Annotated in this window: 48 protein-coding genes (2 of these 48 cut by a window edge); 21 read left to right on the forward strand and 27 right to left on the reverse strand. The window is 39.4% G+C overall.

The window, feature by feature from the left end; all coding sequences use genetic code 11:
* The 8 genes from HDE70_RS13535 to HDE70_RS13570 all read right to left on the reverse strand — a co-directional run.
* Positions 1–1,979, reverse strand: partial view of a DUF5686 family protein gene (locus HDE70_RS13535; protein WP_183866474.1) — the 5' portion only. Its footprint begins 583 nt before the window's first position; the window shows 1,979 of its 2,562 coding nt (coding positions 1–1,979); the start codon lies at positions 1,977–1,979; its stop codon lies off the left edge, out of view.
* A 194-nt stretch (positions 1,980–2,173) separates the two neighbouring features.
* Positions 2,174–2,719, reverse strand: coding sequence for a GNAT family N-acetyltransferase (locus HDE70_RS13540; RefSeq protein ID WP_183866473.1), 546 nt, complete (start codon positions 2,717–2,719; stop codon positions 2,174–2,176).
* 77 nt (positions 2,720–2,796) lie between these two features.
* Positions 2,797–3,681, reverse strand: a complete 885-nt coding sequence (locus HDE70_RS13545; RefSeq protein ID WP_260160442.1) for a cyanophycinase — start codon at positions 3,679–3,681, stop codon at positions 2,797–2,799.
* Between the two features lie 4 nt (positions 3,682–3,685).
* On the reverse strand, positions 3,686–4,714 hold the full coding sequence (locus HDE70_RS13550; protein WP_221302054.1) for an isoaspartyl peptidase/L-asparaginase family protein: 1,029 nt from the start codon (positions 4,712–4,714) through the stop codon (positions 3,686–3,688).
* A 90-nt stretch (positions 4,715–4,804) separates the two neighbouring features.
* Complete coding sequence (locus tag HDE70_RS13555) at positions 4,805–6,178, reverse strand: RagB/SusD family nutrient uptake outer membrane protein (RefSeq protein WP_183866471.1); 1,374 nt, start codon at positions 6,176–6,178, stop codon at positions 4,805–4,807.
* A gap of 10 nt (positions 6,179–6,188) precedes the next feature.
* Positions 6,189–9,554, reverse strand: a complete 3,366-nt coding sequence (locus tag HDE70_RS13560; protein WP_260160449.1) for a TonB-dependent receptor — start codon at positions 9,552–9,554, stop codon at positions 6,189–6,191.
* Positions 9,555–9,620: 66 nt separating this feature from the next.
* Positions 9,621–10,721, reverse strand: coding sequence for a FecR family protein (locus HDE70_RS13565; RefSeq protein ID WP_183866470.1), 1,101 nt, complete (start codon positions 10,719–10,721; stop codon positions 9,621–9,623).
* An 85-nt stretch (positions 10,722–10,806) separates the two neighbouring features.
* Entirely contained in the window at positions 10,807–11,358 is a 552-nt protein-coding gene (locus HDE70_RS13570; RefSeq protein ID WP_183866469.1) for an RNA polymerase sigma factor, read from the reverse strand.
* A gap of 132 nt (positions 11,359–11,490) precedes the next feature.
* Between HDE70_RS13570 and HDE70_RS13575 the strand changes: the two genes are divergently transcribed.
* Positions 11,491–12,333, forward strand: coding sequence for an SDR family NAD(P)-dependent oxidoreductase (locus HDE70_RS13575; RefSeq protein ID WP_183890713.1), 843 nt, complete (start codon positions 11,491–11,493; stop codon positions 12,331–12,333).
* A 60-nt stretch (positions 12,334–12,393) separates the two neighbouring features.
* Here the strand turns inward: HDE70_RS13575 and HDE70_RS13580 are convergent, their stop codons facing one another.
* Together HDE70_RS13580 and HDE70_RS13585 are read right to left on the reverse strand one after the other, a co-directional pair.
* A complete protein-coding gene (locus HDE70_RS13580) occupies positions 12,394–13,500 on the reverse strand; it encodes an acyltransferase (RefSeq protein WP_183866467.1) in 1,107 nt (368 codons plus the stop codon).
* Positions 13,501–13,572: 72 nt separating this feature from the next.
* Positions 13,573–14,442 (reverse strand): alpha/beta fold hydrolase, encoded by an 870-nt coding sequence (locus HDE70_RS13585; RefSeq protein WP_183890715.1) that lies wholly within the window; start codon positions 14,440–14,442, stop codon positions 13,573–13,575.
* 91 nt (positions 14,443–14,533) lie between these two features.
* Between HDE70_RS13585 and HDE70_RS13590 the strand changes: the two genes are divergently transcribed.
* The 3 genes from HDE70_RS13590 to HDE70_RS13600 all read left to right on the forward strand — a co-directional run bounded on the left by HDE70_RS13590 (position 14,534) and on the right by HDE70_RS13600 (position 17,295).
* Positions 14,534–15,397 (forward strand): LysR family transcriptional regulator, encoded by an 864-nt coding sequence (locus HDE70_RS13590; RefSeq protein ID WP_183866465.1) that lies wholly within the window; start codon positions 14,534–14,536, stop codon positions 15,395–15,397.
* Positions 15,398–15,438: 41 nt separating this feature from the next.
* Entirely contained in the window at positions 15,439–15,954 is a 516-nt protein-coding gene (locus HDE70_RS13595) for a hypothetical protein (protein WP_183890717.1), read from the forward strand.
* 297 nt (positions 15,955–16,251) lie between these two features.
* Positions 16,252–17,295 (forward strand): hypothetical protein, encoded by a 1,044-nt coding sequence (locus tag HDE70_RS13600; protein WP_183890719.1) that lies wholly within the window; start codon positions 16,252–16,254, stop codon positions 17,293–17,295.
* Positions 17,296–17,373: 78 nt separating this feature from the next.
* On the opposite strand, the gene HDE70_RS13605 is transcribed toward HDE70_RS13600, so the two are convergent.
* Positions 17,374–18,993 carry an AMP-binding protein gene (locus HDE70_RS13605; RefSeq protein WP_183890721.1) on the reverse strand — a complete coding sequence of 540 codons (1,620 nt, stop codon included), beginning with the start codon at positions 18,991–18,993 and terminating at the stop codon, positions 17,374–17,376.
* 63 nt (positions 18,994–19,056) lie between these two features.
* Positions 19,057–19,968 (reverse strand): class A beta-lactamase, subclass A2, encoded by a 912-nt coding sequence (gene bla / locus HDE70_RS13610; protein ID WP_183890723.1) that lies wholly within the window; start codon positions 19,966–19,968, stop codon positions 19,057–19,059.
* A gap of 327 nt (positions 19,969–20,295) precedes the next feature.
* Between bla and HDE70_RS13615 the strand changes: the two genes are divergently transcribed.
* The 5 genes from HDE70_RS13615 to HDE70_RS13635 all read left to right on the forward strand — a co-directional run bounded on the left by HDE70_RS13615 (position 20,296) and on the right by HDE70_RS13635 (position 24,582).
* Entirely contained in the window at positions 20,296–20,949 is a 654-nt protein-coding gene (locus HDE70_RS13615) for a TetR/AcrR family transcriptional regulator (RefSeq protein WP_183890725.1), read from the forward strand.
* Positions 20,950–20,981: 32 nt separating this feature from the next.
* Positions 20,982–21,821: a hypothetical protein gene (locus HDE70_RS13620; RefSeq protein ID WP_183890727.1), complete on the forward strand. Its 840-nt coding sequence runs from the start codon at positions 20,982–20,984 to the stop codon at positions 21,819–21,821.
* A gap of 79 nt (positions 21,822–21,900) precedes the next feature.
* Complete coding sequence (locus HDE70_RS13625; RefSeq protein ID WP_183890729.1) at positions 21,901–23,052, forward strand: MFS transporter; 1,152 nt, start codon at positions 21,901–21,903, stop codon at positions 23,050–23,052.
* Between the two features lie 49 nt (positions 23,053–23,101).
* The gene (locus HDE70_RS13630; RefSeq protein WP_183890732.1) at positions 23,102–23,692 is read left to right on the forward strand and encodes a hypothetical protein; all 591 of its coding nucleotides are present in this window, start codon (positions 23,102–23,104) and stop codon (positions 23,690–23,692) included.
* A gap of 98 nt (positions 23,693–23,790) precedes the next feature.
* Complete coding sequence (locus HDE70_RS13635; RefSeq protein WP_183866456.1) at positions 23,791–24,582, forward strand: M48 family metallopeptidase; 792 nt, start codon at positions 23,791–23,793, stop codon at positions 24,580–24,582.
* 59 nt (positions 24,583–24,641) lie between these two features.
* Here HDE70_RS13635 and HDE70_RS13640 read toward each other — a convergent pair whose 3' ends face one another.
* The 11 genes from HDE70_RS13640 to gatB form a co-directional block, all read right to left on the reverse strand.
* Positions 24,642–25,511, reverse strand: a complete 870-nt coding sequence (locus HDE70_RS13640; RefSeq protein ID WP_183866455.1) for an EamA family transporter — start codon at positions 25,509–25,511, stop codon at positions 24,642–24,644.
* Between the two features lie 163 nt (positions 25,512–25,674).
* Entirely contained in the window at positions 25,675–28,818 is a 3,144-nt protein-coding gene (locus tag HDE70_RS13645) for an efflux RND transporter permease subunit (RefSeq protein WP_183890734.1), read from the reverse strand.
* A gap of 32 nt (positions 28,819–28,850) precedes the next feature.
* The gene (locus HDE70_RS13650; RefSeq protein WP_183866453.1) at positions 28,851–29,945 is read right to left on the reverse strand and encodes an efflux RND transporter periplasmic adaptor subunit; all 1,095 of its coding nucleotides are present in this window, start codon (positions 29,943–29,945) and stop codon (positions 28,851–28,853) included.
* A 9-nt stretch (positions 29,946–29,954) separates the two neighbouring features.
* Positions 29,955–31,265 carry a TolC family protein gene (locus HDE70_RS13655; protein ID WP_183890736.1) on the reverse strand — a complete coding sequence of 437 codons (1,311 nt, stop codon included), beginning with the start codon at positions 31,263–31,265 and terminating at the stop codon, positions 29,955–29,957.
* A gap of 102 nt (positions 31,266–31,367) precedes the next feature.
* Positions 31,368–32,723, reverse strand: coding sequence for a sensor histidine kinase (locus HDE70_RS13660; protein WP_183890738.1), 1,356 nt, complete (start codon positions 32,721–32,723; stop codon positions 31,368–31,370).
* 19 nt (positions 32,724–32,742) lie between these two features.
* On the reverse strand, positions 32,743–33,417 hold the full coding sequence (locus tag HDE70_RS13665) for a response regulator (protein ID WP_183866450.1): 675 nt from the start codon (positions 33,415–33,417) through the stop codon (positions 32,743–32,745).
* Positions 33,418–33,643: 226 nt separating this feature from the next.
* A complete protein-coding gene (locus HDE70_RS13670; RefSeq protein ID WP_183866449.1) occupies positions 33,644–35,434 on the reverse strand; it encodes a chloride channel protein in 1,791 nt (596 codons plus the stop codon).
* An 11-nt stretch (positions 35,435–35,445) separates the two neighbouring features.
* Positions 35,446–36,168, reverse strand: a complete 723-nt coding sequence (locus HDE70_RS13675; protein WP_068396435.1) for an RluA family pseudouridine synthase — start codon at positions 36,166–36,168, stop codon at positions 35,446–35,448.
* A gap of 71 nt (positions 36,169–36,239) precedes the next feature.
* Entirely contained in the window at positions 36,240–36,929 is a 690-nt protein-coding gene (locus HDE70_RS13680; protein ID WP_183866448.1) for a response regulator transcription factor, read from the reverse strand.
* Positions 36,930–37,034: 105 nt separating this feature from the next.
* Positions 37,035–38,141, reverse strand: coding sequence for a TlpA disulfide reductase family protein (locus HDE70_RS13685; RefSeq protein ID WP_183866447.1), 1,107 nt, complete (start codon positions 38,139–38,141; stop codon positions 37,035–37,037).
* Positions 38,142–38,166: 25 nt separating this feature from the next.
* Positions 38,167–39,630, reverse strand: a complete 1,464-nt coding sequence (gene gatB, locus HDE70_RS13690; protein ID WP_183890740.1) for an Asp-tRNA(Asn)/Glu-tRNA(Gln) amidotransferase subunit GatB — start codon at positions 39,628–39,630, stop codon at positions 38,167–38,169.
* Between the two features lie 143 nt (positions 39,631–39,773).
* Between gatB and HDE70_RS13695 the strand changes: the two genes are divergently transcribed.
* From HDE70_RS13695 to HDE70_RS13715, 5 genes are all read left to right on the forward strand, one after another.
* A complete protein-coding gene (locus HDE70_RS13695; protein WP_183890742.1) occupies positions 39,774–40,376 on the forward strand; it encodes a hypothetical protein in 603 nt (200 codons plus the stop codon).
* A 115-nt stretch (positions 40,377–40,491) separates the two neighbouring features.
* Positions 40,492–40,911 carry a Fur family transcriptional regulator gene (locus HDE70_RS13700; protein WP_260160462.1) on the forward strand — a complete coding sequence of 140 codons (420 nt, stop codon included), beginning with the start codon at positions 40,492–40,494 and terminating at the stop codon, positions 40,909–40,911.
* A gap of 97 nt (positions 40,912–41,008) precedes the next feature.
* A complete protein-coding gene (locus HDE70_RS13705; protein ID WP_183890744.1) occupies positions 41,009–43,042 on the forward strand; it encodes a heavy metal translocating P-type ATPase in 2,034 nt (677 codons plus the stop codon).
* A 22-nt stretch (positions 43,043–43,064) separates the two neighbouring features.
* Positions 43,065–43,946, forward strand: coding sequence for a hypothetical protein (locus tag HDE70_RS13710; protein ID WP_183890746.1), 882 nt, complete (start codon positions 43,065–43,067; stop codon positions 43,944–43,946).
* A 41-nt stretch (positions 43,947–43,987) separates the two neighbouring features.
* Positions 43,988–44,581, forward strand: a complete 594-nt coding sequence (locus HDE70_RS13715; protein WP_183866442.1) for a putative glycolipid-binding domain-containing protein — start codon at positions 43,988–43,990, stop codon at positions 44,579–44,581.
* A 67-nt stretch (positions 44,582–44,648) separates the two neighbouring features.
* Here HDE70_RS13715 and alaS read toward each other — a convergent pair whose 3' ends face one another.
* On the reverse strand, positions 44,649–47,348 hold the full coding sequence (gene alaS / locus HDE70_RS13720; RefSeq protein WP_183866441.1) for an alanine--tRNA ligase: 2,700 nt from the start codon (positions 47,346–47,348) through the stop codon (positions 44,649–44,651).
* A gap of 116 nt (positions 47,349–47,464) precedes the next feature.
* Here alaS and HDE70_RS13725 point away from each other — a divergent pair, with 116 nt between their 5' ends.
* Genes HDE70_RS13725 through HDE70_RS13735 form a run of 3 tightly spaced genes read left to right on the forward strand, consistent with a single transcriptional unit; the run spans position 47,465 to position 52,006 of the window.
* Positions 47,465–47,800, forward strand: a complete 336-nt coding sequence (locus HDE70_RS13725; RefSeq protein ID WP_068396413.1) for a MerR family transcriptional regulator — start codon at positions 47,465–47,467, stop codon at positions 47,798–47,800.
* Between the two features lie 48 nt (positions 47,801–47,848).
* Complete coding sequence (locus HDE70_RS13730; protein WP_260160467.1) at positions 47,849–49,933, forward strand: helix-hairpin-helix domain-containing protein; 2,085 nt, start codon at positions 47,849–47,851, stop codon at positions 49,931–49,933.
* Positions 49,934–52,006: a ComEC/Rec2 family competence protein gene (locus tag HDE70_RS13735; protein WP_183890748.1), complete on the forward strand. Its 2,073-nt coding sequence runs from the start codon at positions 49,934–49,936 to the stop codon at positions 52,004–52,006.
* Here HDE70_RS13735 and HDE70_RS13740 read toward each other — a convergent pair.
* Complete coding sequence (locus HDE70_RS13740; RefSeq protein WP_183890750.1) at positions 52,003–52,215, reverse strand: hypothetical protein; 213 nt, start codon at positions 52,213–52,215, stop codon at positions 52,003–52,005. The two genes, HDE70_RS13735 and HDE70_RS13740, sit on opposite strands and share 4 nt — an antisense overlap.
* A gap of 6 nt (positions 52,216–52,221) precedes the next feature.
* Entirely contained in the window at positions 52,222–52,560 is a 339-nt protein-coding gene (locus tag HDE70_RS13745) for a hypothetical protein (protein ID WP_183866438.1), read from the reverse strand.
* Between the two features lie 170 nt (positions 52,561–52,730).
* Between HDE70_RS13745 and HDE70_RS13750 the strand changes: the two genes are divergently transcribed.
* The 3 genes from HDE70_RS13750 (at position 52,731) to HDE70_RS13760 (ending at position 56,533) form a co-directional block, all read left to right on the forward strand.
* Positions 52,731–53,510 carry an enoyl-CoA hydratase/isomerase family protein gene (locus HDE70_RS13750; protein WP_183890752.1) on the forward strand — a complete coding sequence of 260 codons (780 nt, stop codon included), beginning with the start codon at positions 52,731–52,733 and terminating at the stop codon, positions 53,508–53,510.
* A 20-nt stretch (positions 53,511–53,530) separates the two neighbouring features.
* Positions 53,531–54,202, forward strand: coding sequence for a DUF4412 domain-containing protein (locus HDE70_RS13755; RefSeq protein WP_183866436.1), 672 nt, complete (start codon positions 53,531–53,533; stop codon positions 54,200–54,202).
* 147 nt (positions 54,203–54,349) lie between these two features.
* On the forward strand, positions 54,350–56,533 hold the full coding sequence (locus tag HDE70_RS13760) for a S9 family peptidase (RefSeq protein WP_183890754.1): 2,184 nt from the start codon (positions 54,350–54,352) through the stop codon (positions 56,531–56,533).
* A 65-nt stretch (positions 56,534–56,598) separates the two neighbouring features.
* On the opposite strand, the gene HDE70_RS13765 is transcribed toward HDE70_RS13760, so the two are convergent.
* Positions 56,599–57,375, reverse strand: coding sequence for an SDR family NAD(P)-dependent oxidoreductase (locus HDE70_RS13765; protein WP_183890756.1), 777 nt, complete (start codon positions 57,373–57,375; stop codon positions 56,599–56,601).
* Between the two features lie 117 nt (positions 57,376–57,492).
* On the opposite strand from HDE70_RS13765, the gene HDE70_RS13770 reads away from it, so the two are divergent.
* A protein-coding gene (locus HDE70_RS13770; RefSeq protein ID WP_183866433.1) for a ligase-associated DNA damage response exonuclease crosses the window boundary here: on the forward strand, positions 57,493–57,671 show its start. Its footprint extends 829 nt past the window's final position; only the first 179 of its 1,008 coding nucleotides appear in the window; the start codon lies at positions 57,493–57,495; the stop codon falls past the right edge of the window.

Raw genomic sequence — 57,671 nt, forward strand, 5'->3', positions numbered from 1 at the left:
ATGATTAATCTTTTATTGATTTTAGAGGATTCCAGCAAACGTCTTCCTGGTGTCCACTGTACTTCTGTTGCGATTTCAGAAACTTCATACCGGTTATAAGTCCGCTGATCTGCCTGATCGTGGTAATGAAAATTAAATAAAGGATCGAAAGTACGGTGAGCCAAAGTCAGTTTACCTCTTATGGTTGGTGTAATATCAGTTTGAATATAAGCCTGGCTTATATTTTGGGTAAATGGCCCCCTTCTGATTACTTTGCCATTCCGGATAGAGGCCATGAATACATTGTTCGCTTTATTGATAAAATTCTCGAATTGATAACCTGTCTGACCAATATCATGCTGGAAGGAAACACCCGCTTGTATCCATGGTTTGCGAGAGAAAATATAATCCACAGCAGCATTATATTTAATACGTTCATCTCTGAACCCGTAACTTAAAAATCCGCTTAGAATTAATTTATCACTAAAATTAGTATTGGTAGTCGCCCCTATTCTAAGTACATTTCCTTCCAAATCGTTGTAGCTATAAGTGTAAGGATAAGGGCCAAAACTTATTTTACCGACTTTATAATAGCCGTTAATCAGCATTCCTGCAATATCTGCATAAGTTTTTACCAAAGGCAGGTTTTTAACGGTATCTATCATTTTATAGACTGCTTTATCCGCAGCTGTTAAAGAATCTGCCCGATTTTTCACCCAGTACTGGTCATCTTTCTTATTGACATCTTTACTCATCACCAGGCTTTCTTTAAAATCAGAAACCGGGTAATCTTTATTGACTTCAATATTTTTATTGGATAAATAGAATTTGGCAATAAAGCCGGATAATTTCTTTTGTGTAGTACCTACGTTAACGACAATACGGGTTTGTCCTGGCAACCATGCTGTGGTTCCTTCTGCTTTTACCATCGCCTGCTGTATCCTGATCTTATTCAGAAAGTTCAGGTTTGCATCTTTTGAAACCTTACAATCAATCTGGAATAAAGCATAGCTGTCACGTGTAATCCACATCACCCCATCAAAAGCGAGATCATGTGATCTTTTAGGCTTGAATTCAATTTTATAACACTCTCTGCCATTTATTTTATCATAAGCATCAATCAGCTCATAATTATAATGCGTTTTCCAGTTATCACTGGTAGGAGAGATAAAGTCTTTGTTTGCGAGTTTTAAAAAGTTATTGTAAAAGTTGTACTGCAAAAATGTAGAGCCCACTAATTGAGAAATCAGTGTTTCATCTTCTATCCCTACCCCACTCACTTTGGTACGCAGCACATTTTCGGTTTTTCGCTCCGGGTTAGTGGTATACTTATAATCGGAAACAGTTTCTGACATAAATATGGGTAAAATAGGTGTTCCTTCTTCCCCTGCAATCTTTTGCAGATTTTCCATTAAAGGTAAAACCTGTTTGATCACCTTATTCTTCTTCATTTTCTCACTAATATTAGTGACCGATATTTCAATACGGTTATAACTTTGATATTGATAACTTTTCAGATATTTCTGATCATTGACAGGTTTATTTTTAACCAGGTTATCCATGATTTCCCAGGCTGGGTTCACATAGCTTTTAGGACTGATGGTAACCCCATTTAAAATACGTCCATTAACAGCCAGCTGAAAATCAACTATAGTATGCGGAGCTTTAGGTAACAGCTTTTTACCCGGTAAATAGCTGACATAGGCAGTATAAATAGAATCATTGGCGATATCATGAGGAACAGCCAGATGATATAAACCATCAAAATCTGAAGCAGTTCCCTTGATTGTTCCATTTTTAAGCTTTACAAAGATAGTTGCATAAGGAATAGCTTCACCTGTTTGTCCATCAGTTATTTTCCCGGTTATAACCACCGGTTGTTGCGCATATACGGTATTTATGCCTAACACACACACCATGAATACAAAAAGTATACTGTATAAATGTTGTTTTTTGCCGGAAGATTGAAATAAAAAGAAGGTGAGTCCTTTAACCTGCATAGTGTGGTAAATTGTTAAAGCTGAGATTTGCGTTCAATTAAAGCGTATTGTAATCACAATGTAAAAACTATTTATGTAATGTCAATGCATAAAAAAAGAGAATCACAAATGATTAGTTATTTTGAAACAAACCTGTTACAAATATAATGTTTAGGACATCGGTTTAGCATGAAAAGCTATTTGTTAATATAGATTTAACAAATTTTAACTCTTTCCCAATCAGTTCTGGTAATTACAAACCAGTCATGGTCAATCCCTTTCAAATCAAACGTCTCCAGATAATGCAATCCTATTTTTTCCAGCACTCCTCTTGAAGAAGTATTACCCGAATCGGCCATTGCGTAGATTTCATTGAGCTTCAATTCATTAAAACCATAGTCCAGAGATGCCCGGGCGGCTTCTGTCGCATAACCTTTCCCCCAATGTTTTTGAATAAACCGGTACCCCACTTCATAATAGCTGGTCTTATTATTATAGCTTCCGGTCACATATTTTAATCCTGCCCAACCTATAAATTCATTTGAACCCTTTTTGAGTACTGCAAGGCGGCCCGTTCCATGATCAACGTATTGTTTTCTGATAAACTCAATAATCTGCTCCGCTTGTTTAATATCAACAAATGGCTCTTCACCTAAATATTGAAAAACTAAAGGGTCAGCGTACAGCTCATACATAGCATTGGTATCAGACCGTAAAATCTCCCGTAAAATCAACCGCTCTGTTTCAGCTAGTACCTTCATGCTCCTTTTTTACCCGTAATTTAATAGATATTTTCATAAATACAGCCATTAAGAAATAATGGCTGTATTTATATAACTTACTTCAGTTTAAACTGATCTCCGGCTCCGTAAACACTAAATCGCAGATTTTCAAAAGTAATCAGATGATTTTCCCGGATCTTTACCTTTTCAGGATCAGCTACGCAGATTACCTGGCTCACCCCGGCTACAGTAATCTTTTTACCTTGCACAATGATGGCTGTTCCTTCGTCAATTCCAATACAATCATAGCCCGGATAAGCCGTTAATGCAGATAAAAGACGGTTATAGCGGCTGCGTTTTATAAAATGCTGATCTATAATAACAGAGTCCAGTAACCCCATTCCACTTTCAAACTCAATGTTATCAGCTCTGAGTTTATTAAAAGTTTCCCTGTAATTGGTATCCAGTAACTGGTTTCCGGTAATCATATGTTTACTCATTACCGCAGCCCCGGCACTTGTGCCGGCAATAGTCGCCCCGTTTTGATAAGCTTTATGAATCGCGCCATATACCGGAGTATTTAAAACCACTTTCATGAAGCGGCTTTGATCCCCTCCTGTGATAAAAACAAGTCTTGCTCCTGCCAGAGAATCAAGCCATGACTGATCACGTACTTTCTCTCCGGCAAAGTTGAAACTGTAAATATTGTTTTTAGCTGCTGCTGACAACTGGTTTTTAATCGCTTCAAATGAAGCTTCCGGCTCAGCTGTAGCCATAGGTAAAACTACGATATAATCGTTAGGTCTGAGATTAGCGGTTTTAATCAGTGTATTGATCAGCTCAGGAGAACGATCACCACCACCGATAATAAACAGACTTCCTTTGGATAGAACCGGAATTGCTGGCTTAGTTTTATACTGCGCAAATGATGAATTTACTACAAATAATAAAAACAGAAAAGTTAATGCCTGAATGCGCAGCTGAATTTTAGAAGTCATCATCACGTTATTTATAAATTAATACCTCAATCTTACCATTTTCAGTAACTGTTCCTCTGTACATCCCTTCAGTATTGAAAGGCATGCTTACATTACCTTTTGCATCCAGGGCAATCAGGCCACCATCACCTCCCATTTTACCTACTTTATCCAATGCCGCACGGGAAGCATCAGCTACAGACATATTTTTATATTCCATCATGGCCGAAATATCATGAGCAACTACGTTACGGATATAAAATTCGCCCCATCCGGTACATGAAATACCAGCAGTCGCATTATTTGCATAAGTTCCTGCGCCAATGATCGGAGAATCACCTATGCGGCCATATCTTTTATTAGTCATTCCGCCTGTGGAAGTACCCGCTGCCAGATTTCCATTCTTATCTAAAGCAACTGCGCCTACAGTACCAAATTTATAATCATGGTTAATGGTTCCTAATTTCATTGATTTTTTATTACCATGGTCTAAAACAGACTTGGTAGAATCTTCTTTTATCGCTTGTTGTAAGCCATCCCAACGCTCTTTAGTATAAAAATACTTAGGATCGACGATTTCAATTCCAGCTTGTTTAGCAAATAATTCTGCACCGTGGCCTACCATCATCACATGCTCAGATTTTTCCATTACTGCCCTGGCTGCTGATATAGGGTTTTTAATTGTAGTTACTCCTGCTACCGCTCCTGCCATCATCGTTTTTCCATCCATAATTGCAGCATCCATTTCATTTTTACCGTCATGGGTAAATACAGCACCTTTTCCTGCGTTAAATAATGGAGAATCTTCCATGATATGAATGGTCGCTTCTACTGCATCTAAACTGGTCTTTCCTGATTTCAAAACGTCATACCCGGTCTGTAAAGCTTTTGTCAATGCTGCAACGTAAGCCGCTTCCTTTTCAGGGCTCATATTTTTCCTGGTAATTGTTCCCGCTCCTCCATGGATAACCATTACATATTTTTCTTGTCCGTAAGCCAGGTTAGCTACCAAACAGCATAACAGGACAGCTATTATTTTTAAGTTCTTATTCATCATTTTGGTTCTTTTATTTTGGTTGAAGGTGATTTGAAATATAATAACAATTTTTGAGTGGAGAGAATTTACAAGTCTCCACTCAAACGCGTATTAATAGTTGGGATTTTGAACAGTGTTTTTATTAACAGAGATTTCCAATGCAGGCAATGGAAGCGAATATTGTGCTTTTGAAGGCAGCAATTTAACAGCTCCAGAGGTATTTATGGCATCTTCTGGTAATCTTTCTACAGGCAAATTTCTGCGTTTCAAGTCAAAAAACCGATGACCTTCAAAAGCTAATTCTTTAAAGCGTTCAGTATAAATTGCGAGGATCAGCTCATCTTTACCAGCAAAATTTACTGCGGTGTAGTCTTTTATTCTGGCAGCACGCAAAGTATTCAGATCTCCGGTTGCATTACCTGTACTCTCTGCTTCGGCTTCTGCCCTGATTAAATACATTTCGCCTGTGCGGAACATTTTCAAATCTGCCAGCCCCGGTGAAAGTGCCGTACCCGCATATTTGTTAACCAGGTATTGGGATTTCTTAGCTCCCCTGGTATTATCAAATTTGATATAGGCCTGATAACGTATATCATTTTCCTGATCAAAAGAATTGATCAATTTAAAAGAAGGTGCATATAAAACTATATTTCCTGTTTGACGATAAAACAGGTCACCTGTCCTGGTTTCATCAGGCATCCTTTTAAGCTTCCAGATCACCTCGTTGTCGGCAGCATCAGTCCATATGCCAGGAAATTGCTCTGCTGTCGCCAGCGGCATTAAATTGATAGCTTCAGTGGAGTAGGCTATTGCTTCTGCCCAGTTTTTCTCATACAATGCCAATCTTGCCTGTATTGCGGAAACACCTATTTTAGTTACCCTTGTTTTATCATCAAAAGATAAAGGGATTAATGATTTGGCAGTTACAAGGTCAGCCTTAGCGGCAGCAACCACCACTTCAAAAGGATCTCTTGCGGGGTAACTGATCACTGAGGTTTTCATATAAGGAACTCCAAGCGCACCATTTTGGTAAGCCGAACCATACATTCTGAGTAATTCGAAATGACAAAATGCTCTTAAGGCCAGCAATTCTCCACGGTAACGGTCTGCGGTTACTTTATCAGTAATCGTGAGCTTGTCCAGCCCTGCCAATACTCTGTTTATCCTGTCTATAGCTACATAATAGTCGTTATAAGAACTAGTAACAGATCCATTATCAGCAGTATAAAGCCATCTGTGGGCATCTGTATTACTTACTGTATTTTCTGCAGGCAGCATTACTTCGTCAGAGATAATAGCATTTACGCCTATCAAAGTATAATTCAGCTGTCCATAAACTCCGATCAGCCCTAAATCGACATCATTCAGGTTTCGGTAAGCTTTCTCTGCATCTATAGTATCTGTAGGTTTTAAATCCAGTTTGGTACAGGAAGAAAAGGCCATAAACAGAGCAAGTATCAAAGTATATTTTAGAGGATTAATCATGGCTGTAATTTTAGAAGTTAACACTAATTCCTGCGGTATATGTTCTGGCATTCGGATATTGGAAAAGCCCCGAAACACCGTTATTTTCAGGATCCAATCCTCTCCATTTAGTCCAGGTGACCAGATTCTGCCCTTGTATAAAAACCTTTAAGTTGCTGAATACCTTTGTTTTTTCCAGCAGCGCTTTAGGCAAAGTATAACTGATATTTACGTTTCTTAACCTCAAAAATGAAGCATCCTGAATGTCTTTTGAAGTAAAATTTCTAGGGATATCAAAACGCTGTAAGGCTTTCACATCACCAGGTTTCATCCAGCGGTCGTCCAGCATCCTGATCGATTGGTTACTGGTTGCATAACGTTGATTTTCATTATAAAAATCTTCATTGTTCCAGCGGGAAACACCCGATACAAAAGAGAACAGTGCACTTGCAGTAATCCCTTTCCAGCTTAAACTGGTATTAAACCCACCTGTGAATGAAGGATATAAACTCCCTGATTTCGCTACGCTCTGCGTATTGGAATTATAAGTGGTGGTAATGCTTCCATCCAGGTTATAGTATTGTGCTTCACCAGTCTGTGGATTCACACCTGCCCATTGCGGCGCATAATAAGATCCATAAGGCAACCCAACTTGTAAGATCCTTGTATCTCCATCAGGGTAAGAATCTGCAACATCAGTTACATGAAGCACCACGTTTTTATTGTAACCAGCATTCACCCCAACGGTCCAGGTGAAATCCCTGGTTTTTATAATATCCCCACTCAAATCAAACTCTACCCCTCTGTTTCTCATCTTTCCGGTACTCAAACTCAACAGCGGAAAACCAGCGGTTGCTGATGGCGGCTGATCGATGAACATATTATTGGTGATCTTATTATAGTAATCTGCTGACAGGCGTAATCTGTGACTTTTGAATAAAGCAAGCTCAAAACCTGTATTGAATTCGTTCACATATTCCCAGTCAAAATTGGGGTTACCGGCAGAAACCGGGCTGACTCCCGGCTTACCTCCATAAGTTACATTTGCGCCATAAGTTGGCAGGTATAAGAAATCTCCGGCTCCAAAAGGACTTGCTGAGGTACCGTAACTGACCCTGAAGCTCAACTCTGAAATGAGTGTACTATTTTTCAGGAAATCTTCATTTTTAGCATTCCAGTTTGCGCCCACCGAGTAAAAGCCATGCCATTTATTTTGAGGGGCAACTTTCGTAGATCCATCATAACGGTAACTTCCGGTCAGGGTGTACTTACTATCATAGGTATATCTGGCCACACTCATGAAAGAGGCTAATGCGCTGCTGGTTTTTGAACCACCTACATTAGGCAGATAATCAACACTGTTTGTAATTCCAGCTGGCGTTTCTGGTAAACGGCCGTCTAATCCAAAGCCAGTGAAGCCAAAAGAGTTATAATTATTATAAACATATTCGTAAAAAGCAGAGGCTTCAAAGTCATGTTTTTCATTGAACGTTTTAGCGTAAGTCAAACCGGTAGTCGAAATAATATTGAAATTTCTTCTCGTTCCTTCATCAAAACGGCCCTTTCCACCCAGCGTATTGGTATTATTGGTAGATCCATAATACGAATCCGGATTGATATAAGCCTGGTCAGTTGAATTTCTATAATCTATACCAGCCCTGGTTGTAATTTTTAGTTCTGGCAGAATTTGATAAGCTAAAGCCACACCAATGATAGATTTTAACTGGTCAGTTTTGCTGGACGAGTTAAATAAACGTTCTAATGCCTGGCTCCCTTCCCGCTGATCCGCAATAAAATATTGATCCTGGTTACCCGGATGAATCAGGGTACCATCAGGTGCATAAGGATTTTCATAAGGAAGTGCATAATAAACGGCAGACATGGCTGTTCCACCTCTGCTACTTCCCTCTCCTTCGGTAAAACTCTGATTAGAATAACCAATATTCAGGTTCACATTTCCCGAAAACTTGTCCGATTTAAAATCAAGATTACTTTTCAGCGCATATCTTTCCAACCCTGTACGTTTAGCAACCCCATCCTGTTTGTAATAATTCAACGAGTTATAAAAACGTACATTCTCATTACCGCCACTCACGCTAACTTGTTGTTCCTGGAATTTGCTTTGCTGATAGAATTCATCTCTCCAGTCAATATTGATTTTTCTGATACTATCTAAAATATGGTCTGCACTTTGTCTGAAAGCCTGCGTTCCGGAGATATAGTCAGGGTTTTTAGGAGAGTAAGTCCACCCTGGGCCAAGATCTCTTCCGAAATCAAGTCCTACACCTTCTTCAAATGACAAGCGCTGCGCAGTATTCATCATGGTAAATTTAGGATCAGTCAATTTAGAAAAACCGTATTGAGAGGTATACTGTACCTGTATTTTACCTGCTTTTCCTTTTTTAGTTGTAATCACAATAACCCCATTAGATCCTCTTGATCCATAGAGTGCTTTGGCGGAGGCATCTTTTAATACAGTTACATTCTCAATATCGGCCGAATTGATAGTTTGAAAGAAACTGGCTTCAATCGGTGTTCCATCCATAATATATAATGGTGCAGAAGATCCGTTCACACTACCGACTCCGCGGATCACCACCGCAGCACTTTGCCCTGGTTGTCCTGAGCTGGAAATAACGCTCATTCCTGCTACCCTGCCCTGTAAAATCTGGTCAAAGGTCAGTCCTGCCACATCGTTAATTTTCTCCGCGGTGACCAGAGTTGCCGCACTCGCTGATTGTGTACGTTTGTAGTTTGTATAACCTGTAACTACTACTTCCTGTAAGTTCCGGTTATCGCTTTTTAAGATTACATTGATAGTATTTCCACTGGCCGAAAGCGTTTGTTTGATATAACCTACATATGAAAATTCAAGAGTTGCAGTTGCATCAGGCACACGGATTGCATAATTCCCCTTGGCATCTGTTGTTGTCGCTACTGTAGACCCGGTCAATTTAACCGATACGCCAGGTAGTGGTAACCCCGCTTCATCTGCTACACGACCAGAAATCAGCAAATCGTTTTGTGTTTTCACCGCCGGATAAATAACGACAAGATTGTTTTCTTTGAGTACGTAGGTGAGCCTGGTTTCCTTTAAAATAGATTTCATCGCTTCATCAAGTGAGACCATATGAAGGTTTAATGAAGCCTTTTCTTCTTTTGATAAAGTTTGATCGCTATATACGAACCGGTAGTCTGTTTGCTGCTCGATAGCTTTCAATAGATTTCTAATACTGATATGATCAGCACTAATGGTTATTTTCTGCTGTGCAAAACTTGTGGCCGAAACCTGCATGCACATCAGCAGTAAAATGAAGCCCGTAAGTTTTGTAAGCAGCAACATCCTGCTGCTGGTCAAAGACTTACCAGCTCTTTCTAAGAGTAAGGTTTTTCTCATATTGGTTAGTTTAAGGTGTTTGATATAATTGTATAGGTGGTCAGGCTTTTGTTGGTGGTTCTGGTTCTATTTACTCAGGACAATCCTGTTTTGTTCCGCTTTAAATTCAAATGGATAAGCAGTTTGCAATGCTTCAAGAGTTTTTATAATACTCTCATTTTCAAACGTTCCGGAGTAACGGTAAGTTTTAACTTCCGGATCAGCGATATAAATTTCGATGCCATACCAGCTTTGTAATTTTTCTGCAATTACAGTGAGTGGTTCGTTTTCGATCAGCATCGGGTGATGAATCCATTGGGTTTCTTCAGATTTATTGGTCTGCGCATTACGGTTAAGAGCAGAAATCCTGAATATATTTTTAAGGCTTTCATCTTTACCGGCAGGTGCACTATGAAATGATAGTTTTTCATCAGGCTTCAGCAAGACCCGGTATCCAGGATATTTTTTTGATTCTACTTGTACACTGCCATGAATCAAAGAGGTTTCGATCAAACCTGAATGTGGATAGGCTTTGACATTAAAACTCGTTCCCAATACTTTGATGTCATTAAAGGGAGTGTGTACAACAAAGGGATGTTTTGCATCATGTTTGACTTCAAAAAAGGCTTCTCCTGTAAGCCAAAGTTCCCGACTGGCTGGATTAAAGTTTTTAGCCAGTTTGATTTCACTGTTTTGATGAAGCGTAATTACCGTTCCATCAGGCAGGATTACCGTTTTTCTGGGGATTTGACCGGAAGAAAAAACAGATGCAGCTAATGGGTGTTCAACCTGAATATTTTTTGAAGATGAATAGTTTTGCTGAATAAAATAAAGAGAAACGAGGATGATGACAGCGGCGGCGGCAAAGCTGATGTATTTATAAAAACCATGAGGTGTTATTGAAATCGACTTTTCATCCGGGACAGTGCTCAATAATTGCGCTAATGTTTCCTGCTGTTTGAATCCACTTTTCAATGCTTTGACTTGTTCCAGCCTGCTGCCTTGCTTAATCGTCAGAATATTAACCAGTTTTTTCGCCTGTTCTACATCGAATGCTCTTTCCGGTATACTATTTATCCATTCTTCCCATAAAACATGATTTTCCAGACTTATCCCAAGACAATAATGCTGAAAAGATTCATTACAAACCAATTCTTCTACTAAAAAGTCATTATCTGGAAGCTTCATATGTCCGTTTTATCTTATAGACGGAGAAATGACCTGGTTTTCCTAAGAGAAATACATATTTATTTTCAAAAAGACTCAGCTATATTTATTTAAGGATCTTCCTCAGTATTTTTATCGCATCGTAAACAGTATTGTAAGCAGTTTTTATGGTTTGAGAAGTCCGCTCTGCAATTTGTTCATAGCTTAATCCTTCGAAAAATTTAAGCTGGATTAACTCTGATTGTCTGGGTGTAAGTTGTGAAATGGCAACTCTTAATTTATTTTTGAGTTCTTCATCCTGTTGTACGCCAATCATAATCTCTTCGTAGGATAATTCGTTCATGGCTTCCCCTTTTCCCATTTTATTAACCGCGATATTTGTACGGTCAATATAAGCCAGCTGATCCAGCATACATCTCCTGAGAGAAGTCATTAGATAAGATTTAACGTTTTCAACCGGATTAAGCCGGGTTCTTTTATCCCATAGATTTAAAAATACCTGATTAACGCAATCTTTGACTAACTCATCATCAGGATTAATCTTTAAGCCAAAGCGGATGAGATGGAAATATAAATTATTATATAGCCCAAACAATGCGTTCTTGTCGCCAAGCAGCATCTGTTCCCAATAATTCTTATCCTCTTCTGTGGGTAGCATAAATCGAACTGAATATATGCATTTAAGGCAAGATATATTTATACGGTTTGAATTTCGCAATTAATGGGTTGAATTGTGCAAACTTCTGCCTTGGTATCCGGAGTACATTTGTCTTACAAAAAGACACAAATTATGGAAAATCAAAAAGTATGGTTCGTGACCGGGGCTTCCAAAGGGTTAGGGCTTACCTTAATTAAACAATTACTAGCTCAGGGAAACCTGGTCGCTGCAACTTCCAGAAGTATCGAAGAATTAAATGCAGGTGTGGGCGCTACGGCAGCTGAAAATTATCTGCCATTAAGCGTTGACCTCAGAGATGAGGAAAGTGTTGGACAGGCGGTTGAAAAAACAATCAGTCAGTTTGGCCGTATTGATTTTGTAGTAAACAATGCAGGATATGGACTAACAGGTAGCCTGGAAGAATTAAGTGACCAGGAAGCAAGAGGGAATTTTGACATCAATGTATTTGGTTCGTTAAATGTAATCCGTAAAGTAATGCCGCATTTACGCGCACAACAATCGGGGCATGTTTTTAATATCTCTTCGATTGGTGGCTTTACAGGTTATTTTCCCGGATTCGGAATTTACTGTGCTACAAAATTTGCGGTACAGGGTTTCACAGAAGCATTGGCAGCAGAGGTTAAATCTTTCGGGATTTATGCAACGATCGTTTCTCCTGGATATTTCCGCACTAACTTCCTTTCTACGGGTTCTTTAAATGTACCTAAGCACCAAATTGAGGCTTACAAAGAAGTCCGTGAAAGTCAGGATCAGCACCAGCACCTGATTGATGGCAACCAGGCAGGAGATCCTGAAAAAGCAGCCGCAGCAATTATTAAAGTAGCAACTGAAGAAAATCCCCCGCTGCATTTATTTTTAGGACAGGACGCTTATGATCTGGCTTATGCAAAAATGGATGCTGTAAAAGAAGATCTTGAAAATCTAAAGGAGATGATTACTTCAACTGGCTTCTAATGGCTTCCGGTATAAATCTGGCCCTCCCGTCCATTCCAGCTGTTTGGCGGGAGTATCAGTTTACTTCATTCTTTCATCCAGGCGATCTAATCTGAATTTCACAATCAGGAAATTTAAAAGTGGCTCAGTAACCGTTGTTCGCACTTTTTCTATCAACGTGCCACCTAAAAACAATAACACGGCAATTAAAAACAGCGTAACATACACACTCCCAAAGGCATAAGTTGTCGCAATTCTGTTCAGATTATCGGTCAGAAAATCGGCCGATCTGGGATGTTCATGAATCAGATAAATGGCTAATACCGAAGACGAGAAGAAAGAAATCCAGGTATAAGATATTTTAAGGTTCTTAAATAGAAAGAAGAAAGAAATGGCAGAGATTAATACCAGCGGATTATTATAGAAAAATGCACGCCATGCCATACCTATACTCAGGTATTTCATACTAGTAAAAAACATTCCAAAGATCAGTAGTGAGCAGATCACATAAGCACTAAAGTAAAAGAGTTTCCCCTTTTTGAAGTCTATATATAAGCTGAAAGCCTGTCCGTAAAAGTAAATGCAGATAAAGCTGAATAAAGAATATCCATTCAACACACCTAATGAATCAGGATTAAGTATATAACCAACAATAAAGTTAGTGAGTGTTAGTACACCTAAAATATATAGAAACTGGAATTTAGACAGGTGTTTAACGGCCAGATTAAGAAAAGGGCTTAACAGGTACAGGAAAAAATATGTCGTAATAAACCACCATTGACCATTGGGCACAGATAGCAGGCCATTCAGTATAGTATCAAAAGACAGACTTTCGCCGTTAATCAGCCCGAATACAATATCAATTCCAATGCTATAAGTGACGGCTTGTATAAACAGGCTCAGAATTGTCTTTACCCTGAATTTTATTCCGTAATAACCAGAGATAAATATAAAGCAGTTGACTGTCATAATCAGAAAACTATCAATAAATAACCCCTGTAAGGCGTCGTGATCAATATGTGTGCTTTCTGAGGTATATAAAAGATGGAGACCTCTCCCACGCATCAAAAAGTGATGACAAACGATCATAATCATCAGGACTATCCTCAACAATTCGACATTGAGTTCTCTGGGTTGCTTCACCTTGGTATTCATTGCTGGCCCGCCATTATTTAGCGGCGAACTCAAAGGTATTGTTTTTAAAGAAGTTCTGATCTTAAAGAAGCTCTGGTGTGCTATATATCAGAGCTTCTTCAGGAGTTATTGGGGTAAACCGGCCAAGAAATTCAAGATATCCTGACTGATTTCCTTCACGTGAGTTTCTAATGCGAAATGTCCTGTTTTATAAAATTTCACTATTGCATCTGGATTATCTTTTTTACAGGCTTCTGCCCCGGCCGGTAAAAAATATGGATCTTCACTTCCCCAAACAACCAGCAATTGTGGTTTATAAGCTCTGAAGTAAGACTGAAACTTTGGATAAAGCGCAACATTAGTCCGGTAATCTTTCAATAGGTCAAGCTGTATTTCTACATTACCCGGGCGGTCAAGAAAATGCTGGTCTAAAGTATAAGTTTCGGGCGCGATCAATGCAGGATCGCTTGCGCCTTCAAAGTATTGAAATTTAGTAGATTTCAAACTCACAAACTCCTTCAGGTCATTCCGGTTTTCAGGAGATGGATCCTGCCAGTATTTTTGAATAGGATTCCAGCCTTTACTCAATCCCTGCTCATAAGCATTTCCGTTTTGAGAAATAATACCGGTAATTTTTTCGGGGTTAGCAAGCATCAGCCTGAAGCCCACAGGAGCTCCGTAATCAAACACATAAATGGCAAAACGTTTCAAAGCAAGTTCATCAATCAATAACTGCATAGTTTTGGCCAGGTTATCAAAGGTATAATCAAACTGATCGTTAGCCGGTGCATCAGAGTATCCAAAACCAGGTAAATCTGGTGCGATTACATGGTATTTTTTACTGAGTTCAGGTATCAGGTTTCTGAACATAAAGGATGAGGTTGGATAGCCATGCAGGAGTAAGACTACAGGGGCGTCTTCTGGCCCGGCTTCACGGTAAAATATATTTAATCCGTTGACTTTGATGTTGTGGTAATGAACTGCTTCTGTTTTCATCTATATGATTTTATAATTCAAAAGTAATTCATACATTTAATCTTTAAAAACGATTAATAGAGATACAAACAATCATAATTAATGATTTAATATGAATACTAATGATTTTAAAATATTCGAAGCTGTAGCAGCAAATGGGAGTTTTACCAGGGCTGCCGAAGCGATGTTTACCGTCCAGTCAAATGTGACAGCGAGAATTAAAATTTTAGAAGACGAATTTGCTGTTTCACTCTTTACAAGAACTTCAAGAAAGGTTGAATTGACTGCTGCGGGTGAAACACTGATTCATTATTTTAAACAGGTCGGGCAATTAATAGAAGAAGCGAAAAGAGAATTAGCTCAAAGTAATCAATTAATTGGTCAGCTTAGAATTGGCTGTATCGAAACCACGATGGCTTTGAAAGCACCTGATATTATCAATAAATTCAGCGAAATGTATCCCGAGATTGAACTTGAATTTAAAGCTGATATGTCTTCAAATCTGATCAATGAAGTACTCAACTACAAATTGGACGCCGCTTTTGTAGCTGCACCAGTTTCAGTACCAGAATTGGCACAGCAAACAATTAAAGAAGAACAATTAGTGATGGTAACTTCCACTCAGTATAAAAAGATTGAGGAGCTTATTCAGGATAAGCAAGTAAAAATAGTTGTATTCGATCAGGGTTGCAATTATAGGGCAAGACTGGAATCATGGCTCAGCTTTAAAGGGATCGTTAATTATAAACGTATCGTAGTTAATTCTTTGGAAGGTATCATAAACTTTGTAGAAGCTGACCTGGCCATCACTATATTACCTGCTGAGTTAATTGAACAGTATTATCAAAATAGAAAGTTAAAGACCTTTTCTATTGGAAAGGAACTTGGAACATCTACAACTATTCTTGTATATAGAAAAACAAGGGTAAATGATAAGTTATTAGAGGCTTTTCTGGAAATGTATTCAAAATTATAAACTATCATATACATATAGAAATTGAGGAAGCAGCAATATTCTTGTCCGGCAAATTTGAGAATGTAACTCACCTTCAGCGTCTGGCTGAAGGCTGGTGGGCTCAGGCATTTTCATTTAATTGTGAAAAAGGAGAACTTGTATTACGCTTAGGTGCACATCCCCAGGATTTTCTAAAAGATAAGTTTGCCTTTGAAAAATTCAACAGGACTGCTATTCCGATAGCCCGGATTTTGGAAACAGGCCCGTTTAATAAGAATTTCCACTATTGTCTCTCTATCTTTTGTGCAGGTTTAACTGCGGATAAAATGCTGGCCAACGCAACTCATGAAACCGCATTAACCATTGTTCCGTCTATTCTTCAGCCGCTTTACCATATTCATCAACTGGATACTTCACAGTTTAATGGTTGGGGACTAACTGATGGTAATGGAAACGGAGGTTGGCCATCATGGCCTGACTACCTTTCTTCCCTGTTTAATCAGAAATATCGGGCTAGCTGGCAGGAGCTCGGCCGTACATCGTGGCTTGATTCTGTTTTATTCGACAGATTGCACTGAACCCTGGAATGCAGAAACAACTGCTTTTTCTTATCTATCATTCTGGAAAAAAGAAAAAGAAGCTCAGCAAATAGAAATTATCAATTTCCAGCAGCGACTTGAATGTTATCACATTCACTATACACTTTTTCATCTTCATATTCATACTGCGCGCCAGGAAGAAAAGGAATATCATCATATAGCCCGGTGGGCTGAAAAAAACTTAATATAAGTTGAAAGCTTGTTTGATATGAATTATACTCAATTATTTTTATTTTACATTTGCCCCGAAGATCGGATATAGAAGATCAGGCATAAATGAGTAAGTACAGAATTTCACTAATTATAGTTATAATTGTTGCAGCAGTTGCAGGTATTTTATACCTGCTGTATTCAACGAAAAAAGAAACAGTTCAAGCCTCAACGACTTTACAGTCCAATAATAGCGACTTCAAAAAAGACACTGTTAAATCAATAGAACATGCTGCTGAACAAACAACTTCTATTAGTTTAAAAATCAGCTCGTTTCAGAGTTACCCATCTATAGCTGCAATGAATGAGGTAGAAAAAACAATCCGCCAGCAGCTTCCTTTATTAAATATAACGCAACGCTATTTGTTACTGGAGCAATGGGAAAAGGCTTTGACTCCAATGGTTAATCGTTTAGCTCCGGAGCAGCAACAAATCTTAGCAATTTATAAAAGCTTCACAAACACTAGTTATTTAGCAGGTGAAAGTTCAGGAGCTTACAGTAAAAGAATAAATACGGCATTGCCAGCTAAACTAAATCCTGCACAAAAAATATTGTTTCAACAACTCACAGCCCGCCAGATCGAAATTACCGAGGCTGAAGAACAAGAGCCCGCGTTTGAACTTAAACCTGCTTACTGGAAAAATTTGTTTGCATCCCGGTTAACGGCGGGTGATCAATATTATTGGAACCAGCAAACGATTGAAAATAATGCCGCAATTGATTATGATGCAGGACTCGCAGTTGATCGCGTGACGCTTGGAGAGTGGGCTTTTTCGTGGGAATCTTATTTGAAGAAATATCCTGAAGGCCATTACCGGAAAGAGGCAGAAGAAAAATACCGGAACTATATGAGCTATCTTTTAGTTGGTTTGGAAAATACACCTACTTTAAATTCAGAAACCTACAAAATTGAACCAGATGTAATTACAGATTTTGAATCTATAATTAAACGTCATCCTAACAGCACAGTCGCGAATTCAATTATCTTGTTCAGGAGAACAATACAAGATGCAGAGGGAAAAATTAACATTGCTCCAAAGCTCTATGAACTGGCAAACACGCTCACCAGCGAAGCTCCATTTATCAAAAAAATAAGCGTTAAACCTTAATTAAGGCCTAACGCTATACAAATATTCTTGTTCTGTGACCAAACCATTAGCCTTACGTTCAGCTTCTAAGGATCTTAACTATATCCTTCTGATCTTCCCACTAATTGTTTTGGGTAATTCAGTGACAAATTCAATGATGCGCGGCATCTTGTAAGGAGAAAGCCTTTTCCTGGAATAAGAAAACAATTCATCTGCCAGCGCTTTAGCGGGTTTATAATTTGCATTTAAAATCACAAATGCCTTAACCTCTAACCCTTTAAGTACATGAGGGCTACCCACTACAGCAGATTCCATGACAGCCTCATGTTCCAGCAATACACTTTCTACTTCGAAAGGCCCGATCCGATAGTCTGAAGACTTGATCACATCATCGTCCCTTCCTACAAACCAGATATATCCCTGTTCATCCTGATAAGCTTTATCACCTGTGTAATACAATCCATGTTTAAATACTTCGTTTTTCTTTTCCGGATCATTGAAGTAAGTATCGAATATACCATTTGGTCTTCCTGTATCCATTCTGACACAGATACTTCCTTCCTCCCCCAAAGGCAGCTCCGATCCCCGGTCATCAGCAATTACAACTTCATAGAGAAAAGTTGGTTTTCCCATAGAGCCTGATTTTACCGGATAACCGGGCAGATTAGCGACCATACAAGTGCTTTCAGTTTGTCCAAAACCATCCCGCAACAATATACCCGTACCATTTTTCCAGGTTTCAATAACTTCTGGATTTAAAGGTTCTCCTGCTGCTACACATTCCCTTAAACTGAAATGGTAACTCTTCAGGTCTTCCTGAATAAGCATACGCAAAACCGTAGGCGGTGCACAGAAAGTTGTGATTTTATATTTTTCCATCAGGCTTAGTGTTTCTCTGGCATTGAAACGTCCGGTTTGATGGAAAGCGAAAATACAAGCCCCTATATTCCAGGGGGCAAAAAAACTGCTCCAGGCAAATTTTGCCCAGCCTGGCTGTGATATATTATAATGGATATCTTCTGGCTGCAAACCAATCCAGGAACTGGTGGTCAGATGGCCAAAAGGATAACTGAGATGTGTATGTATAACCACTTTGGGCATGCCTGTAGTACCAGAAGTAAAGAACAAGAATAAGGGATCATCAGCTTTAGTTGTTGCGCCAGCCGCTTCCTTGTTTTCCTGCTGTAAATCTTGCAGGTTATACCAGCCCTCTCTCCTTCCATCGGCAATAATTTTCACCACGATCTTTTTTCCGGAAAGTTGCTCTGCTTCTTCTATTTTAGCGGCATTCTCTGTGTCTGCAATAACTACCTGGGGCATTAACTTTTCGAATCGGTAACTCATATCTGCAACCCCCAGAATATTGGCCGCCGGGATCATCCGGAAACCTCCCTTAATGGTAGCCAGTATACTTAACCACGTTATTGGCTGCAAAGATAGTTGTGTTAAGATGATATTATTTTGCTGTATTCCCTTTTTTCTGAGAAAGTTAAGCAGCTGGTTAGCTTGACTGCTGATTTGTAAAAAACTAAAATCATGAACACTATTTCCGTCTGTCCACAGCAGTGCAGTTGCAGCAGGCCGTTCTTTAACATGAATTCCTTCAAAAATATCCGTAGCCCAGTTAAAGAATTCCGGCTTGTGCAGCGCTATATTTTTCAGTGCTCCGAATTGTTTGTCTGCTATAAGCTGGCGTACTTCTCTAAATGTTCTTTCCATATTCTGAATTTAATAAAGCACGGTGAACCTAAAACTAAAAAAATACTTTATAACTAACTAAAATTAAAGTTTTTCTGCGGTCAGGTAATCCCAGCTGGCCTTAGTCAGTTCAGCAATGGTTAAATCAGTTGCTTTTTCATCTTCTTTAGTCATCGACACAAACACAGCAACGGCAAAATGTTTCCCATTTGGCAGTGTAACAATACCTATATCATTTGTAGCTGCTGTTAAACCAGCTGCATTTGCACCGGAGTTCCCTGTTTTATGTGCAACCGAAGTACCAGCAGGTAGTAAACCTTTGAGCTTATTGGCACCGGTCACTGTTTCAGTCATTACTTTCCATAAAAAATCATACGAAGTTTTAGAAAGAACCTTTTGGCTATAAAACAGCTTTAACAAGTCTGTAGCCGCAACAGGGGTTGTCCAATTAGTGAATTGTACATTTTCATCCTGGTGCATTTGCTCTTCCGTAGCTACTATAGCCACTTGTTTAATACCCAGACTATGAATATACTGATTAACTTTTGACGGCCCGCCCATTAACCTGAACAGGATATCACAGCCATTGTTATCGCTTTGTGAAACGGTATAACTTAAAATCTCTGACAAAGCTATTTCAACTTCTCCATTTGTATATTTATCTCTCAACGGACTCCAGGTATTTGGCAGCAGATCACTCTTTTTAACCAGGATCTTTTGATCCAGCTTTAGTTTACCTTTATCTACCTGGTTTAAAATTGCTAAAGCAAGATGGAATTTGTAAACGCTTTGCATCGGCAGGTGTTTTGTTCCATTCACTGTGATTGTATCTCCATTCTGTAAATCTGTTAATGAAAATCCAATAGTTGCAGCATGTGAACTTACAATAGCCTGAAGCTTTTTTCGCAGCTCATTTTTTTGCGCGAACCCATTTACTGAAATAGTCAGTAAAAGTCCGGCAATAATCATTTTTTTTAATGTAATAAATCCTTTCATATGACAAAATAACGCATAATTTGACTTTAGTGTATGTCGTCTTTTGACAAAATTTATTTATAAAATCCACCAGGTAACTTTTATTTATATTCCTGGCTCAGGCTAACTTCCTCAGTATAAAATGTCTGAAAATTAAAAAAAATACTAAGTCACCACTTTTGAATAAAATATCCACTATATTGCCTTTTAGGAAACATCATTAACTACATCCAATGAAAATTATTTTACTCAAAGCTAATTTAACGCAGGTTTTCCCCCACCTGACCTACATTATGTTCCAGGCTGATGATTACTGAAAACTAAGAATGGATTATTCATATCCCGGCAATGGAAAGTAAAGACAACGTCAAACATAGAAATAAAGAACAGACCAAAAGAAAACTTCTTCAGGCCGTAGGTGAAATTATTATAGAAAAGGGATACTCAGGTTTAGGAGTAAATAAAATCGCCAATAAAGCAGGCGTAGACAAAAAACTCATTTATCGTTATTTCGGAGATGGTAACACGTTGGTAGAAACCTATATCCTGGAAAAAGATTACTGGCTTGGTTTTGCAGATAAATTACAGGAATTCAATGCGATCAAATCCCCCGGTCAGGCAAAAGAAATTATATCAGCCATGCTGGAACGTCAATTTATCTTCTTATACGAAGAAGAGGCCATGCAACATATGGTTCTGGAAGAATTGACTTCCAAAAGTCCCTTAATGGCTAGTATATGTAATATCAGAGGAAATATAGGCGCAAGCTTACTTAAACATACAGACCCTTATTTTAAAGATTCTGAAGTGAATTTCAGGGCAGTCAGCGCGTTACTGGTATCGGGCATTTATTACCTTGTTTTACAAGCTAAAATTAATGGCGGAACCATATGTGGAATTGACGTTAATAGTCCCGAAGGAAGAGAAGAAGTCATAAAAACTATCCGACATATTATTGAATGGGCTTATGAGGCTCCGAAAAAACAAACTAAAGAAAACTAATACACAATTTTTCAATAAACGCCAGAAATACCATGAAATATGAACTACAGGAATTCAAGTCGCTGGTTGACACCTTACACGAAAGTGAAGGGCTTGAAGCCTGGATGACTGAACAGCGTAATCCTATTGAAAATATAGCCATAGAGGCTATACGTATTTGCCAGATATTTAAGGACGTTAGTCTGCAAAATGATGCAGTTCTGTTTACTAAATATTTCCATCAGCATCAGCATGAATTGGTTACCATGGCCGAACGGGTCTATACTTTCTTAAATGTTCAGGAGCTGGAAGACAACGAGGATAATGATGGGGAACTTACCTTGCAACGCCTTTATAATGCGCTGGTAAGCATCCTGCAATTTATGCAGACGCAACTGAAAAATTTCTTTAAAACTGATGGAAAAGTTCCTTATAGTTTTATTGAGCAGCATCAGTACCAGGAAGAAAGGAACCACCATTTCATAGAAAAAACACTACTCGAAAGAAGTATCAATAAAACTATTGTTACCCATTTGCTAACCGTTCTGAGGTTTGAGGATCAGCAGCCCAATGAAGAAATATCTTTTGCAGTTTATACCTACGTTTTAAAAGTACAAAAGGAATTGCTGATCTATTTACAGGGACAGGATGATGAAACCAATAATTACAGAATTCTTAAACTGCTTACTACGTTAAACTTAAACAGCATAGGAATTTATGAGCACTTTCATGGAGTAATCAATGACAATCAACTACCACATTTTAAAATTCCTGGTTTTCAAAAACCAACCGATCCGATTAAGATGTCTTTATTATTGTTCATCATCACCGAAATTAATTCTTTGCACGCCTTAAAATTAATTGCAAAAGAGTTGTACCCTTTAACTAACTAAAAAAACTTAAAATATCCTCAGTAAGCATTATATTTTCATATTCTTTACCACATTATGCATAATTTAAGTTAATTACATAATGTCGCAAACGAAAACAAAGCCTTCCTCTACCCTTATTAGGGCACGCAGATCCACCATGCTTATTTTTTTAGTGTGTGGATTGGGAGTGGCCAGCTGGGCACCCATCGTTCCCTATGCAAAAGAGCGCCTTGGGTTTAATGATGCAAACTTAGGCTTGTTACTTCTTTTAATGGGTGCCGGCGCTTTGATCATGATGCCAATTACCGGAATTCTGATCCGAAAAAATGGCAGCAAGAAAATTACTTTAAGTGCCATTATAATCTTATCTATTGTACTTCCTTTGCTTTTGCTCATGGATACGCCATTAACAATGGGGCTTACCTTATTTACTTTTGGCGCCGCTATAGGAACGATTGATGTAGCCATGAATGCTCAGGCCATCAATATAGAACGGTATTATTCACAACATATCATGTCTTCCTTTCATGGATTGTTTAGCCTTGGTGGAATCCTTGGACCACTGTTTATGGGTGGAATGATCAAATCCGGATTACAACCTGTTATTGCTATAGGAACTATTTCGGTCGTCTTGCTGCTGATTGTATTCAGCCAGTATAAATCATTGTTATCATCAGCTCATGAATCAAAAGATACAGAGCAAACAAAATTCTCCTGGCCGGGGCGCGCAGTAATTTTCCTGGGCCTGATGTGCTTTATTGTCTTTTTGGCCGAAGGGTCAATTCTGGATTGGAGCGCCGTATTCTTAAAAGATATCAAGAATTTTGATGAAGCTATTGCCGGGGCAGGTTATGCTGCATTTTCAATTGCCATGACAGCCATGCGCTTATTGGGTGATAAATTTGTAGATAAAGTAAGTCCGCAAAAGATAGTCTTGTTTGGAGCGGCGATTTCATCGGCAGGATATCTTGTTGCAGTATTCAGTCCATGGGGATGGCTTTCTTTGGCGGGTTTTGTATTGGTGGGCCTGGGGGCTGCTAACATCGTTCCTGTTCTATTTAGCGCAGCTGGTAAAATAAAAGGTGTTCCAGCTTCGGTAGCTTTACCTATAGTAACCACGATAGGTTATACTGGTTCACTGGCAGGCCCGGCAGGAATTGGTTTCATTGCTTATTCCAGTTCTCTTTCGGTTGCATTCTGCGTTATTGCATTACTGCTGCTGGTCGTGAGTATTTCTTACCGTCAGCAATAGATATATGTAAAATTCTTATGAAAATTCTTATCTTGATAAGGTATAATTCATGGAAACACAGGAACTGATTATGAAAAAGTATTTATTGATATTTATTTCAATAACAGGGCTCTTTGCCTGTGTTAATATTGATCACCGAAGAGCTTTGTTTGATGCACAACTGGATGTTTTTAAGAAAAACGATAGCTATCATGAGGTACAGACATCCGCGAATAAAAGCCTGAAGAAATGGGTTGCTGAAGATCTCAGAGATATTCAGGTGCTCAAAAAATGCAATTGGAAATTAGATGATGCTGTATTTTTTAATAGTAAAAAAGACAGATGTTATTTACTATTGCTCATTCAGGACAAGGATACGCTGGCCAAACAGGATTATGTTTACGTAATGTATGGTGCATTAGAAAATGAAAAATGGGATATCTATTTCACCGGCCTTTCCACAATGATATTTTCCAGAGATAAGTATAGCAAAGATGAGCATGAGCCCATATCTATGGCAGCGCTTTCGCTGTTAAGCAGAGAAGAGGTGCTTCATGATTATTATAAAGCAAACAGGCGTATTAACGATGAATATGTAAACAAGGCCTACACACAGGAATTAAAAAAGAAGCAGGAAACCTTTCTTAAGAAAAAACATTAGCGCCATTAATTTAAAAGAATAATTTATTATTTTAAGAGCAAACAATTCTTGCTGATTATTTGTTGATCGATACATAACAAATAACTAAATAATAAAAAATGAACAAAACTATCTTACCTCTCGCAATGCTGGGATTAACGCTTTCTTTTGGGATACATTCCGCCTCAGCACAAATTAAGCTAAACAGTAAAGGTCTTGGCGCATTACAAAAGGGCGCAAAAGCAGTAACCTTCTCAGATGCCGATGCTGCAAAACTTGCCAGTGAAGCCGTAACCTGGATGGATGAGCACAATACTGTTGCCGCTGCTAAAGATCCTTATACGATCAGGTTGAATAAGATCTTTTCAAAACATGAAAACGAAGGCGGACTTAAGCTAAACTATAAAGTATATAAAGTGAAAGACATCAATGCTTTCGCCTGCGCGGATGGTAGTGTACGCGTATTTTCTTCTTTAATGGATATCATGAGCGATGATGAGTTATTAGGGATTATCGGTCACGAAATTGGACATGTTGCCAATAAAGATACCAGGGATGCAGTGAGAAGTGCTTATAAAAGAGAAGCAATATCCGATGCAGCTTCTTCTCAATCGGGCGTAGTGAATTCACTTTCACAAAGTCAGCTGGGAAGTTTTGCCAATGCACTTTTAGATAGTAAATACAACCGTAAACAAGAAAGTGAAGCTGATGACTATTCTTATGAGTTTATGAAAAAACATAATTATAAGGTAACTGCTTTAGCAAGTGCATTCCAGAAATTCGCTGATATGGAAAAATCATCTGGTGCTGAAAAAAGTAAAACAGAAAAGATGTTAAGTTCACATCCTGATAGCGGTTCACGCGCAGCAAAAATCTTAGAAAAAGCTAAAAAAGACGGCTTGTCAAAATAAGCTGTTTACTTTTTAAAACAAGTTGTTATTAAAATGCCGGGGCCGAAACCCGGCATTTTTCATGTATTTTCTTGTACAACAGCCTTTTTAGTCGTCAATGTCGCTCCTGCACTGGCAATAATTACACAGCCAACTGCGAGCCACTGATTAAACGTCAAAAATTCATGTAACAGAATCAGTCCATTCAAAGCAGCTACGGCTGGCTCCAGGCTCATTAAGATACTGAATGTACGCGCAGGCATTTGCCGCAGCGCATTAATTTCGAGTGTAAATGGTATTGCACTGGACAAAAGTGCCAATGCACCTCCCATTAAAAGAAGAGTTGGCGTTAAATGGGTCAATCCCCCACTTCCAATTCCAAATGGCGCAACAACTATGGTAGCAAATAACATTCCTACAGTAACTGCATCTCCCCCATTCATAATCTTCGAGATTTTCCCGCCCATTACAATATAACCTGCCCAGAAGCCTCCCGCAGTCAATGCCAATAAAACACCAATGAGATCGATCCCTTTACCAGTCCAGGGCGCAATAAGTGCAATTCCTATTCCAGCCAGCAAAATCCATAAATAGTCAGTTATCCGTTTAGATCCAAATATAGCCACGATTAAAGGGCCCACGAATTCAAGGGTAACACCTAAACCAAGTGGTATCCGTTCAATTGCCATATAAAAAATCATGTTCATTAATCCAAGGGATATCCCATAAGGAATAACTGCTTTCCATTGCTTAGCGGTAAGCTTTGTTAGGTTTGTCCGGTTAACGGCCATCAGGATAACGGCCGAAAGACCGATCCGGATCAGGGCTGTACTTTGCGCACCTAAAACAGGAAACAGACCTTTAGCAATTGCAGCTCCGCACTGTACACTGATAATTGATAAAAGAACGGCAGGAATTGGTGGTAAGGTAAAAGATTTATTATTATTCATTTGCACCGCAAATTTAGCTATTATTTTCCTCAATAATAACGGGGGCACTTTAACAAGTATAAGTGGTCGGTGTTGAGAAGGGGTTGAATAGGCCAATGGCCTATTCAACCCCTTCTCAACACCGACCACAATAGGAGCAAGAACACAGGTTCTTTAATCAGTGCTATTCTGCAATAGCAGTATAAGGTTTATCTTGTTTCATTACCTTTTTACGGTAAGCCCAATAAAATACAATCGGGAATATAAACAGGTTGAATAAAGTATCAGAAATCAATCCACCGATCACTACTGTAGCCAGTGGTTTAGAAGTTTCAGAACCAATACCCGTAGACATTGCCGCTGGCAATAATCCAATAGCTGCCATCATCGCAGTCATTACCACAGGGCGGATACGGGATTCTACACCAATTCTAAGCGCATCAATAAACGTCCATTCCGGATGACTATGGCGCATTTCTTTGATATTTGATTTGAATTTGGTAATCAGTATGACCCCATTCTGCACACAGATACCAAATAAAGCTATAAAGCCGATCCCTGAAGAAATACTAAAGTTTATCCCCGTCAGCAGCAGTGCAAATATCCCACCCACAATGGCAAACGGTACATTATTTAACACAAGTAATGAATCTTTGATCGTTCCGAATAAAATAAACAGCACGAAGAAAATCAACAGGATACTAATCGGTACAACCTGTGTTAAACGCTGCGTCGCTCTTTGCTGATTCTCAAAATCACCTGCCCATTCCATATGGTAACCTTTCGGCAATTTAACCTGGGCATTCACTTTATCCTGAGCCTCTTTAATCGTGCTGCCCATATCACGGCCACGGACAGAAAATTTGATTGCCCCATATCTTTTGTGCTTATCACGGTAAATCAAACTCGGGCCAACCAGTTTTCTGATATTAGCAATTTCCCGAAGCGGGACTTTATTCCCTGAAAGTGTTGGTACACGCAAATCACCGATCGCATTCGCATTGTTCCTGAAGTTTTCAGGATAACGGATCCGCAAATCAAACTTACGCTCTCCCTCATAAATCTGTGTAGCCGCTTTCCCGCCAATAGCTGTTTCAATAACTGCACCAGCATCTGCGGTAGTTACCCCATAAAGAGCCATTTTTTCCTGATCCAGATCAATCCGCAATTCAGGTTGTCCGAGGTTCCGCATAATACCAAGATCTTCCACTCCCTTAATCTCTTTCATGATCTTGAAAATCTTCTCTTCTTTCTCTTCAACAAATTTGAGATCATCGCCAAATAACTTCACAACGATAGATCCCTTTACACCAGATACAGCTTCCTCTACGTTATCAGAAATTGGCTGAGAAAAATTGAGGTCAATCCCCGGAAAGAATTTCAGTTTTTCCTGCATCCGCTGGATCAATTCAGGTTTACTCTCTTTACTTTTCCACTGATCTTGTGGGTAAAGATCCACATGAAACTCCAGATTGTAGAATCCTGTGGCATCAGTTCCGTCATCGGGACGGCCTGTTTGAGAAATAACCTGTTTAACTTCAGGAAAGCTTCTGAAGGTTCTGCGCATATCATTGGCCAGTTTTACAGATTCTCCAAGCGAAGTGCTCAAAGGTCCGGTTGCCCTGACATAAATAGTTCCCTCATTAAGTTGCGGTAAAAACTCTGTCCCTAAAAACTTAAAGCAGAAAAGACTGACCGCCAGGATGATAATAGCTATTGGAAAAGCAATTTTCCTACCTTTGAAACAAATATTGAAAAGCCGCATGGAATTGCGCGTGATCCACTCCACAAAGAAATTATGCTTTTCACGAACATTCTTTTTCAATAGCACACTGGCCATGACTGGTACTAAAGTAAAAGTCAGGATTAGTGCACCTAATAAAGCAAAACCTAACGTCCAGGCTAATGGAGAAAACATTTTACCTTCTACCTTTTCAAAGCTAAAGATTGGCAGCAAGCCAATAATGATGATCAGTTTCGCGAAGAATATACCTTTACCATTAATCAGACATGCTTCTTTGATCATTCCCAGTTTACTGAGTTTGTTGAATTTCTCCATCCCCTCCTTCTTCGCCCGATGATCCAGTACCACAAAGATACCTTCCATCATCACGACCGCCCCATCTATGATAATACCAAAGTCAATCGCCCCCATCGAGAGTAAATTGGCAGACATGCCTTTAAATTTCAGACAAATAAATGCAAAGAGTAAAGCCAGCGGGATCACAATAGCCACAATAATTGTGGTCCGCCAATCGGCCATAAACAAGAATACGATGACAGTCACAAAAATGATCCCTTCGGCCATGTTATGCAGCACCGTGTGGGTTGCAAAATCTACCAGATCTTCCCGGTCATAAAAAGCATTGATCTTAACGTCATCCGGCAATATACTATTGTTCAGTTCATCAACTTTGGCTTTAAGGCTTTGAATCACATCATTCGTATTTCCACCTTTCAGCATCACCACAATTCCCTCCACTACATCAGGGTCACCATCACGGCCAACCTGTCCAAGAGGCGGCAAACTTGATTCTGTAACCTCCCCAATATTTTTTACGAAGATGGGCGTCCCTTTTACATTATCAACAATGATGTTTTTAATCTCATTGATATTATTCAGCAGACCAATTCCCCGCACGACATAAGCCTGTCCGCTTTGCTCAATCACATCACCGCCTACATTAATATTACTTTTAGAAACCGCATCATAAACTTCCAGCGGCGTAACGCCATACTGCACAGCCTTTTCAGGATCAATCGTAATCTGATAAGCTTTAGTCGGGCCACCGAAACTATTTACATCTGCTACACCAGGCACAGAACGTATTTCACGCTCCACTACCCATTCTTCTAAAGTTTTAAGTTCCTTAACAGACTTCTTGCTGCTGGTTAAGGTATACCTGAAAATCTCACCAGTTGGCCCATAAGGTGGTGAAATCTCAGGCTTGGTTCCTTCTGGCAAATCGGCGTCGCCCAAATGATTGTTCAATTGTAAACGCGCGTAGTCATACTCGACATTGTCCTCAAAAGTTACTTTGACTACCGAAAGCCCAAATAAAGAGGAAGACCGGATCGATGTTTTTTTCTGCGCCGGATTCATTGCTATTTCAAGCGGCCGGGTCACAAATTTCTCCACTTCCTCCGCACTGCGGCCAGGCCACTGTGTGATGATAGTCAGTGAAGTATTGGTTACATCCGGGAATGCATCTATCGCGATGCTTTTAAAACTGAAGTATCCTCCCACCAGGAGCAGGAACGTCATGAAAAATATAAAGAACTTGTTCTTAAGAGAAAAAGCCAGTACTGATTTAATTACTTTATTCATTGCTTGAATTTAAACGGGTTAAGCGGATCATGTTATTTCAGAGATTCGTACAGGAACAACTGTCTTGACGCTATAATCTGATCACCGGGTTTTAAACCTGAGCTGATATAAGCACGGTCTTCCACACGTTTGGAAACAGTAATTGGCTGTATACGTACCTGCGATTTACCATCTTTGACCACCACATAATTCTTGTCATTATCCAGCACAATTGAACGGGTATTGATCATAGGCAGGTTCTCTCCCGATTTTGCCTGTACCACTACATTAGCAAACATTTGCGGTTTCAGCAAATTCCCCGGGTTACTGATTTTTACACGGGCACGCATTAATTTATTATCCTTGTCAATCATATTGTACACTTTATCTATTTTCCCGGTGAAAATTTTTCCCGGATAAGCCAGCGTAGTAATTTGAACCGGATATCCCGTTTGTACACTTGTGATATCGGATTCGTAAATATTGACAATGATATAAACTGAAGAAAGATCAGCAATGGTAAACAGGTTCTCTGTATTGTCAGCTCTTACCTGCATATTGCTGGTGATGTTTTTTTCGACGATATATCCGCTGATCGGCGCTTTAATCAGGTAACCACGCTTGTCACTTTTATTGATTGACATCACAGAATGCGCCCGGCTATTTTCTGCCGACGCCTTTTGGTAGTCTGATTTTGCCTGTTCCAGATCCTTGCCCGAAGCCAGTCCGCTCTGATATAAGTCTTTTGTGGCTTCCAGTGTTCTTTTGGTATCCCTTAAATCTGCTTCTGCACTAATCAGGTCTTTAGAGTAACCAGCAACTTCCACACTGTGCATGCTGGCCAGAGTTTGCCCTTTGCTCACGACATCTCCAAGCAGCACATTTACATTTTCAGTGATCCCGCTCACCATAGGATAAATTTTAGCGACCTTATTTTCATCAGGCTCTATCGTTCCGGTCAGTGTGATCTGAGAAACTGCACTGGCCTGCTGAACAGTATCCACTAACAGACTGCCCAATAAACTATCTGTGACCTTAAATTTATTATCCTCAGGTTTTGAGGCTGCATCGTGACGTGTGCAAGACGAGAATAATAAAGTGGCAGTACCAAATGCAGCTGCCAGCGTAAATATTTTGTAAGTATGCATATAAAGAGGTTATTGCTGATTAAAGAATGGAGTACCCGTAACGAAATTCAACTGTTCTAAAGAGCTGATTCTGTTTAGCTGCAAATTGTTCAGCTGAATCGCATTGGTTTTATAGGAATCATAGAAATCAAGGAATTCAAGCAGGCTGATGTTATGTTTCTCATAGCTCTTATAAACCTCTTCGATCAGATGGGTAAAGTCTGCTTTAAACTTAGGATCAAAGCTGTTATAAAGCCTCTCCAGCCTATCCGCAGCCTGATAACTATTATCCAGATCACTTTGCAGCTGATCTTCCTGTTGTGCCAATGCATTTTTGCTGACATCAATCGCAACCTTTGCCTGTCTGATATTTCCCTGGTTCCGGTTAAAAAGAGGAAGCGGTATACTTATTCCAAGACCAGTATAATTAGGCGTATAGCCTGCAAAACGGTCATAAGTAACCGACATGGTCACATCTGGTATAGCCATTGACTTTTGCAGTCTGAGGTTAAGGTTACTGGATTCAATTACAGAATGTGATAGTTTTAAATCATATCTGTTGGTATAAGCAGAATCAAGCATTTTTTTATAAGAAACCTGCTGCAACAAATCTTTACCATCCAGGTTGAATTCAAGCTGAGGTACGATATGTACATTAGCATTGGTACGGGTTAGCAATTTAAATTCGCTTTGCACATCATCGATACCATCTTTCAGGTCATTTAATTCTGATTGAAGCGTATACAGTTGAGATTGAATCCTTAACACTTCTTTCAGTGCAATATTCTCTTTAGCATATTGCTGTTTGAATCCAACCAGTGTTTTAGATAAAGAGCTGATCTCTTTGGCATATACTTTTGCAGATTGCTCTTGATAGTAGATTTTATAAAAATCTGTTCTCAAAGTATATTTAAGGGTACGCAAAAGATCAAAAAGCTGAAATTCTGCCTGTTGCACGCCCATTTTGGCCAGCCGGATATTCTTATTCCGTTTACCAGCTGTTTGAAAAAGCTGTGAAATACTTGCAGCACGCTGCCCGGTCTGTTTACTGACATCCAATATCCTCTTGTTTGTGGAATTGTATAATATGTTCTCATAGGATACTTCCGGGTTATCAAACAAACGGGCGGTAATCACTTGTGCCCTGGCGTCGTCAATATTATATTGACCAGCTATTAAACTCAGGTTATTTTTAAGAAACAGGTCCTCTGCCTGTTTGATCGTGATGTTCAATGAATCACGCGTATCATTTTTGCCATCATCCCTTGCAATTACTGAATCAATTCCGGTAAAACCACAGAGATTTACCAGCAATACAGGGAGCACAAATTTCAATTGCATAGCTTTATTATTTTAATAACAAAGCTATAGTATAGGTATTAGGGACTACTTAAGGGCAGATTATACGGGCATTAGAAGTTCATTAGAAAGCTTTAATGTGGTTTAATTTATAGGCAGGTAGACATAAAAAGTGGTACCCTGGCCTAATACTGATTCCACCTGAATAGCACCATTGTGCTGCTTCACAATATTATTGGTTAAAGAAAGACCAATGCCGTAACCTGAAAAATTCAAAGCATTGGCGGAACGGTAAAATGGCTGAAATATCTTTTTAATATCAGCAGGGCTAATACCAATGCCGACATCTTTAATGGCGATGATCATTTGCTGGTTCTTATAACCTACAGTACATAAGACTTCCTGACCTACAGAGAATTTAACCGCATTCTTAAGGATATTATTAATGGCAATAAATAACAACTGCCTGTTTCCCTGTAAAGTTCTTTTAGACTGATCGGTTGGTAAATCATAAACAATTTTAATAGGATCAGTATTGGTCTTAAAGGCTAATTCATCTGCAATTTCCCAGATCAGTTCGTCTATCCTTATACTTTGAAAGTCTTTGTTATCCAAATTGGTTTGCATCAGCTCCATTAAACTATTAATGATATAGTTTAACCTTTCCACACTACCTACAATCTCCTGTAAAGCATGTTTATACTCTTCAGGACTGCGCTCTTTCATTAAAGTGATTTCGGCCTCTCCCAAGATAGAAGTGATCGGTGTCCGCAATTCATGAGAAGCATTCGCAACAAATGATTTCTGACTTTCAAAAGATTGTTCCAGATGTTCCAGCAACTGATTAATAGCTGAAGATAAATTATCTGTTTCATCAGTTTTCGCCTGATTAACACTTAACCTGTGGTGTAAGCTGGATGCTCTGATTCTTTTCAGGTTATCTGTAATGGAAACGATAGGCTGCAAAGAAATCCGCGCAAAAATACGCCCGATGAAAAAAGTAATAAACAGGGAACTGATAAAAAATGCAGTCATGATCAGCCTGAGCTGCTCCATATCATGCAAGCCCCTGTCATCGACCGCAGAAACCACTACGATAAAATTACCTGAGTTATCCGGATAGTAAATACCGGTAATCTGGGTTTCCCCCTGCCGCAAATGAATAGATTTCTTTTTAACGATCTGTGCCAGAAACTCATGTTTCCAGCTAATAGAATCCTCCCTGGTGAATTTAGAATTAAACTTATCGTCATAAACCCGGATAGATTCGTGGGTGAGCGACTGAGGGAATTTTTTGGCGACCTGTCTGAATATATCTTTTGATAAGTTATCTTCTGCAAGGTAAAACTGCGCAACTGTTACAGCCCTTTCATCGAGCTTATTCATAAAAGATTTTAAGCGATTATGTTCTACCAGTAAATAAATACCTGTTAAGACCACCAAAAGTAAAATGGCGAACATAAAGGTAAATTGCAGCGATAGTCTGTTTTTAACTTTCATCGGGACGGCTTTTGCTTCATCAATTATCCTTAATCACGTAACCCATTCCAATCACTGTATGGATCAGTTGCTGATCAAAACCTTTATCAATTTTAGCACGCAGGTAATTAATGTATACGTCAATCAGGTTGGTCCCTCTATTAAATGAGATTCCCCAAACCGCTTCAGCAATATAAACTCTGGACAATACGCGTTCTTTATTCGCCATCAGCACTTCCAGCAGGGTAAATTCCTTAGCGGATAAAATGATATTTTTGCCATTACGGGTGACCGTCTTTTTATAACAATCCATTTCCAGGTTATGAATCCTGAAAATAGTCCCTGGTAAAACCTGGTCACGGCGTCTGCCTAAAGCTTTGATCCGGGCCAGCAATTCTGCAAAGTGAAAGGGTTTAGTTAAATAATCATCGGCGCCGTTCTCCAGCCCCTGTACTTTATCACTTACTGTATTTAAAGCAGAAAGCATTAGAATAGGAACTTCTTTCTTTAATTGCCTGATTTGCTTACAAACTTCCATCCCATTCAGGTATGGAAGGATAACATCCAATATAATCAGCTCATAATCATTCTCCAGAGCCATTTTACAACCCATATTCCCATCATAAGCAACGGTTACGGTATTCAATTGTTCCTCCAGCCCTTTTTTAATAAATGCAGCAACCTTGGGCTCGTCTTCAATCATTAAAATATTCATTTTTCCTTCTAATTATGAGTGCATATTGATTGCCTCAAAGATACCCCTAACGAATAGCATTTTGACCTACATTAAAGGATTTTAATGTTGATTATCAATTTATTAGCTAAAATAAGGGTTAAGAATTGAATAGCTCTGAGAATGAAGCTTCTGGAGATTAAAACAACATTAAAACAGAGATCTGAAAATAGATTGGCTCCTGAAAAAATCAGAAGCCACTGTTAATTTACTCCATATAATCAGCCTGGCGGCTCAATAAAGCACGATATTTATTGAACACCGCTGTTTTGGAAACAAAGCCTATATATTCTTCCTGTTCATTTAAAACAGGTAACAACCATGCATTCTCTTTTTCCATCTTTTTCAGTACTATTTTCATAGAATCTGTGATGAATACAATAGAAGGGGCTGTCTGCATTAAATCATGTACAGTTAAGTCCGGATTAGCCGGATTGTTAATTGCTTTTTTCAATACATCCTCCACATAAATCAACCCTTTGAAAGATTTGTCTTCTGCAATGACCGGGAATATATTTCGTTTAGACTGTAGGATTTCCGGCAGTTTTTCCGCAATAGTTTCTTCCTCATTCAGTACCAGGTAATCTTTTTCTACCAGGTATTTTAACTTCATCATATGCAGTACGGTCGTGTCTTTGTCTTCATGAGACATCAGCTCACCACTTTCAGCAAGAGGTTTAGTATAGATAGAGTATTTATTTGTACTCCTGTTAATCAGGTAAGAAATAGCTGAGGTAATCATTAAAGGTACCATCAGTACATATCCGCCAGTAATTTCTGCGATCAGGAATATTCCGGTAAGCGGTGCGTGCATAATTGCACTGAGTGAAGCTGCCATCCCTGCAACAATAAAATTAGAAACATTCACATGGGCAATTCCTAAAGTATTAATCGTAAAAGCAAGCAGGAAACCAATTAATCCACCCATAATTAAACTGGGTGCGAAAATACCTCCGTTACCACCAGCACCAAGCGTAACCAATGTGGCCGCCGATTTTGCAAATACGGTAATCGCTGTAAATAAAATAACAACGGTAGGGATATTGCTATAAGCAGAAAAAATACTGTTTGTAATTACAGCGGTGTAATTTCCGCCTAAAAGATTTTTAATCGTTACATATCCCTCGCCATACAGCGTAGGAAACAGAAAAACCATTGCCCCCAGTACAATACCACCAACAACAACCTTTTGATAAGGATGTTTGATCTTATAGAACAGACCTTTGATAAAGTAATTGGCTTTGGTAAAATACATCGAAAACAGGCCAATCAGCACAGCCAGTACAACATACCAGGCCAGCGAATTGAATTTCCATCCTTCGGTAACCAAAAAGAACAATTGTTCATTGTAAAAGAAACGTGCCACCACCGCAGCCGTAGCAGAAGAAAGTAACAGCGGTATAAATGCCGGAATAGTAAATTCAGGTAACAGGATTTCAATTGCAAACACAATTCCTGCAATAGGGCTGTTGAATGCGCCTGCAATACCTGCGGCAGCACCACAAGCCAGCAGCATAGTAGTTTCGCGGTAAGAAAGCCCTAAAAAGCGGCCTACAACAGACCCTATACCTCCTCCGCTGGTTACAATTGGTGCTTCCAGCCCGGTTGATCCACCAAAGCCGACTGTTAAAGCCGCAGTGATAATCTGTGAATAGATATTATGGGGTTCTACCCTGCTTGATTTTTTAGAGATCGTATACAATAAAGGTGTTAAACCGGTTTCGAATTTCCCTTTCCGGATAAAACGCCTTACATACATGACAGAAAGCAGTATCCCTATAAATGGAAACACCAGGAACAGATAATACTTATATTGCCAGTGAAAACCGTCCTGTAAAAAGTCTTCAATGTGATGGGTAATCGTTTTTAGCAGTGCCGCAGCAAGTCCGGCCAGAACGCCAACTATCATGGCCGCTATAACGAGGAAATTTCTATTAGAGATTTTTGTCCTTCGGTATTGATTTACAGCGTCAAGATAGTTGACCAGTCTTACGTACATTTCTTATGGGTTTAGCAATCGAATTTATCTAACAATTTAATCAGTGTAGCAAAGTCTTTTGGGTATGGTGCATCAATTTCGATGTCTTCCCCATCCAGGCCTTTAAAGATGACATGTTTGGCATGTAATGCGAAACGCTTCATAATCGGAAGCTCTTCATCATCTTTTGCAATCCGGTAACCTTTTTTGATACTGGATAAAAATACAGGTTTACCTTTATATAAGGTATCTCCGCAAATTGCGGCACGCTGCGTAGCCAGGTGAATCCTGATCTGGTGCATACGGCCTGTAATCGGCTTACATTCCACTAAAGTATAATGTCTGTAAAATTTAATAGAATTAAAAATGGTTTCAGCACGTTTACCTTCCTTACGGTCAATCGTAACGCTCCTGTTTCCATCATTTAAGATAGGCAGGTCAATGAAAAGCTCTTTAAACGTAAACAACCCGTCAACAACGGCATGATACGTCTTCTGGACTTTACGTTTCTCGAACTGCATCGAGACTGAACGATAGGCTTCCGGATTTTTAGCAATGATAATTGCACCTGATGTTTCTTTGTCTAAGCGGTGACAAACCTGTGCATCAGCTGAATACTGTTTTGCAAGGCGAAGTATATTAACTTCGCCGGAGCCGCCACGCTCGTCTAATGAGGCAACAAATGGCGGCTTATTTACAACGATATGGTTATCGTCTTCGAATAGAATGAGGTCTTTAAATGAAGGATATTTCAATGGTGTGGATTTATAAAACAGTACAAAAGTACAATTTCATCCTTTACCATTTGAAATAAGAATGTAAATGATTAAGAAAGTTCGAATTTATACCCTACTCCTTTGACAGTTGCCACGTAAGTTTCGCCTAATTTCTCTCTCAATTTACGGATATGCACATCTATAGTCCGGTTGGTAACGACCACAGAATCTTCCCAGATATTTTTAAGGATAGACTCTCTTGTATATACCTTGCCAGGTTTAGAAGCCAGCAGATACAGCAATTCAAATTCTTTCTTTGCCAATACTACTTTCTGTCCGCTCTGATAAACAAGATAAGCTTCTCTGTCGATTACTAAATCTCCAATTTCAACTTTGTTCTCAGAAATCTCATCATTGCTTACGTTTCTTCTCAATATCGCATTGATACGGCTTACTAAAGCACGTGGCTTAATTGGTTTAGCGATATAATCATCTGCTCCAACATTAAAACCAGCAATTTCTGAATACTCTTCACTTCTTGCGGTCAGAAAAACCATGAAAGTATTTTTGAACTCAGGAATAGCACGCATCAGACGGCAGGCTTCAATCCCATCCATCTTAGGCATCATGATATCCAGAATGATCAGATCAGGGTGTACTTTTTTAGCAACTGCAATCCCATCCTGTCCGTTGCTGGCCAGGTAAACCTGATAACCTTCTTTTTTAAGGTTATATTCAACTAACTCTAAGATATCAGGTTCATCATCAACTATCAGTATCTTTTGTTTTACGGCGCTCATGTCTTTAAATATTTGTTACGAAATTAAGTAATCATTTGCATAACCAGGTTAAAGGTAAGTTAACAAATTGTTAATGACACCTGATAGTTTAACATTGAATTAGGGTTAACGTAAAGTCTTTTCTAAAAACTTATCCAGTTCTTCAGCTCTCAGATTTTTAGCAATAATTTTACCAGCTGGATCCAGGATGAATGAGCTTGGAATAGCTTCAACCTGGTACATTCTTACCGTAGGGCTTTCAAAATCTTTTAGTTCACTGGCATGTGTCCATGTTAATCCGTCTGCAATTACCGCTTGTTTCCATGCTACAGGATCTTTATCTAAAGATACACCCAGGATAGTGAATTTTCTGTCTTTATATTTATTATAAACCTTCACTACGTTTGGATTCTCCTGCCTGCAAGGCTGGCACCAAGAAGCCCAGAAATCAAGCAATACATATTTCCCTCTTAAATCTGATAGTTTAACCGTTTTTCCATCAATAGTATTCATCGTAAAATCCGGAGCAAGCTGTCCGATTTGTACAGATTTCAGTTTAGCCATTCTAACTAAGAAATCAGTTACAGCTTCATTTTTATTGAAGTTACTCTTGATTTTTTCTGAATATGCAATCATTTCTTTCTCATAATCACTTGGATTTAAAGAGTTGATTGCATAGAATCCAGCCAGAGAAGTCGTATTGTCCATGGCAAATTTCAAAATATAGTTTACCAGGCCTTCATTTTCTTTAATCAGTGCAGGTCTCATCTGGTTCGCAATGGCATCTCTGTTATGCGGCTGATTCGCTACATTTTCTTCAAATTGTGCCTGTAGGGCTGCAAGCTTTGCCACATATTGATTTTTATTCTTATTCAGCTCTTCCAGTTTATCAGCTTCTGCTGCTCCTGACAGTTTATACGCAAGGTTTTTATCTTCAAGATCTGCCTCTAAATTGATGACATCTCCATTTTTAGCAATCAGCATATATTCGCTGTTATCAATCTTTACTCTGAAAAAATCAACTTCAGGTGTACTTCTGCTAAACTTAAATTCTCCTTTATTTGATAACACTGTGGAGTCGAGTGGAGTCTCACTTGCTTTATTAATTCCGTATAAATAAACTTTTGCTTGTGGTTTAGCATGTTCAAATTTCCCGCTGATCTCAAATTTGCTTTTGTCATTACAAGCGACAAATGCAATACATACGATTAATAGGGTGGCTATTCTGTTCATATTTATATACTATATAGATTAATCCTTATTTTAATTTTTCCAATAACAGTTCATTAATTTTTGCGGGGTCTGCTTTCCCTTTTGCCATTTTCATAACTTCTCCGACAAATAAACCTAAAACTCCTTTTTTACCGGTTTTATAAGCCGCAACCTGTGGCTTGAATTTTTCCAGCACCTGATCTACAAAACCAGCCAGCTCGCCATTGTTTTCTACAATCAGCAGGTTAAGTTTTAAAGCGAGTGCCGCAACATCAACATCCTTAGCCGACTGAATAGCCGGTAATAATTGTTGTAAAGCAATTTGCTGCGTGATTTTCTTTTCTTCCACCAGGTTAACGACCGCAGCAAGCTGTGTAGGGCTTACTTTAAAAGTAGTAATAGTCAGGCCCTGTTCATTTAGTAAAGCTCTGATCGGGCCGGTTAACCAGTTAATCAGGTTTTTAGGGTTCTTTACTAAAGTTAAAGCAGCATTCAGATAGTCCAGCAATTCTTTATCCTCTGTGAATATCAAAGCCTCAGAATTATTCAGGCCGAAATCTGCCATCAGCTTTGCTGTAATTTCACGGGGCAATGCAGGCATTCCTGCTTTCAAAGCATCCAGCCATTCATCTGAGATCACGATAGGCGGCAGGTCCGGATCAGGGAAATAACGATAATCGTTCGCCATTTCTTTAGTCCGCATCGGCGCTGTAGTTCCATGATCAGCGTCAAATGTTAAAGTACTTTGAACAATTGAACCTCCGCTGCTAATCACTTCGATCTGGCGGTTAAATTCAAATTCCATCGCTCTGCGTACATTACGGATAGAGTTCAGGTTTTTTACCTCGCAACGTGTACCAAATTCTTCTGTTCCATTTTCACGGATCGATATGTTGGCATCACAGCGGAAACTTCCTTCTTCCATATTTCCATCCCCTACGTCCAGATGCCTGACCAGCTTTCTCATTTCGGTTAGCAATACAGAAGCTTCTTCGGCAGAGCGGATATCAGGTTCAGTTACAATTTCGATCAAAGGCACTCCTGCCCTGTTCAGATCTACAAAAGAATAGTGATCATCCTGGTCATGCATACTTTTACCTGCATCTTCTTCCATATGGATACGGTTGATTCCGATACGTTTTTCTGTACCATCACTTAAAACCAGGTCGATATATCCATTCTGGCAAATCGGTTTGTTATCCTGAGTGATCTGGTAACCTTTAGGCAGATCGGCATAGAAGTAATTTTTACGGTCAAAATAGTTGGTTTGATTGATCGTACAGTTAAGGGCCAGCCCCATTCTGATCGCTTTTCCAACTACTTCTTTATTCATTTTTGGCAATGCACCAGGCAAAGCCAATGAAACCGGAGAGATATGCGCATTCGGTTTTGCACCAAAAGCTGCGCTGTCTGAAGAAAATATTTTCGATTTTGTATTTAACTGAACGTGAATCTCTAAGCCTGATACCAATTCAAATGCTGTGGGAGGAATAGCAGTTTTCGTACTCATTTAAGGGCAATAAATTAAACTAATGTCGTGAATTACTGTCTCACAAATATAACCAAATAAGTTTATGACCATGGGTTTAAGACGCATTTATAATCATGGCATAAACTTTGACAATTTACATACACACACAAATTTGAAACGTTATGAAAAAATTACTTTTAATTGCTGCTATTGGAATCGCTTCCCTTGCAGCTGCACCAGCGGCGAAAGCCCAGGTGAGTTTAAGTATAAATATTGGGTCACAGCCCCAATGGGGCCCTAGAGGATATAATCACGTTGATTATTATTATTTACCTGATGTAGATAGTTATTACTATGTACCGACACGCCAGTTTGTTTATTTAAGTGGAAACAGATGGATCCATGCCCGTTCTCTTCCTTCAAGATACCGGGGTTATGATTTGTATGGCGGCAGAAAGGTAGTGATTAACAACTATGCTAATCCATGGACAAGACACAATTATTACAGAACGCAATATGTAAGCAATAACTATTATAGCAGACCATCGCGGGTTGTAGTCAGAAATAATTACCGTAACGATAGAAGAGATTACAATAGAGGAAATGGTAACGGCTGGGGAAGAGGTCATGACAGAGGAAATGGCTGGGGAAGAGGAAATGACAGAGGAAATGGCTGGGGAAGAGGAAATGGCGGACATGACAACGGCAACAGAGGTAACCATGGTGGAGACAGAGGTAATCATGGTGGCGACCATGGTGGACATGGAAGAGGTGGCCGTAACTAATAGATATTACCAATAAATTACTGATATTATTAATTCTTATTGTAAAGTATCACGACCTTTGGGTTGTGATACTTTATTTTTATAAGCTATTTACTATTTTATATTAACCTGATTAATGATGATTGAGAACATAGAAGCAATGCTGACCCGGAAAAACATTAACCCTACTGCCATGCGGCTACTGGTACTGGATTTCCTGTTAAAGCAGTCTTCAGCAATCAGTCTGACCGATCTGGAAAAAGGATTAGATCCTTCAGACCGCATAACTTTGTACCGTGCACTTAAGAAGTTTGAAGAAAAAGGGCTGGTACATAGTATTGACGATGGTTCTGGCGCGACTAAATATGCACTTTGTGAAAATGATTGCGAAGCCGGGCATCACCACGATCTGCATGTTCACTTTTTCTGTAATACCTGCCGGGAAACTTCTTGTTTGCCAAAACACCATATCCCGCAAATTGCCTTACCTGATGGCTTTAAATCTGAAGAAGTTAACCTGATCGTTAAAGGCGTTTGTAATAAATGTGTCCAATAGTTTGCAATACCATTGCGCTATAGTTTAAAGTACCTTTGTTTTAGAGAATCAAAAAAAAGCTTTAGCTTAATCAATCTCTTTGACTTAAGATACTATTATGGCCACTAAAAATATAGATACCTGCTGTGATACAGCTACCATTGCAGAGAAAAAACCTGCCGCAGCACACAAGCCACATACGCATGATAGTCATAGTCATGGCGATCATAACCATAGTCATGATGACCACAGCCACGATGACCACGACCATGACCATGATCACGGCGATGGTGAAAGTTCAGGCTGGAAAGGCCAGATTCCTTTATTAACTTCATTAGCGATACTTGCAGTTATGTTAACGCTGGAATATGGTTTTAAATTCATACCGGCAAAACCGGTTTCCCTGCTGATTTTTGGGGCCGCTTTCCTGCTGGCAGGATATAACGTATTGAAGTTAGCTTTCAGAAAAGCAATGAGACTGGATTTCTTCAATGAATTTTTCCTGATGAGCGTGGCCACAATTGGTGCATTCTCTATCGGATCTTACAGTGAAGGCGTCGCAGTAATGGTATTTTATTCCATCGGAGAATGGTTCCAGGATGTAGCCGTCTCTAATGCAAAACGCAGTATTAAAGCATTATTGGATATTCGTCCGGATACAGTAGATGTAATCAGGGATGGAAAAATCACCACTATTAAACCTGCTGATGTTGAAATTGGTGAACTTATTCAGGTTAAAGCCGGAGAAAAAGTAGCCTTGGATGGCGAACTGGTTTCTGATAAAGGAACCTTCAATACCTCTGCGATGACTGGAGAGAGTAAACCAGATTCCAAAGCAAAAGGTGACAGCGTACTAGCTGGAATGATTAACCTGAACACGGTAATTGAGGTTAAAGTATTGTCTTTATTCAAAGATAGCAAGCTGAACAGGATTCTTGAAATGGTGCAGGATGCAACAGCAAGAAAGTCTAAAACCCAGTTGTTCATTTCCAGGTTTGCAAAAGTTTACACCCCTATTGTGTTCGCTTTAGCGGTACTGGTTGTAGCCCTGCCCTATCTGTTTGTAACCAACTATGTTTTTGCAGAGTGGTTATATCGCGGACTTGTTTTCTTAGTCATTAGCTGTCCTTGTGCTTTAGTTGTTTCCATTCCACTGGGGTATTTTGGCGGTATAGGCCTGGCTTCTAAAAATGGTATTCTGTTCAAAGGATCAAACTTCCTGGATGTGATGACTACGATTAATACCGTAGTGATGGATAAAACCGGAACATTGACTAAAGGCGTTTTCAAAGTACAGCGTGTAGTTGCTGTGAATGGTGATGAAAAAGAATTATTGCGTTTAACTGCTGCTATTGAAAGCAAGTCTACTCACCCTATTGCTACTGCGGTGACTTTACATGCAGGTGATGTTTTACACAGCACAAAGATTGGTGAAGTAGAAGAAGTACCAGGAAAAGGGCTTAAAGGCCTGATTGACGGCAAACAGGTACTGGCTGGAAATATCAGGTTGCTGGATCAGTTTAACATTACTTATGCTGAGGAGGTAGCTAAAGAAGAAGACACTGTAGTTGTAGTTGCGATAGACGGCGTTTATGCTGGATTTATTACGATTGCCGATGAGCTGAAAGAAGACGCAGTACAAGCCGTAAAGGAAATGCATGAAATGAAAATCCAGACCGTAATGCTAAGTGGCGACAAACAGGCTGTGGTTGATAAAATAGGTAGATTACTAGGGATAGATCGTGCTTTTGGGGATCTTTTACCAGAAAACAAAGTTGAAAGAGTAGAAGAGCTGAAGCAGCAAGGCAAACATATCGCTTTTGTTGGAGACGGAATTAATGATGCTCCAGTTGTGGCATTGGCTGATGCAGGGATTGCTATGGGCGGATTGGGAAGCGATGCGACTATTGAAACTGCGGATATTGTGATCCAGAACGATATGCCTTCAAAAATTGTCACAGCGATTAAAATCGGAAGACTGACTAAAAACATAGTATGGCAGAATATTGCACTGGCGATGGGCGTGAAAGTAATTGTACTGATTTTGGGAGCCGGTGGCGTTGCAACTTTATGGGAAGCTGTAATTGCAGATGTAGGTGTTGCCCTGCTGGCAATTTTAAATGCGGTCAGGATTCAAAAAATGAAGCTTTAATTTAATTATCTTCATCCCTGAAATGAGAAGATTACAGGGAATAAAAAACAGCTGGAAATTAAGCCTGATTATCATCAGCTTAATTTCCTGTGCTCATCCGAAAGACAACGTTTATCAGGCAGAATTATTTACGGAAAAGACAACGCTGAATACACCTGCAAAAAGTACAGGGCAGCTCTTTAAAAGACTCACATTAACCAGTAAAAAGGAAGAATTGATAGGTGGTATATTTGGGCGAAAGGGACATATGTCCTGGAATATCATCAATTACAGAGATACAACGATCCGCTTTAATCCTAACCTGAAAAATCTGGTTGAGGATTATCAGTCAGATGAAATACCCTTATTTGATTTTTATACGATCTATTATCTGAATCCACAAAAAACCGCATTCCTTGCAGATATGCCGGGGCCTTCCAATATCAGCAGCCGCGTTTTTGTATTTTGTGCGCAACCAAACGGCTTAAAAATCTACCGGGTTGAGCGTCCTGCTAAGGAACAGATTTCTTCAGGAGATGAAAGTATTTACATGGGCATTTCTAAAATAGGTGGTAATCTGCTGTTGGTCAACAATGATTATCTTTTCAATCAGCGATCGGCAAAGGCATACCTGATTCCAAGACCAGATCCTAAAGAGAGAATGCAAGCAGACTTTACTATCCTCTCGCCAGATGGGAAAACTGTAGTTTTTAGTGCAAAAGGCAGTTCCACGGATCAGTTCGATTATATCTATCAATTCCATTATCCAAGTGGCAAGTTTGAAACAGACAGTATTCCTGCCGGTCAATATCAAAGTCCATTACTGGACAAGAAAAAAAAGTGGCCGGAAACTCATTATGACTGGAGCAAAGATGCAAATGGAAGAATGTTTCTAAAACCTAAAGCGGCTTTTAGCTTAAAATAATGCGATAGAAAACACTTCTTTAGTTTACTTGTTTAGCTATTATGGAACAGCTGCAACCTGAAACTAAACAAATCAACTTACTCTGGGAAGGGCATAAGTATAAATCAGTAGAGAATTGTGTGGTGACCATCCAGGAGAAAGGAACTGAAATCACCGCTGTGGTTATTGGTGATTCCGGTGAAAAACCTTTTCGCCTTGACTACACTATCAGAACTAATCAAAAATGGGAAACAGTATTTTTTGATATTAAAAGCCAGTTTAATGATCAGAAAGTAGAGTTAAGCTTTGAAAGTGACGGAAAAGGGAACTGGACAGATCATGGGAAACCACTGGATGAATTTAAAGGCTGTATTGACATTGACATTTCCCTAACTCCTTTCACCAATACCCTGCCTATCAGAAGACTGGGCTCAAAACTGAAAACAGAACATGAGATTAAGGTGATTTACTTCGATATTTTAAATCAGCTGGTCAGATCAAACTTACAGGCCTATACCGCCCTGACAGATTTCTGTTATCAGTACCGGAATATTGACAACGGTTATGAAGCTTTGCTGACCGTGGATGAACAAGGGCTTGTTGTGGTTTATCCGACCAGGTTCAAAAGAGGCACACATGTAGAAAGTAATTACTAGCTATACAAAAAACGGGCTGTCTCTAAAGAAAGAGACAGCCCGTTTTTATATGGAATGAGTTGTTTGATTATTGAATTAACGTTGCCGCTTTTTCCAGAACTTTAGCTAATCCATCTTTATTTTTTCCTCCCGCAGTAGCGTAGAAAGGCTGGCCTCCTCCGCCCCCCTGAATATCTTTGGCTAATTCTCTAACCATATTCGAGGCATTGAGTTTCTTATCAGCTACCAGATTATCAGACAACATCACACTGATTCCAGGCTTGTCGTCAATCAATGTAGTAAAAACAAGGTATAAATTATCTACGATATCTTTGATTGAAAATGCAAGGTTTTTCACTGCATCTGCATTGGGAAGATCCACATGAACGGCTATCATATTGATGCCATTGATCGTTTTCATATGGTGAACGATTTCATGTTTAAGATTTCCTGAACGCTCTAGAACTGCTTTTTCTGCTTCTTTTTTAAGCTTGTTATTTTCTTCAATCAAGGCGGTAACCGCAGCCGTCAGGTCTTTATTTCCTTTAAGCAGTGTTTTTAACTCACTGATTTCTTTATCCTGGTTGATGATAAACTCTTCTGCGCGATCAGCTGTAATCGCTTCGATACGTCTTACACCCGCAGCTACAGCACTCTCAGAAATAATTTTGAAGTAACCGATCTGACCAGTAGACTGAACATGTGTACCACCACATAATTCTTTCGAATAGTTATCATCGAAAGTAATGATACGAACAAAGTCGCCGTACTTTTCGCCGAACAAAGCAGTCACTCCACTGGACAATGCTTCTTCATAAGGAACAAGTCTTTGCTCTTTTAAAGCAATGTTATCTCTTACTCTTTTATTGACGATGTGTTCGATCGCCGCTAATTCATCTTCAGTGATCTTCGTGAAATGAGAAAAGTCGAAGCGAAGGTAATCTGCATTTACCAAAGATCCCTTTTGATTCACATGGTCCCCCAGGACGTTCTTTAATGCTGCATGCAGTAAATGTGTCGCCGAGTGATTGTTATTCGTTTGTACGCGTTTATCTTCATCTACAACAGCCCAGAACTGACCATCTATGTCTTCAGGTAAAGAATCTGCGAAATGCACGATCACACCATTCTCTTTTTTAGTATCTGTAATTTCAACCGAGAACATTCTGCTATGATCTTCCAGACGGCCGGTATCACCGACCTGACCACCGCTTTCCCCATAGAAAGGAGTTTTCTGCAATACAATCTGATACTGCTCTTTTCCTTTGGCAGTTACTTGTCTGTATTTTAATATTTTGGTTTCAATCTCCAGGAAGTCATAACCCACAAATTCAGTTTCAGGATCATCATGAACAGTAATCCAGTCGCCTGTATCGATTGCCGTAGCAGCTCTTGATCTGGCTTTTTGTTTTTGAAGGCTCTTCTGATATTCCTCCATGTCCACAGTCCATCTTTTCTCCCTTGCCATCAGTTCGGTCAGGTCAATCGGGAACCCGTAGGTATCCTGCAATTCAAAAGCAAAATCACCCGAAATCACCATCTGGTCTTTCAATATGCTGTAAACCCATGGATCTTCAAAAGACTTCTCCAGATCAATTGCATTTTCAGACATCAGAAAATCCGCTTGTTTAGCGGTGTAATTTTCAAAACGCTGAATACCTGTTGCCAGTGTTCTTAAGAAAGAAACTTCTTCTTCCAACACTACTTTCTGAACGAAATCCTGTTGTAAAACCAGTTCTTCAAAAACGCCTTTGAACTGTTCTGCAAGAACAGGCACCAATTGGTTTAAGAAAGGTTCTTTTAAATCAAGGAAAGTATAAGCGTAACGTACAGCTCTTCTTAAAATCCTGCGGATCACATACCCGGCTTTGTTATTTGCCGGCAACTGTCCGTCTGCAATTACAAATGAAATTGCACGGATATGATCGGCCATAACGCGCATTGCAATATCTGTTTTTTCATCAGCGCCATAAGCGATACCCGCTTTTTTTGCGATGAACTGGATCAGTGGCTGAAATACATCAGTATCATAGTTTGAAGCCTTATTCTGTAATACACGAACCAGACGTTCAAAGCCCATTCCAGTATCAACATGTTGTGCAGGTAAAGGTTGTAATGAACCATCTTTCAATCTGTTGAACTGCATGAATACATTATTCCAGATTTCTATCACCTGCGGATGATCGGCATTCACCAATTCTTTTCCGCTTGTTGCTGCGCGTTCATGATCAGGACGGCAATCCACGTGAATTTCCGAACACGGACCACATGGCCCCATGTCTCCCATTTCCCAGAAATTGTCTTTTTTATTTCCTAAAACAATGCGGTCTTCGGGAACATATTGCTTCCACAATTCGAAAGCTTCCGTATCTCTTGGAAGACCTTCTTTTTCGTCTCCTTCAAAAATGGAGACATACAATTTATCTTTCGGGATACCATAAACTTCTGTCAATAATTCCCAGCTCCAGGCAATAGCTTCTTTCTTGAAGTAGTCGCCGAAACTCCAGTTGCCCAACATCTCAAACATAGTGTGGTGATAGGTATCTATACCCACTTCTTCAAGATCATTGTGTTTACCGGAAACCCGTAAACAACGTTGTGTATCGGTTACCCTTGGATACCTGGCGGGTGCTTCTCCCAAAAAGATATCTTTAAACTGATTCATACCTGCATTGGTAAACATCAGTGTCGGATCATTTTTTACAACGATAGGTGCCGATGAAACGATATGGTGTTGTTTCGATTCAAAAAAAGCTAAATATGCGTGTCTGATTTCTTTTGCTGTCATTCTTAGTAGAAATTATCCAACAAAATTAAAATTTTATTGCGGTATTCTACTAAAATCCCTTTACATTTGAATGCTTTATATAAAAGCTATAAACCACTAAATATCAACACAGAAGTATGCCTTACAAGGAACGGGAAATTAATAAAATGTATTATACGATGGGTGAGGTGACGGAAATGTTCAATGTAAACGCCTCACAGATCCGCTTTTACGAGAAGGAATTTGACGTTCTCCAGCCTAAGAAAAACAAGAAAGGGAACCGTCTTTTTACTCCGGAAGATATTGAAAATTTAAAGATCATTTTTCACCTGGTGGATGATAAGGGCTTTACACTTAAAGGTGCAAAAGATCATTTAAAGAATAACAGTGCAGACGTTAAAGAAAACCAGAAGATCATTGCATCGCTGGAAAAACTAAAAGATTTCTTATTAAAGTTAAACGACGAAATTTAATTAATAAATTAACTTAGTTAACTAAATCAGCAGTACTTTGGGTTCATTATGCCAAAGTCAGCTATCTCTTCCATCCAGTGTCCCGGGTTGCAAAGTATCAGAATAACTTTGCCGGGATACGGAATCTTACTCTCTATAGTCCTTTTCTGCCCTTGCAACACTGCATTTGCACAGGAAGAGGTACAAATCAAAGAAATAACCGCAACGCTTTCCGCTAATTTTACAGCCGAAGATCTTGCTGAGCTGACTGAACAGCTATCTTTTTATCTGAAATATCCGCTGGATCTCAACAGGACCAGTCCTGAGCAGCTCAAAGAGCTATTTTTTCTTTCGCCACTACAAATCAGCAACTTTTTCACCCATATCCGGCTCAGCGGAAAACTAAAGGATGTTTTAGAACTTCAGGCTATAGCCGGTTTTGATGTCACTACAATTAACAGGCTGCTCCCGTTTATTAAAGTGAAAGAAGAACTGCCGCTGGATTTCAGTAAAGCAGGCAAAGGGGTCAATGAGCTTACCCTGAGATATGGACAATTGCTGGAAAAACAGAAAGGGTATAATGACCTTCCGGGCAGCAGATATCTGGGCACTCCGGAAAAATTATTGCTCCAGTACAGATACCGTCTGCATGATCAGGCTGCACTTTCCATCGTCGCCAAAAAGGATGCCGGGGAAAGCTTTTTCAGTGGTAACAGCAAAAGTGGTTTTGACTTTATTTCCGGAAGCCTTGCCCTGTATAATTCCGGCAGATTTAAAAAAATAGTTGCGGGAGATTACAGCCTGCAATTTGGCCAGGGTTTAAGCCTCTGGTCTGGTTCATCTTTTGGAAAAGGGGATGATGTAGCAGGCATTGCCAAAAAGGATACCGGGCTTAAGCCTTATACTTCTGCCAATGAATATTCATTTTTCAGAGGTACAGGGGCAACCTATAGTTTACTAAAAAGCATTGACTTAACAGGTTTTATATCACTTAGAAACTTAGATGCAAGCTTAACAAAATCTGCTGAAGGAATTCAGCAGTTATCAGCAATCAGTACCAGTGGCCTGCACCGTACAGCTGCCGAAAACGAACATAAAGGAAAGCTGGGCTTATTACTTTATGGGGCGGCCATAACCTATAACAAAAACAGTTTAGACCTGGGGATTACAGCACATCATTCCAGTTATCAGCACGAATTTATTACGGGTACCCAGCGCTACAAACAATACAATTTCAGTGGCCGGGAACTCACGAATCTCGGGCTTCATTACAATTATACCTTCAGGAATATTTATTTTTTTGGTGAGGCGGCTCATAGTATTCCCGGTGGTACCGCAGTACTCACCGGGACTATGGCCAGCTTGTCTCCCCGAATCTCTGCGATAGTCCTTTTCCGTAATTATGAGAAAGAACATATTAGCTTTTACAACAAGGCAGCAGGAGAAGGAAGTACTGCTGCCAACGAAAAAGGAGTTTATACTGGTTTACATATCAATGTGACCAAAAAGTGGACTTTATCTGCTTACGTTGATGTTTTTTGGTTTCCATGGGCAAAGTACAGGGTTGATGAAGCTTCTTCAGGATATGAGCTAACCGGAAGAATTACCTATAAGCCGGATAAAAAGTTTAAAGCCTTGCTGAGTTATCAAACCAAACATAGCCAGCAGAACGAAGGTTCAGGTAAACCTGTGAACCCAATAGCTGACCTCAGGAAGGATAATTGCAGACTGGAGAGCAATCTTACACTCAACAGGAAGATAACGCTGCAAAACCGCTTTGAAGTGACCCGTTATCAAAAAGGAATTGCCACTGCTGAATACGGATATCTATTTTATCAGGACGTAGCCTGGCATCCTATGTCTTCCAGGATTTCAGCGAACCTCAGGCTGGCTTTTTTTCATACCACATCTTACAACAGCAGGATTTATGCTTATGAAGATGATGTACTGCACGGTACAGGTTCAGGTATTTACAGCGGCGAAGGAATCAGATCCTATTTTAACCTGAGTTATAATTTATCCAGGCAGCTCAGGGTCTGGGGCAGGTATGCAGTGTATGTGTATCCGGGAATGGAAAAAACAGGGTCCGGACTGGAGGAAATCAATGGCAATAAAAAGTCAGAAATCAAACTTCAACTACGCTATCAGTTCTAAATGCGCATACGGCAAACCATAAGTATTTTCGGCAGAATTCTGCTTCCATTCTGCATAGGATTATGGGTTCTGCATGCAGCAGATAATACCAAATTAAATTTGCCCGTCCTTATATTTTCAATTTTCTTATTTATTTTATTATTAATAATCAGATTTTTATACAGATTACTTAAAGTTTACCATTACAAATCACTTTTAGCATTGCTGATTAATCTGTTCTTTTTCAGCTTAGGATTGCTTTGGTATTCTAAAGCAAATCTGCCCGGAAATCTGAACAGCTTTTCCTACAATCAGGCAGATTTCCTGAAGATCTCCATAGCCGGTGAGCCGCAGCAGCATGGTTCAGTCTTAAGATTTAAAGCAAAGGTTCTGGCGGGCTATACTGGTCATCAAAAACAGGAGACATCGGGCTATTTACTGGTTGCCCTGCCTTCAGATTCAGCGCACCCGGTTGCGCTTCATTACGGAGAAAATTACTTTATTCCGGCGCATTATAAAGTAGTAGCTGCTCCCTATAACCCTGCTGAGTTTGATTTTAAATTCTGGCTGGCCATGCAAAATATCCACCATCAGATCTTCCTTCAGCCAGGGGAATTGATTGCTGTTAAAGCGCAAACAGGAATGCCGCTGATCAGCTTTGCGCTGGCCCTTCGTAAAAGCCAGGTGGCTATCTACAGGAAGTTACTTAAAGACGATAATGCTTTTGCAGTTGCCTCTACCCTGATCCTTGGTTACCGGTCAGATTTAAGTGCTGAAACCTTAGCGGCCTATTCAAAAACAGGAACTATTCATGCACTCTCAGTTTCAGGGATGCATGTAGGGATTATTTACCTGGTGCTCAACTGGGCGCTGGGCTGGATGGACAGGAAAATCTGGCTAAAATGGAGCAAAGTACTGCTCTTGTTACTACTGATATGGGGTTACGCGGTATTAACCGGCTGCTCTGCTTCGGTGCTGCGTTCAGCAATTATGCTGAGTATATTCATCTTTGCCAAGGCCGTTCACAACCAGGCAAACAGCTACCAGGTATTATATTTTTCGGCTTTTTGCCTGTTGCTGTATAATCCATTTTTCTTTTGGGATGTGGGTTTTCAACTCTCCTACCTGGCTGTGCTGGGATTAATTTATTTACAGCCAAAGCTGGAACAGCTCATCCATTTCAAATCGTTCTGGTTAAGAAAGCTCTGGAGCCTGATCAGCCTTTCAGTTGCCGCACAGCTTTTCACTTTCCCGCTGAGCAGTTATTATTTTCATCAGTTCCCGGTATATTTCATTTTGAGTAACCTGTTTATCGTACTTCCAGTCACACTTTTGATGTATATAGGTATTCTGCTCTTATTGTTCCGTTTATACTGGATCGCCCCATTGTTTGAGTGGCTTATTATTTTCATGAACCGCGGATTGGAAAAAATTGCAGCTCTCCCCTACTCCAGCATCAATATGATCTGGTTTACAAAAACTGAACTCGTTTTACTTTGCCTGTTTTTACTCCTGCTCTGTATTGCGCTGCAACAAAAGAACAAATACTATTTCGCACTTTCGCTTTTGGCCTCGGGCTGTTTTCAAGTAATGCTGGTCAAAGATGAACTCAATGCTGCAAGACAACAAAAGGTCATTCCTTTTACCTTAAACAGAAATTATGCTGTTGCTTTTATCAGTTCAACCCGGGCCATTCTGGTCACTGATTTACAACCGGCAGATCAAGCGTTTAAATTCCATATACAGCCCGCACTGGATCAATTGAAAGTCCGGGAAATCACCTGTATGAAATGGGAAGGAACCTGTAATACCAAAAATTTTGAATTCAGGGAACATCAGCTCATTTTCAGGGATTTCAGGATACTGTTACTGGATAGCACTTTCAACAACCGGACAATTAAAGGAAACCCTGTTTTTGATGTCATCTGGATACATGGGGAACCCAAATTAAAAATTGAGGAGCTAAGAAGGGCTATAGCTTTCCATAAAATATGGATAGATGCAACCAATAGTAATCAGACCATTCGGCGCTATCAGCCGGATACTATAAACTTTAGTAAATCAATACTGTTTTTAAAACCTGGTTTCCGCTAACCTACAGGATTCATAATTTTAAACTGCTCGATCCAGCCCTGTTCAAAATTACTATCCTGATATTTAGCTCCAAATTCTTCTGGCGTATACCATATTGCGGTATCCGGTTCATAAATCCAGCAATTTTGACGCAAGGCTTCCTTAATGAGTACAATTACGTCGATAAAGTGCCCTTGTTGCTGTTGTTCATTAGCAAATGAATCCATCATAGTTTTTTAGGTCATCCTGGTGGTACTCACAAAGTAATCCTTTGCTATAGTACCAAACAGGATAAATACAAATCTGAATTTATATGATTTAACACCAAACTGGATTAAAAACTGAACCAGATAAGGTTCTATTGTCTGTAAAAACACATTACAATAATCACCAGGCTGGCTGACGATTTGTTTCGCCCTGTATCCCTCACTCAATTTGTTCAGATTAACTTTTACAGAGCTATCTTCATCGACATCAAAGAAATTGCCCGCCGTAACCGACCAGCTTGAAGACTGACTATTTTGTACCCATTGATTCAGGTGGTTGTTCAATTGTTTATTAAATTCTTTTTCCATAGCACAACAAAATTATGCTAATATTTTTAGTAAAACAAATAGAATTGAAATTTTTTTTAGTAAATAACAGGAAGCTGGTGTATTTATCAGTAGCTGAAATATAACGGTTCTTTGCATTATTTTTTATTTACTTTTGACTAAAATAAGCCTCATATTCTATAATAGTATACATGACTTCACCCCTGGTATTATATACGGTAAATGATCGTATTGCTACGATTTCACTGAACCGCCCCGATAAACGCAATGCTTTTAGTCCGGAACTGGTCAGTTCCCTAACGGAAACTTTGTTAAAGGCGTCTGATGATGAAGAAGTAAAAGTGATCATTTTAAAGGCCATTGGCCCTGTTTTCAGTGCTGGTGCTGACCTTGCTTACCTACAGCAATTACAAAACAACACTCATGAAGAGAACGTTCAGGATAGCCAAAATCTGAAGACACTATTTACAACGATCTATTATTTACCCAAAGTGGTTATTGCGCAGGTTGAAGGACATGCTATTGCTGGCGGATGTGGACTGGCAACGGTCTGTGACGTCATTTTCGCTGTTCCCGAGGCTGGTTTTGGCTATACAGAAGTAAAATTAGGCTTTGTTCCCGCAATTGTTTCGTGTTTTCTGATGCGTAAAACCAGTGAAACAATTGCCAAAAAGATACTGCTGACAGGCGATTTATTCTCCGCAGAACAAGCACTGGCCTATAATTTGATTACTTATGTAACAAATAAGGATGAAATTAGTCAGAAGGTACAGGATTTTGCGCAAAAGCTTTGCAATGAAGCCTCCGGAAACGCCCTGATGGTAACTAAACAACTCATTGGTCAGACAACTAATCCTGAACTGGAAAAGGCCCTGAATTTAGCAGTACAAATTAATGCCAGAGTCAGAGAGAGTGAAGACTTTAAAAAAGGAATTGCTTCTTTTCTCAGCAAAGAAAAAATTAAATGGTAAACTATTAAAAACTAATAAATATGTTAAAGTCGATTAAAACAAGTGTACTAGCTGTCATATTAATCAGCACGGCTGTGATTGCACATGCACAGAAAAAAGTAAATGAAGGTACACTTACCTATGGTCTTACTTACGAGCTGACCGCAGAACAGCAGTCTATGGCTTCACAGCTACCTAAAGAGACTAAATTAAAATTCAACGGAAATCTGTTAAAAATAGAAATGCAGCAAGGACCTGCAAAAATTACAATTATCTCGGACGGAATTCAGAAAAACGGATTGGTATTGGTTGACGTTCCACCTATCCAAAAACAATATGCAGTAAAAACTACCAAAGAAGAAAGTGAGCAGACTATGGGTAAACCTCCTGTTTTAAGTGATTTCAAAGCTACTGGTGAGAAATTAAAAATAGGAAACTATAACACAGAGAAATATACTTATAAAGACGATAAAGGTACTGCTTATGAACTTTGGGCAACAAATGATATTCAATTGCCAGAAGGAATCATTGGCGAAGAATTCAAAGCTTTAAAAGCTACACCTATCAAATTTACACGTGTACAAAACGGTGTTAAAGCAGTTTTAACCATTACTTCAGTTGCTGAAGATAAAGTTGGCCCGATTACATTAGATGTTCCTCCTGCTTATGAAGTAACAACTATGGACGCTTTAAGAGCAATGGGCGGTCAATAAGCACCAGATAATATATTAAGAGGCCTTCTGATGAAGCATTTCAATAATGCAAATCAGAAGGCCTTTTTATTTTAAAGGAAACAAACAATGTATTACATTTGAAATGCAGGAAAGATCAAAAAACCAGCAAAAAAAACACTAAATCAAATGGAGCGGAAACTCATTATTTTAAAATTATCTATTGCCCTGTTTATCACATCCTTCGCTATTCCAGCGGCCAATGCCCAATATAAAAAAGAAGGAATCAACTGGACGAAAGATGGAAATGGCTATTATCAGAATTCATATGGCGGGATTGAGATAGTTACCTTACCTAAAAGCGAAGCCAAAACTTTAATCAGCAGTGCACTGCTTACCCCGTCGGGGCAGAGCCAGCCATTGCCAATTAAAGATTTCGTACTTTCTGCTGATGGGACTAAGGCACTGATCTATACCAATAGTAAAAGAGTATGGCGCTATGAAACCAGGGGGGATTACTGGCTGGCTGATTTAACTACCAATAAACTGGTACAAATCGGAAAAGATAAACCAGCTTCTTCTTTGATGTTTGCTAAACTATCTCCTGATGCCAGTAAAGTTGCTTATGTAAGCGGACACAATATCTATGTTGAGGATATCAAAAGCGGAACAAGTAAAGCGCTGACTACAGATGGCACAGCCAGACTGATCAATGGAACTTTTGACTGGGTATATGAAGAAGAATTCGATTGCAGGGACGGCTTTAAATGGAGCCCTGACGGAGCATCTATTGCTTATTGGCAGATTGATGCTAAAAAGATCAAAAACTTCCTCATGATCAACAACACGGATTCTATTTATCCGTATACTGTACCAGTAGAATACCCTATTGTTGGAGAAGATCCTTCATCCTGCAAAATTGGTGTAGTGAATGTAAGTACTGCACAAACTACCTGGGTGAAAGTACCTGGTGATGCGATACAGAATTATATCCCGAGAATGGATTGGGTGCCGAATACAAATGACCTGATTTTACAACAGCTGAACAGAGAGCAAAATACCAGTCGTGTATTTGTTGCCAATACACAATCCGGATCGGTAAATAACATTTATACAGAAACTGATAAAGCCTGGATTGATGCCGCACCGGAATGGCAGTGGATCAATAATGGAAAAGAGTTTATCTGGCCAAGCGAAAAAGACGGATGGCGTCATTTTTACCGGATTAGTAAAGACGGTAAAAAACAAACACTGATTACCAAAGGTGATTATGATGTAATTGAAAGCAGCCTGGTAGACGAAAAAAACAACACCCTTTACTTTCTTGCTTCACCAACAAATGCGACGCAAAAATATCTGTACAAAACAAAACTTGATGGTAAAGGACAGTTAGACCAGGTTACTCCTTCTGTTTTTCCCGGAACACACGAATATGATATTTCCCCGAATGGAATTTTTGCCAAACATACTTATCAGAGTGCAAATATAGCGCCTATCAGCGAATGGATGAAAATGGATTCAGGCAATCCTTTCACCATGGAAGGAAGTCTGACCAATCAGATGGCAAGAATCCGTCTGCCAAAAAACAAAACAGAATTCTTCAAAATCAAAACCGAAGATGGTGTAGAACTGGATGGATGGATGAAAAAACCAGACAACTTTGATCAGACTAAAAAATATCCTGTTGTATTTTATGTTTATGGCGAACCTGGTGCACAAACTGTATTGGATACCTACGGAGTTAGTCATAACTTTTTATATGATGGAAACATGCCTCAGGATGGTTATATCTACATTTCCATTGAAAACAGAGGAGCACCAGCACCAAAAGGACGTGAATTCCGCAAGTCTATCTACAAAAATATTGGTGTTTTAAATATCCGTGATCAGGCTATGGCTGCAAAAAAGATTATAGAATGGCCTTTTGTAGACAAAGACAGGGTTGCAGTATGGGGATGGAGCGGAGGCGGTTCTTCAACACTTAACCTGATGTTCCAATATCCTGAAATTTATAAAACAGGTATAGCTATTGCAGCAGTTGGCAATCAGCTTACTTATGACAATATTTACCAGGAACGTTATATGGGTTCTCCGTTAAAGACTAAAGAAGCCTACATTAAAGGTTCGCCAGTAACAAATGCACACAACTTAAAAGGAAACTTATTGTATATACACGGTACAGGTGATGATAACGTACATTATCAAAATGCAGAAATGCTGATCAATGAATTTATTAAAAGTCAAAAAGTGTTTCAATTTATGTCGTACCCAAATCGTACGCATGGCATTTCCGAAGGAGATGGTACAAGAGAACACCTTTCTAAAACTTATACTAAATACCTGCAAACTTACTGCCCTCCGGGTGGAAAATAGACTAGCCTTTTTAACTATAAAACCCCTTATTTGTTCGTCAGATAAGGGGTTTTATAGTTAAATTGTTATGCCCCCTGGCCTATATTAATCATCAGGCCCCCATCCATTACATAAGTGCTGCCAGTTACATAATCTGCTTCTTCAGAAGCTAAGAATAAAGCCAGGTAAGCAATTTCTTCAGGTCTTCCAGCTCTGCCTAGCGGTATATGCGTTTCCGCTTTTTCCCTTACTTCAGGATTATCTACAGCTTTCTGATTCATTGCAGTCAAAATCATACCCGGCGCTATATTATTTACGTTAATTCCAAATTTACCCACCTCTAATGCAATGGTCCGCATGAGATTCTTTATTCCAGCTTTTGAGGCATTGTAATCTCCATTTCCGGGTGCATTGATTTCTTCATGAACAGAAGAGATATTAATGATCTTACCCGGTTTACTTACACCTTTGCGGTGCTGAATAAATTTCCTGCTACAGAAAAACGTTCCGTATAAATTAGTTTTGATAGTCTTGTCAAAAACTTCCGTACTCATCTCGTCAATTGGAATCCCCGAGCCATTTACGCCAGAATTGTTAACCAGGATATCAATCCCACCAAATTCTTTGATAATTGCCTGCATTTTTGCTTCTACACCCTGTTCATTGCTCACATCAAGTTCAATGAGTGAAGCCTTTCCGCCATGCACTTTTACAGCTTTCAATGCCTCCTGCCCTCTTTCCTCATTGCTATGATAACAGACCACTACATTTGCGCCGTTTTTAGCGAATTCAATCGCAATTGCACGTCCAATTCCAGAATCAGATCCGGTTACCAATGCAATTTTGTTTTCCAGTTTCTTCATGTCTTATAGTTATAAGCCGTTCATATTTATTAAGCGCCGGCCTAATTAACAAACCATAAAAATCAAGATATGTTTTAGACCTCAAACTTTAGAGATATCCGTTTGTTGTAACATCCAATGGCACTGATTTCATTCACTAATAAAGGCATATTCTGTAAACAGGGCGGTTTTTACATCGACCCCTGGCAACCTGTAGATCTGGCTGTAACGACTCACGGACACGCAGATCACGTGAAGTTTGGCAATAAAGCATATTTATGCCATGAACTCACAAAACCGGTCCTACTACAAAGGCT

Source organism: Pedobacter cryoconitis (assembly GCF_014200595.1).
In the GTDB taxonomy this organism is placed as follows: domain Bacteria; phylum Bacteroidota; class Bacteroidia; order Sphingobacteriales; family Sphingobacteriaceae; genus Pedobacter; species Pedobacter cryoconitis_C.

What these genes read in the sequence shown, in the direction of transcription:
- HDE70_RS13560 (WP_260160449.1), bottom strand. Translation starts at nt 9,554, where the DNA reads ATGAGAAAAACCTTACTCTTAGAAAGAGCTGGTAAGTCTTTGACCAGC.
- HDE70_RS13570 (WP_183866469.1), bottom strand. Translation starts at nt 11,358, where the DNA reads ATGCTACCCACAGAAGAGGATAAGAATTATTGGGAACAGATGCTGCTT.
- HDE70_RS13590 (WP_183866465.1), top strand. Translation starts at nt 14,534, where the DNA reads ATGAATACTAATGATTTTAAAATATTCGAAGCTGTAGCAGCAAATGGG.
- HDE70_RS13575 (WP_183890713.1), top strand. Translation starts at nt 11,491, where the DNA reads ATGGAAAATCAAAAAGTATGGTTCGTGACCGGGGCTTCCAAAGGGTTA.
- gatB (WP_183890740.1), bottom strand. Translation starts at nt 39,630, where the DNA reads ATGAGTACGAAAACTGCTATTCCTCCCACAGCATTTGAATTGGTATCA.
- HDE70_RS13625 (WP_183890729.1), top strand. Translation starts at nt 21,901, where the DNA reads ATGTCGCAAACGAAAACAAAGCCTTCCTCTACCCTTATTAGGGCACGC.
- HDE70_RS13640 (WP_183866455.1), bottom strand. Translation starts at nt 25,511, where the DNA reads ATGAATAATAATAAATCTTTTACCTTACCACCAATTCCTGCCGTTCTT.
- HDE70_RS13710 (WP_183890746.1), top strand. Translation starts at nt 43,065, where the DNA reads ATGAGAAGATTACAGGGAATAAAAAACAGCTGGAAATTAAGCCTGATT.
- HDE70_RS13630 (WP_183890732.1), top strand. Translation starts at nt 23,102, where the DNA reads ATGGAAACACAGGAACTGATTATGAAAAAGTATTTATTGATATTTATT.
- HDE70_RS13765 (WP_183890756.1), bottom strand. Translation starts at nt 57,375, where the DNA reads ATGAAGAAACTGGAAAACAAAATTGCATTGGTAACCGGATCTGATTCT.
- HDE70_RS13740 (WP_183890750.1), bottom strand. Translation starts at nt 52,215, where the DNA reads ATGATGGATTCATTTGCTAATGAACAACAGCAACAAGGGCACTTTATC.
- HDE70_RS13620 (WP_183890727.1), top strand. Translation starts at nt 20,982, where the DNA reads ATGAAATATGAACTACAGGAATTCAAGTCGCTGGTTGACACCTTACAC.
- HDE70_RS13635 (WP_183866456.1), top strand. Translation starts at nt 23,791, where the DNA reads ATGAACAAAACTATCTTACCTCTCGCAATGCTGGGATTAACGCTTTCT.
- HDE70_RS13755 (WP_183866436.1), top strand. Translation starts at nt 53,531, where the DNA reads ATGTTAAAGTCGATTAAAACAAGTGTACTAGCTGTCATATTAATCAGC.
- HDE70_RS13695 (WP_183890742.1), top strand. Translation starts at nt 39,774, where the DNA reads ATGAAAAAATTACTTTTAATTGCTGCTATTGGAATCGCTTCCCTTGCA.
- HDE70_RS13565 (WP_183866470.1), bottom strand. Translation starts at nt 10,721, where the DNA reads ATGAAGCTTCCAGATAATGACTTTTTAGTAGAAGAATTGGTTTGTAAT.
- HDE70_RS13550 (WP_221302054.1), bottom strand. Translation starts at nt 4,714, where the DNA reads ATGATGAATAAGAACTTAAAAATAATAGCTGTCCTGTTATGCTGTTTG.
- HDE70_RS13600 (WP_183890719.1), top strand. Translation starts at nt 16,252, where the DNA reads ATGAGTAAGTACAGAATTTCACTAATTATAGTTATAATTGTTGCAGCA.
- HDE70_RS13650 (WP_183866453.1), bottom strand. Translation starts at nt 29,945, where the DNA reads ATGCATACTTACAAAATATTTACGCTGGCAGCTGCATTTGGTACTGCC.
- HDE70_RS13555 (WP_183866471.1), bottom strand. Translation starts at nt 6,178, where the DNA reads ATGATTAATCCTCTAAAATATACTTTGATACTTGCTCTGTTTATGGCC.
- HDE70_RS13605 (WP_183890721.1), bottom strand. Translation starts at nt 18,993, where the DNA reads ATGGAAAGAACATTTAGAGAAGTACGCCAGCTTATAGCAGACAAACAA.
- HDE70_RS13540 (WP_183866473.1), bottom strand. Translation starts at nt 2,719, where the DNA reads ATGAAGGTACTAGCTGAAACAGAGCGGTTGATTTTACGGGAGATTTTA.
- HDE70_RS13670 (WP_183866449.1), bottom strand. Translation starts at nt 35,434, where the DNA reads ATGTACGTAAGACTGGTCAACTATCTTGACGCTGTAAATCAATACCGA.
- HDE70_RS13735 (WP_183890748.1), top strand. Translation starts at nt 49,934, where the DNA reads ATGCGCATACGGCAAACCATAAGTATTTTCGGCAGAATTCTGCTTCCA.
- HDE70_RS13545 (WP_260160442.1), bottom strand. Translation starts at nt 3,681, where the DNA reads ATGATGACTTCTAAAATTCAGCTGCGCATTCAGGCATTAACTTTTCTG.
- HDE70_RS13585 (WP_183890715.1), bottom strand. Translation starts at nt 14,442, where the DNA reads ATGAAAACAGAAGCAGTTCATTACCACAACATCAAAGTCAACGGATTA.
- HDE70_RS13725 (WP_068396413.1), top strand. Translation starts at nt 47,465, where the DNA reads ATGCCTTACAAGGAACGGGAAATTAATAAAATGTATTATACGATGGGT.
- HDE70_RS13665 (WP_183866450.1), bottom strand. Translation starts at nt 33,417, where the DNA reads ATGAATATTTTAATGATTGAAGACGAGCCCAAGGTTGCTGCATTTATT.
- HDE70_RS13685 (WP_183866447.1), bottom strand. Translation starts at nt 38,141, where the DNA reads ATGAACAGAATAGCCACCCTATTAATCGTATGTATTGCATTTGTCGCT.
- HDE70_RS13660 (WP_183890738.1), bottom strand. Translation starts at nt 32,723, where the DNA reads ATGAAAGTTAAAAACAGACTATCGCTGCAATTTACCTTTATGTTCGCC.
- HDE70_RS13645 (WP_183890734.1), bottom strand. Translation starts at nt 28,818, where the DNA reads ATGAATAAAGTAATTAAATCAGTACTGGCTTTTTCTCTTAAGAACAAG.
- HDE70_RS13615 (WP_183890725.1), top strand. Translation starts at nt 20,296, where the DNA reads ATGGAAAGTAAAGACAACGTCAAACATAGAAATAAAGAACAGACCAAA.
- HDE70_RS13655 (WP_183890736.1), bottom strand. Translation starts at nt 31,265, where the DNA reads ATGCAATTGAAATTTGTGCTCCCTGTATTGCTGGTAAATCTCTGTGGT.
- HDE70_RS13700 (WP_260160462.1), top strand. Translation starts at nt 40,492, where the DNA reads ATGATGATTGAGAACATAGAAGCAATGCTGACCCGGAAAAACATTAAC.
- HDE70_RS13680 (WP_183866448.1), bottom strand. Translation starts at nt 36,929, where the DNA reads ATGAGCGCCGTAAAACAAAAGATACTGATAGTTGATGATGAACCTGAT.
- HDE70_RS13760 (WP_183890754.1), top strand. Translation starts at nt 54,350, where the DNA reads ATGGAGCGGAAACTCATTATTTTAAAATTATCTATTGCCCTGTTTATC.
- bla (WP_183890723.1), bottom strand. Translation starts at nt 19,968, where the DNA reads ATGAAAGGATTTATTACATTAAAAAAAATGATTATTGCCGGACTTTTA.
- HDE70_RS13750 (WP_183890752.1), top strand. Translation starts at nt 52,731, where the DNA reads ATGACTTCACCCCTGGTATTATATACGGTAAATGATCGTATTGCTACG.
- HDE70_RS13745 (WP_183866438.1), bottom strand. Translation starts at nt 52,560, where the DNA reads ATGGAAAAAGAATTTAATAAACAATTGAACAACCACCTGAATCAATGG.
- HDE70_RS13705 (WP_183890744.1), top strand. Translation starts at nt 41,009, where the DNA reads ATGGCCACTAAAAATATAGATACCTGCTGTGATACAGCTACCATTGCA.
- alaS (WP_183866441.1), bottom strand. Translation starts at nt 47,348, where the DNA reads ATGACAGCAAAAGAAATCAGACACGCATATTTAGCTTTTTTTGAATCG.
- HDE70_RS13730 (WP_260160467.1), top strand. Translation starts at nt 47,849, where the DNA reads ATGCCAAAGTCAGCTATCTCTTCCATCCAGTGTCCCGGGTTGCAAAGT.
- HDE70_RS13715 (WP_183866442.1), top strand. Translation starts at nt 43,988, where the DNA reads ATGGAACAGCTGCAACCTGAAACTAAACAAATCAACTTACTCTGGGAA.